Origin of the sequence: Lentimicrobium sp. S6, assembly GCF_013166635.1 — a bacterium.
Taxonomy (GTDB): Bacteria; Bacteroidota; Bacteroidia; order Bacteroidales; family UBA12170; genus UBA12170.
On sequence record NZ_JABKBZ010000018.1, the window covers coordinates 1 to 57,671 of the forward strand.

Annotated in this window: 45 protein-coding genes (1 of these 45 running past the window's edge); 16 read left to right on the forward strand and 29 right to left on the reverse strand. The window is 33.0% G+C overall.

What is annotated here, in order from left to right:
* Positions 1-152: 152 nt before the first annotated feature.
* The 3 genes from HNS40_RS08155 to HNS40_RS08165 all read right to left on the reverse strand — a co-directional run bounded on the left by HNS40_RS08155 (position 153) and on the right by HNS40_RS08165 (position 3,507).
* The gene (locus tag HNS40_RS08155; protein ID WP_172279554.1) at positions 153-1,544 is read right to left on the reverse strand and encodes an alpha/beta hydrolase-fold protein; all 1,392 of its coding nucleotides are present in this window, start codon (positions 1,542-1,544) and stop codon (positions 153-155) included.
* Positions 1,545-1,579: 35 nt separating this feature from the next.
* The gene (locus tag HNS40_RS08160) at positions 1,580-2,365 is read right to left on the reverse strand and encodes a hypothetical protein (RefSeq protein WP_172279556.1); all 786 of its coding nucleotides are present in this window, start codon (positions 2,363-2,365) and stop codon (positions 1,580-1,582) included.
* Between the two features lie 233 nt (positions 2,366-2,598).
* On the reverse strand, positions 2,599-3,507 hold the full coding sequence (locus tag HNS40_RS08165) for a UbiA family prenyltransferase (protein WP_172279558.1): 909 nt from the start codon (positions 3,505-3,507) through the stop codon (positions 2,599-2,601).
* Between the two features lie 198 nt (positions 3,508-3,705).
* On the opposite strand from HNS40_RS08165, the gene HNS40_RS08170 reads away from it, so the two are divergent.
* On the forward strand, positions 3,706-4,575 hold the full coding sequence (locus HNS40_RS08170) for a 3-keto-5-aminohexanoate cleavage protein (RefSeq protein ID WP_172279560.1): 870 nt from the start codon (positions 3,706-3,708) through the stop codon (positions 4,573-4,575).
* A gap of 21 nt (positions 4,576-4,596) precedes the next feature.
* Entirely contained in the window at positions 4,597-5,094 is a 498-nt protein-coding gene (locus HNS40_RS08175) for an acyltransferase (protein ID WP_172279562.1), read from the forward strand.
* 24 nt (positions 5,095-5,118) lie between these two features.
* On the opposite strand, the gene HNS40_RS08180 is transcribed toward HNS40_RS08175, so the two are convergent.
* A complete protein-coding gene (locus HNS40_RS08180) occupies positions 5,119-6,369 on the reverse strand; it encodes a glycosyltransferase family 4 protein (RefSeq protein WP_172279564.1) in 1,251 nt (416 codons plus the stop codon).
* A 339-nt stretch (positions 6,370-6,708) separates the two neighbouring features.
* Here HNS40_RS08180 and HNS40_RS08185 point away from each other — a divergent pair, with 339 nt between their 5' ends.
* The 3 genes from HNS40_RS08185 to HNS40_RS08195 are packed head-to-tail and all read left to right on the forward strand — an operon-like array spanning position 6,709 to position 9,915.
* Positions 6,709-8,757: a tetratricopeptide repeat protein gene (locus tag HNS40_RS08185; protein WP_172279566.1), complete on the forward strand. Its 2,049-nt coding sequence runs from the start codon at positions 6,709-6,711 to the stop codon at positions 8,755-8,757.
* A gap of 32 nt (positions 8,758-8,789) precedes the next feature.
* A complete protein-coding gene (locus HNS40_RS08190; protein ID WP_172279568.1) occupies positions 8,790-9,515 on the forward strand; it encodes a glycosyltransferase family 2 protein in 726 nt (241 codons plus the stop codon).
* Between the two features lie 10 nt (positions 9,516-9,525).
* The gene (locus tag HNS40_RS08195) at positions 9,526-9,915 is read left to right on the forward strand and encodes a DUF2304 domain-containing protein (RefSeq protein ID WP_172279570.1); all 390 of its coding nucleotides are present in this window, start codon (positions 9,526-9,528) and stop codon (positions 9,913-9,915) included.
* A gap of 5 nt (positions 9,916-9,920) precedes the next feature.
* Here the strand turns inward: HNS40_RS08195 and HNS40_RS08200 are convergent, their stop codons facing one another.
* From HNS40_RS08200 to HNS40_RS08215, 4 genes are read right to left on the reverse strand one after another with little or no spacing between them, the layout of a single operon-like run.
* Positions 9,921-11,003 (reverse strand): glycosyltransferase family 4 protein, encoded by a 1,083-nt coding sequence (locus HNS40_RS08200; RefSeq protein ID WP_172279573.1) that lies wholly within the window; start codon positions 11,001-11,003, stop codon positions 9,921-9,923.
* Positions 11,000-12,115, reverse strand: a complete 1,116-nt coding sequence (locus tag HNS40_RS08205; protein WP_172279575.1) for a glycosyltransferase family 1 protein — start codon at positions 12,113-12,115, stop codon at positions 11,000-11,002. The genes HNS40_RS08200 and HNS40_RS08205 overlap by 4 nt, the downstream gene beginning before the upstream one ends.
* 5 nt (positions 12,116-12,120) lie before the next feature.
* Entirely contained in the window at positions 12,121-13,152 is a 1,032-nt protein-coding gene (locus tag HNS40_RS08210) for a glycosyltransferase (protein WP_172279577.1), read from the reverse strand.
* Between the two features lie 7 nt (positions 13,153-13,159).
* Positions 13,160-15,085, reverse strand: a complete 1,926-nt coding sequence (locus HNS40_RS08215; protein ID WP_216664159.1) for a glycosyltransferase — start codon at positions 15,083-15,085, stop codon at positions 13,160-13,162.
* A 202-nt stretch (positions 15,086-15,287) separates the two neighbouring features.
* Between HNS40_RS08215 and HNS40_RS08220 the strand changes: the two genes are divergently transcribed.
* The 4 genes from HNS40_RS08220 to HNS40_RS08235 all read left to right on the forward strand — a co-directional run bounded on the left by HNS40_RS08220 (position 15,288) and on the right by HNS40_RS08235 (position 20,249).
* On the forward strand, positions 15,288-16,694 hold the full coding sequence (locus HNS40_RS08220) for a DUF2142 domain-containing protein (RefSeq protein ID WP_172279579.1): 1,407 nt from the start codon (positions 15,288-15,290) through the stop codon (positions 16,692-16,694).
* An 84-nt stretch (positions 16,695-16,778) separates the two neighbouring features.
* A complete protein-coding gene (gene gmd, locus HNS40_RS08225) occupies positions 16,779-17,798 on the forward strand; it encodes a GDP-mannose 4,6-dehydratase (protein ID WP_172279581.1) in 1,020 nt (339 codons plus the stop codon).
* A gap of 6 nt (positions 17,799-17,804) precedes the next feature.
* Positions 17,805-19,397 carry a glycosyltransferase gene (locus HNS40_RS08230; RefSeq protein ID WP_172279583.1) on the forward strand — a complete coding sequence of 531 codons (1,593 nt, stop codon included), beginning with the start codon at positions 17,805-17,807 and terminating at the stop codon, positions 19,395-19,397.
* A gap of 87 nt (positions 19,398-19,484) precedes the next feature.
* Positions 19,485-20,249 carry a bifunctional 2-polyprenyl-6-hydroxyphenol methylase/3-demethylubiquinol 3-O-methyltransferase UbiG gene (locus HNS40_RS08235; protein WP_172279585.1) on the forward strand — a complete coding sequence of 255 codons (765 nt, stop codon included), beginning with the start codon at positions 19,485-19,487 and terminating at the stop codon, positions 20,247-20,249.
* A gap of 13 nt (positions 20,250-20,262) precedes the next feature.
* Here HNS40_RS08235 and HNS40_RS08240 read toward each other — a convergent pair whose 3' ends face one another.
* The 12 genes from HNS40_RS08240 to HNS40_RS08295 are packed head-to-tail and all read right to left on the reverse strand — an operon-like array spanning position 20,263 to position 38,879.
* Positions 20,263-21,216, reverse strand: coding sequence for a glycosyltransferase family 2 protein (locus tag HNS40_RS08240; RefSeq protein ID WP_172279587.1), 954 nt, complete (start codon positions 21,214-21,216; stop codon positions 20,263-20,265).
* Between the two features lie 18 nt (positions 21,217-21,234).
* The gene (locus HNS40_RS08245; protein WP_172279589.1) at positions 21,235-22,947 is read right to left on the reverse strand and encodes a hypothetical protein; all 1,713 of its coding nucleotides are present in this window, start codon (positions 22,945-22,947) and stop codon (positions 21,235-21,237) included.
* 5 nt (positions 22,948-22,952) lie between these two features.
* Positions 22,953-25,199 (reverse strand): hypothetical protein, encoded by a 2,247-nt coding sequence (locus tag HNS40_RS08250; protein ID WP_172279591.1) that lies wholly within the window; start codon positions 25,197-25,199, stop codon positions 22,953-22,955.
* Between the two features lie 3 nt (positions 25,200-25,202).
* Positions 25,203-26,651, reverse strand: a complete 1,449-nt coding sequence (locus tag HNS40_RS08255) for an MBOAT family protein (protein ID WP_172279593.1) — start codon at positions 26,649-26,651, stop codon at positions 25,203-25,205.
* A 3-nt stretch (positions 26,652-26,654) separates the two neighbouring features.
* Entirely contained in the window at positions 26,655-27,704 is a 1,050-nt protein-coding gene (locus tag HNS40_RS08260; RefSeq protein ID WP_172279595.1) for a hypothetical protein, read from the reverse strand.
* A 54-nt stretch (positions 27,705-27,758) separates the two neighbouring features.
* On the reverse strand, positions 27,759-33,047 hold the full coding sequence (locus HNS40_RS08265) for a rhamnan synthesis F family protein (protein WP_172279597.1): 5,289 nt from the start codon (positions 33,045-33,047) through the stop codon (positions 27,759-27,761).
* A 31-nt stretch (positions 33,048-33,078) separates the two neighbouring features.
* Complete coding sequence (locus tag HNS40_RS08270) at positions 33,079-33,927, reverse strand: sulfotransferase (RefSeq protein ID WP_172279599.1); 849 nt, start codon at positions 33,925-33,927, stop codon at positions 33,079-33,081.
* 34 nt (positions 33,928-33,961) lie between these two features.
* Entirely contained in the window at positions 33,962-34,783 is an 822-nt protein-coding gene (locus HNS40_RS08275) for a TylF/MycF/NovP-related O-methyltransferase (RefSeq protein WP_216663621.1), read from the reverse strand.
* Positions 34,784-34,805: 22 nt separating this feature from the next.
* Entirely contained in the window at positions 34,806-35,816 is a 1,011-nt protein-coding gene (locus tag HNS40_RS08280; protein ID WP_172279603.1) for a GNAT family N-acetyltransferase, read from the reverse strand.
* A complete protein-coding gene (locus tag HNS40_RS08285; RefSeq protein WP_172279605.1) occupies positions 35,795-36,847 on the reverse strand; it encodes a glycosyltransferase family 2 protein in 1,053 nt (350 codons plus the stop codon). Before HNS40_RS08285 ends, HNS40_RS08280 begins: the two co-directional genes overlap by 22 nt.
* Positions 36,844-37,992: a bifunctional 2-polyprenyl-6-hydroxyphenol methylase/3-demethylubiquinol 3-O-methyltransferase UbiG gene (locus HNS40_RS08290; RefSeq protein ID WP_172279607.1), complete on the reverse strand. Its 1,149-nt coding sequence runs from the start codon at positions 37,990-37,992 to the stop codon at positions 36,844-36,846. The genes HNS40_RS08285 and HNS40_RS08290 overlap by 4 nt, the downstream gene beginning before the upstream one ends.
* Before the next feature lie 53 nt (positions 37,993-38,045).
* On the reverse strand, positions 38,046-38,879 hold the full coding sequence (locus HNS40_RS08295; RefSeq protein ID WP_172279609.1) for a bifunctional 2-polyprenyl-6-hydroxyphenol methylase/3-demethylubiquinol 3-O-methyltransferase UbiG: 834 nt from the start codon (positions 38,877-38,879) through the stop codon (positions 38,046-38,048).
* 141 nt (positions 38,880-39,020) lie between these two features.
* Between HNS40_RS08295 and HNS40_RS08300 the strand changes: the two genes are divergently transcribed.
* Positions 39,021-39,650, forward strand: coding sequence for a hypothetical protein (locus HNS40_RS08300; protein ID WP_172279611.1), 630 nt, complete (start codon positions 39,021-39,023; stop codon positions 39,648-39,650).
* Between the two features lie 7 nt (positions 39,651-39,657).
* Here HNS40_RS08300 and HNS40_RS08305 read toward each other — a convergent pair whose 3' ends face one another.
* The 4 genes from HNS40_RS08305 to HNS40_RS08320 form a co-directional block, all read right to left on the reverse strand.
* The gene (locus tag HNS40_RS08305) at positions 39,658-40,395 is read right to left on the reverse strand and encodes an ABC transporter ATP-binding protein (protein ID WP_172279613.1); all 738 of its coding nucleotides are present in this window, start codon (positions 40,393-40,395) and stop codon (positions 39,658-39,660) included.
* 1 nt (position 40,396) lies between these two features.
* The gene (locus tag HNS40_RS08310) at positions 40,397-41,191 is read right to left on the reverse strand and encodes an ABC transporter permease (protein WP_172279615.1); all 795 of its coding nucleotides are present in this window, start codon (positions 41,189-41,191) and stop codon (positions 40,397-40,399) included.
* A 113-nt stretch (positions 41,192-41,304) separates the two neighbouring features.
* The gene (locus HNS40_RS08315) at positions 41,305-43,659 is read right to left on the reverse strand and encodes a PAS domain S-box protein (protein ID WP_172279617.1); all 2,355 of its coding nucleotides are present in this window, start codon (positions 43,657-43,659) and stop codon (positions 41,305-41,307) included.
* Between the two features lie 123 nt (positions 43,660-43,782).
* Entirely contained in the window at positions 43,783-46,149 is a 2,367-nt protein-coding gene (locus tag HNS40_RS08320; protein ID WP_172279619.1) for an ATP-binding protein, read from the reverse strand.
* Between the two features lie 291 nt (positions 46,150-46,440).
* On the opposite strand from HNS40_RS08320, the gene HNS40_RS08325 reads away from it, so the two are divergent.
* Positions 46,441-47,514, forward strand: coding sequence for a 3-oxoacyl-ACP synthase III family protein (locus HNS40_RS08325; RefSeq protein WP_172279621.1), 1,074 nt, complete (start codon positions 46,441-46,443; stop codon positions 47,512-47,514).
* A 125-nt stretch (positions 47,515-47,639) separates the two neighbouring features.
* On the opposite strand, the gene HNS40_RS08330 is transcribed toward HNS40_RS08325, so the two are convergent.
* A complete protein-coding gene (locus tag HNS40_RS08330) occupies positions 47,640-48,254 on the reverse strand; it encodes an L-threonylcarbamoyladenylate synthase (RefSeq protein ID WP_172279623.1) in 615 nt (204 codons plus the stop codon).
* Positions 48,255-48,391: 137 nt separating this feature from the next.
* Between HNS40_RS08330 and HNS40_RS08335 the strand changes: the two genes are divergently transcribed.
* The 3 genes from HNS40_RS08335 to HNS40_RS08345 are packed head-to-tail and all read left to right on the forward strand — an operon-like array spanning position 48,392 to position 51,767.
* Positions 48,392-48,790, forward strand: a complete 399-nt coding sequence (locus HNS40_RS08335; protein WP_172279625.1) for a hypothetical protein — start codon at positions 48,392-48,394, stop codon at positions 48,788-48,790.
* A 15-nt stretch (positions 48,791-48,805) separates the two neighbouring features.
* Positions 48,806-50,224, forward strand: coding sequence for an MFS transporter (locus tag HNS40_RS08340; RefSeq protein WP_172279627.1), 1,419 nt, complete (start codon positions 48,806-48,808; stop codon positions 50,222-50,224).
* A 4-nt stretch (positions 50,225-50,228) separates the two neighbouring features.
* Positions 50,229-51,767: a TlpA disulfide reductase family protein gene (locus HNS40_RS08345; RefSeq protein WP_172279629.1), complete on the forward strand. Its 1,539-nt coding sequence runs from the start codon at positions 50,229-50,231 to the stop codon at positions 51,765-51,767.
* Here the strand turns inward: HNS40_RS08345 and HNS40_RS08350 are convergent, their stop codons facing one another.
* The 4 genes from HNS40_RS08350 to HNS40_RS08365 all read right to left on the reverse strand — a co-directional run bounded on the left by HNS40_RS08350 (position 51,768) and on the right by HNS40_RS08365 (position 56,116).
* The gene (locus HNS40_RS08350) at positions 51,768-52,493 is read right to left on the reverse strand and encodes a rhomboid family intramembrane serine protease (RefSeq protein ID WP_172279631.1); all 726 of its coding nucleotides are present in this window, start codon (positions 52,491-52,493) and stop codon (positions 51,768-51,770) included.
* A gap of 90 nt (positions 52,494-52,583) precedes the next feature.
* Complete coding sequence (locus HNS40_RS08355) at positions 52,584-53,450, reverse strand: RNA polymerase sigma factor RpoD/SigA (protein ID WP_172279633.1); 867 nt, start codon at positions 53,448-53,450, stop codon at positions 52,584-52,586.
* Between the two features lie 305 nt (positions 53,451-53,755).
* A complete protein-coding gene (locus HNS40_RS08360) occupies positions 53,756-54,838 on the reverse strand; it encodes a S9 family peptidase (RefSeq protein ID WP_172279635.1) in 1,083 nt (360 codons plus the stop codon).
* Positions 54,839-54,919: 81 nt separating this feature from the next.
* Complete coding sequence (locus HNS40_RS08365) at positions 54,920-56,116, reverse strand: ATP-binding protein (RefSeq protein WP_172279637.1); 1,197 nt, start codon at positions 56,114-56,116, stop codon at positions 54,920-54,922.
* A 353-nt stretch (positions 56,117-56,469) separates the two neighbouring features.
* Here HNS40_RS08365 and HNS40_RS08370 point away from each other — a divergent pair, with 353 nt between their 5' ends.
* Complete coding sequence (locus HNS40_RS08370) at positions 56,470-57,243, forward strand: enoyl-CoA hydratase/isomerase family protein (RefSeq protein WP_172279639.1); 774 nt, start codon at positions 56,470-56,472, stop codon at positions 57,241-57,243.
* Positions 57,244-57,305: 62 nt separating this feature from the next.
* Positions 57,306-57,671: the 5' portion of a 3-hydroxyacyl-CoA dehydrogenase family protein gene (locus HNS40_RS08375; protein ID WP_172279641.1), read on the forward strand. Its footprint extends 972 nt past the window's final position; only the first 366 of its 1,338 coding nucleotides appear in the window; the start codon lies at positions 57,306-57,308; its stop codon lies beyond the right edge, outside the window.

Below are 57,671 nucleotides of genomic sequence, written 5' to 3' on the forward strand. Positions count from 1 at the left end.
TAAATCACAAATACTATCTGCTAATGTAGGTTCCTTACGTATTTTCATACCATAAAAATACAACTTATTTATCTGATATACAATTATATAAGGTGATTTATTTTGTTAATTACCATGCAACGGTCTTAAATCATTAAAAAATAGAGCTTAAACTATAGTTTGATAAACTTTTCTGAATAGATAAATTGATCAGAACTCAGCTTTATAAAATACAAGCCAATGGATAAATCGTGTATATCTATTCTACCATCTTCCATATCTTGAAATTCAAGAACCACTTCTCCTTTGATATTATAAATAGATATAGAATCGATTTGTTTGAGGTCGATAAATAGCAAATCTTTCGCTGGATTAGGAGATAGCAATAGTTTTTTTGAGGATGCTAATTCAGAAATATCATTTGCAAAATCGGAGAATAGCCAAAGGTAAGCCTCCTCAAATTCTGAGCGCCAAAAGGCCTCATTATGACCTTGATTTGACACCACTTTTGAGACTAATTTAGATTCACTAAAACCATAACTGATCAGATTATCGTGCATGGTCTCCATATCATTGACCATACTCGCTCCTTCTAACGCTCCAACCAATTGAAAAATCCTTTGGTTTTGAGGATTGGCATTTTCCGCAGTGAATGTCCAAACACTATCCGAATACCAATAGCTGGGACTAAACAAACCCGCTTTAGTGAAAACATCAGAATGCTCAAAAACTCCAAACTGAGAAATCAATCCTCCTAAGGAGCTTCCCATAATTCCTGTACTTTCTTTATTTGGTAGGGTCCGGTAATTTTCATCCACATAAGGCTTTAAGGTTTCTACAACGAACTCCATATATTCTCGTCCTTCCCCACCACCATATTGACTGTTTACCCAAGCAGAGTATTCATCTAATCGATGGCCTCCTCCATTATCTATTCCAATAACAATAGGCACTTGATAACCTTGACTCGCCAATTCATTTAAAGTCTCATCCACTTCCCATTCTCCGCTAAAAGAAGTAAAGCTATCGAATAGATTTTGTCCATCATGCATATATAATACTGGATATCTCATCTGACTTTCTTCATAACCTGGAGGAAGGTAAAGCCAAACTCTTCTGTTTCTATCTAGTTGGGGCATATAAAAATCCTCTGATAATATGCTTACATTTTCTGTAGCTGTAGAACCTCCTCCTCCACTTCCGCCATCGGCCCAAGTGGCAATTTGAAAGCTGATGGTTTCATTATTTCCATAGGTAAACTGACGATTTCCCATTTCTTGGCCATTTTCATCTTTCTCTACTGTTCCCCAATCGCCACGGGTAAATTTAAATTCTAGTAATGTTCCTTCTGATTGTTCTTCTAATATAATTTGAAATTTCCCATCAGCATTCTTCTCTAGTTTGAAGTTTTCATCTCCAGGGTTCCAGCCATTCATATTTCCAGCAATATAAATAAAATCCTGCTCTGGGGTATTATCAGGTATAGTCTCTATAACGAATGTGACTTGAGCTATGGAGACCAAGGAAATCCCAAGCAACCATAGAGTAAATATTTTTTTTTTCATACTTTAAGTCTATATTATATCAGTATTTAAAAAGCTTAATTAACATTATATTCATGATACAATCTCAACCACAAGGCATATGGTAAATCCCATGACCAAAATGTAGAATTCACTTCTGCAGTTATATCATTATGATGCATTAAGAGCGGGAACTCAGTAAAATATTTAAAATCTTCTTTAGCTAAAGCAATGAGCATTTCTAATGCCTTTTCTTTAGCCTTTTCGTTTTTTTCGTTTAAAGATAATTCCCGAATTAATTTTGCCATCTCAGAATAATAAACCTGAGATTTGATACTTTTGATTTTATCAGTAGATTTACTTTTAATCCCACAATCACAATTATCCATATCAATTTGTCCAATATAAAATAGCCATGGAGCCCTGTTGTTAAATACCCAATAATCAGAATTATTAACAATCTTATTCGATTTTATACTTAAACATAATTCTTTTGCCTCAGCAGGAGCAAATTTATATAAAAACAAATAAGCATGAATATTTGATATTAGATCCAACGGATTATTTTTCTCACCAACCTCTGGAAAGCCTTTTAGTCCATCTTTTCGAAACCAAGTATAATACAATCCATTCTCACTTTTATATTGTTTTAATGTGTCTAAGACTGATTGTATTAAAGAAGAATCGACATCAAAGCAAGTCCACCAAAACAAACTCGTAACATCCAAATCCTCAGGCAGATTCACATATCTTTTATAATACTTCAAAAGACCACTCTTACTATCCACCTGTGGCTTCACATATTGATACACATTTGAAATTAACGATGATACATCAAATTCATTAGAGAGAGGCTTAATCAAATTTGAAATTAGCATTCCAGTATATACCTCTAATTCATGACATAGGTTTCTGGGTATTGTATCAAAATTATAATCCTCCCTCCAGGTCCCGCATTTTAGCTGGCTTTATTGGAGTTTTTCAAATGCTTTATCGGCTAGATTTCCTAACTTATTTTGAGCATTCAATTTAGAACAGAATACAAATAACATACTAAATAGTAATGTTAAAAATGCGATTTTTCTTGCCAAATCTTTCATAATAAAGTTTTAAGTAATACTTCGAAAATCATATAAGAGCCGAAAATTAAATAAATGAATCGATATAAAGCTCTTAGTTTAGATACAACTTTAAAACCTAAATAATAACTCCTTATGTACACAATAATTGCAATAATAACAATTGCAGTGACTGTATTAGCCCAGATCAACATTGATAAATCAAGATTATCAATCAAGAAGTACAACATCGAATGTCCAAAGGTAAAAAATATTAATGCTGCATTTAAACTTGTTTTTTTTCCAAGTATTACAACATTAGTTCCAACACCGTTTATTCTATCTCCTTCATTATCCTGCAATTCCTGAATTAAATGCCCCCCTGCCAAAAAGAACCCTATGATAAACCCTATAAATATAGATAAACTTGAGATATCTCCAAAAATAGAAACGCCTAATTGAAAAGAAAACACACCTCCTAAAATATGTAGAAATGAAGAATATGTTGGTATTCCTTTTCCATGGTAACTCTGCCAAGAAGCAGAATATAAAAAACTTAATATTACCAAAACGATTCCAACAAACACAGAAGTGTAGGATAAGAAACTCAAAAAAACGAAAGCTCCAAAACCTGAAATGACGGATAATATCAATATGGCCTTTCGTGAAACCATATCAGCTCTAGACCTTTTGTTTTGATCTTTTAAATCTCTAGGATAATCAAACCAATCATTAATAGCGAACACGTGTACCGCAAGCAAGTATACGGCTACGATTGAAAACGCCAACTTAAATAGATTAACCTCCAAACCAACTTCTGATAAAAAAAACAATAAACCATCAATAGGAGAGGCTGCAAATACAGCGGAATCGATAAACCTTATTATTTTTATAACTTGAATAAACATAATTATCAAACATTCCTTATAAATTTGGTCAAGGGCCATCGATAGTTCATATGACTGTGTCAGCATTCCAGTTTTTCGAGCCACTCCAAAGTAAGCTTTCTAACCCAAATTCCAAACATTTTCAAGGGAATTTAATTGTTTATAATCACATACTAATGCTAAAAAATATTCTTTTTCCATTTACTATATCAAAAGCGTCAAACCTTTATTCATATATTTACCAAAATAATAATGCGAATGGACTATTTAGACCTCATCATAAATTTCACCCCCACTGGTATGATTCCTACCAAACAAAGCAATAGGAATGCCCCAATTTCAATTACGGAAATTATTGAAGATACACACCGAGCCTATGAGATTGGAATTAGCATGGTTCACATACATGCTCGCGAATACATATCAGGTGAACCTAGTTTTAAAAGTGAAATCTATGCTAAAATTATTGAAGGAATAAGAAAAATAAGTCCTGAACTAATTATATGCGCTTCTTTGAGTGGAAGAAATCATAAAGCTTTTGAACAAAGAGCTGAAGTTTTATCCTTAGATGGGAATTTAAAACCAGACATGGGAAGTTTAACATTAAGCTCCTTAAATTTTAGCCAAACAGAAAGCATGAATTCTCCGGAAATGATTCAAAATCTCGCGTTGGAAATGCAGAAAAAGAAAATACTTCCTGAACTTGAAGCCTTTGATTTGGGTATGGTTAACTACGCCAAATATTTAGAGCAAAAAGGACTTTTAGGGAATGCTCATTATTTTAATATCATATTAGGAAATATTGCAGGTGCGCAATCAGATTTATTGCATTCAGGCCTATTGATTAATAGCCTACCAAAGCATTCATTATGGAGTTTGGGAGGAATTGGGAATACACAATTACCCATGAATGCGCTTTCTATAGCTATGGGAGGAGGAGTTAGAGTTGGATTAGAGGATAACAATTGGTTTGATTGTGATAAGAAGACTTTAGCCACAAATATAGATTTATTGTCACGAATTCATTCTTTGGCAAAAATCCATCAAAGGAAGTTAATGACTTCTAAAAAACTTAGAGAATTATTAAATTTGGAAAGAGGATTTGGAGCTTACGGGCTTCAATCTTAAGAAAACAAAGAAGCAATGAGAATGATTAGAAATCTAATACTTAGGGCTAGACACAAAAAAGTCAAATTTTACAATATTAGTCTTACTGAAATACAAGATGATGTGGAGATTGGGGAAGGTAGTAGAATAGGATCCTTCACCTTAATTCAATCAGGGGCTAAAATTGGGAAAAACTGTACGATTGGTTCTTTTTGTAATATTTGTGGGGATGTGGAAATAGGTGATAATGTCTCTATTCAAACAGGATGCCATATTACTAGAGGAGTCAAAATAGATTCTGATACTTTCATAGGCCCTGGAGTGGTGACAATGAATGATAAGTATATGAATGATATTATTAGTCCACCAAGTATTGGTAGTCATACGAGAGTTGGAGGCGGAAGCTGTATCTTACCTGATTTACATATTGGAAAGAATGTTTTAATAGGCTCGGGATGTGTAGTTACCAAAAGCATTGCTGATGGTGAAAGAGTTTATGGCAATCCTGCTAAATCAGCCATTAAAAAAGCAAATAACTAGCACAAACAATACTGAAGTATTTTTTTACTTTACTTTCAGCAAATCATAAACAACACGAAACGGAAAAGTAAGGCCAAGCCCAATACGGTATGACCAGGATTTACTGATAGCCTCAATCCTGTCCTCTTTATTTTTTATTATTGCTAATCGATACTCCAGCAATTGGGCTTGTGTTCTAATTTCACTTCTAAGTTTCTTAAGTTCTGCGACCGAACTGATTCTTACTAATTCTTCTCTATGCAACTCCTTTAACTGATTAACCTTCTGTTCAAAAAGCGTAATTCTCAAACTTTTGTATTCTCTAATTACCCTAGCATCCTCCATTTTTTCAAAGTCAGATAGTGGTTCCGAAGATTCGATTACAGATTGATACATAGGAATCAAGGCATCCATAAACTGAGTAACTGATGCATCATTACGAATTTTCTCAGAAAGAACTTTATTCTCCTCTACATTATACTTTCTTATTTCCTCTCTAAGCAAATGAACATCATTCTGCTTCGTCATCGTTTTCATGCCAAAGTTCAGTCGCCTACATTGATCATAATTCTCACTAGTAACCATGCCGCCTAGTCCTCGGAAATCACTAATAATAACAGCAGCTCCACTTGACAAAGCTTCGATTGCTGCTTTTGCTTTTGCAAAAATAAGGTCATAATTATTCAATACCATCTCAGGATTAGAAAGAGATTCACCCAAGCCTGAGCCAATACCATCAAGCTCTATTCCTTCTGCTAAACATGCTTCTTGAATATTCCTGAAATGATTATCACTTGTAGCATAATTACTAAAAACCAGTGCTCTTAATGGTTTCTTCTTAAACTGGATCCTTCTTTTAAAACGATCAGTATCAACCCAATTATACAAAACTCCTGTCTTTTCCTTTTCAATTCTATTGTCAATCAATAGCCTATCTAGGCAATTATAATCTACGGCCATATATTTTCGTATTCCAAAATATCTAGGTGGGTGATCAACTAGGTGGATTCTATCGTGCTGGAAATAAACCACAGGAACATCTGGAAATCGACAAATGGCCTCCATTGTTGATATATAGTGATGAGCATGAATAAGATCTGGCTTAATCAACAATTTATCTATATCATCAACCACATTTATGCCCGCATTTCTAATGGCCTTAGACGTCTCACCTATAACTGGTGAAAAAACTTCAACATCAACCCCTCGATCCAATAAATTAATTGCTAAATCTCGAATATATACTTCTGTCCCAGTTAGATTTGCAAGCCAAATATTTACTAATAAGATATTCATATGCTGATTTTAAGGGAAATTTCCGATGTAAATACTGTATTGTGGATAATTAGGGTATGCAAAACTAAATCCAACACAAATTTACACTAATAAATCTAGGTAATTATAGAAGATTCATTTAAAAATTCTTGAAATAAATAGACTATAAGATTATCATTATTGAGTTTAGGCCGAACAGGTTTTTGTAAAATCTTTATTAAAAGGTATATTTTTATACAAATCTATAAAACAAAATAGTTATAGTATTTTTTCAAAAAAAGTATTAATATTGTTTATAAATAATGGAATACCATTCTATTTATACATAGCAAAAGAAACATGACTACCTAAACTCAATCAATGTCAAAAAGAAAAAAGCGAGCATCGAATATAGATTTTTTCAAAAAACACATTACACCATTAATGATTTCCATTATTGCTGTTTTAGGTTTTCTCATATATTCCAACACTTATCATGCTACGTTTCATTTCGACGACTTCTTTTTTATAAAAAATAATGATACCATTAAGAAACTATCTACCTTTTTAAGTTTAGATTATTGGTCAAACATCTATCAAAGGCCTCTTTCATCCTTTACTTTTGCCATAAATTATTGGCTCCATGACTTTTCCCTCTTTGGCTATCATTTCGTAAATATAGTAATGCATATATTAACTTCTATTTCAGTATATTTTCTTAGCATACTTCTTCTTCAAAATACAAAACAGTTTTCCAATCAAAACCAATCTATATCAAGGGCTATCGCTCTGTTTACCGCTCTTCTTTTCCTGAGCCATCCTATTCAAACACAGAGTGTCAATTACATTGTACAGAGAATGACTTTGATGGCTGGTCTGTTTTTCATTTTGGCATGCATCAGTTATTTCAAAGCCAGAATCCATTATTTCCACGGTGGAATTAAAAAGAGTTGGCCATACTATTTACTAACACTCATACTCTTTTATGCTTCTAGTTTTTCAAAGCAAAATGGTTTTGTTCTTCCTCTCTTATTATTATTAATGGAAATTGTTTTCATTAGAAAGCCCAACGGAGAGATGGCAAAAAAAACTATTTATAGTCTATCAGCACTCTATACCATTATTGGACTTGTAGTTTTAACTATAGATATTCTACCACAAGAAACCAATGATATTACAAGGTTTGAATATTTGGCCACACAAACCAAGGTGGTTTTTAATTACATCTACCTATTAATTCTACCTATCAATCAAAATTTCGACCCCTATATCATCGTTTCAAATAGTTTCTTGGGAACTTACGAATTAATTGCTACTATAGGACATTTAGGAATTATGACTTTAGGAATTCTTGTTTTCAAGAAAAACAAGCTCATCACTTTTGGTATATTTTGGTTTTACATTACACTTTTGGTGGAATCTTCTATTATTCCCATTAGGGATGTAATGTTTGAACACAGACTTTATCTACCTTCTTTTGGATATTATTTTATTTTCACCACCTTATTATTTCCATTATCTCTTCAGAAAACCTCTAAAACTAATACCATTTTAATATTTTCAACCATCATCTTAATCTTTAGTATGATGAGCTACAATAGGAACAAGGTTTGGCAAAACGAATTTTCTTTATGGTATGATGTCACAACCAATCCTCCCGTTAAGTCGAGGCCCTATAGATATTTGGGAGTAGAATACATTAGAATGCAAAAATATAATGAAGCTTTAAACGCACTTGATGAAGCTCTAAAAAGAGATCCAAGTCGTTGGCAAGAACACAATAATAAATCTACTATTTACCAAATCAAGAAAAACTACCCTGCTGCCATTAAGGAGTTGAATATTTGTATAGATATTGAACCCAATAAGGAAGAATTTTACATTGATCGTGCTTCATTATATCTTAAAATTAACAAATCAGACGAGTGTAAATCTGATTTACAGAGAGCAGTGTCAATCAACCCTAAAAATGTAAAAGCCCATTTTAATCTGGCCGTCTATTATCTGAATAAAGAAAAATACAGGAAAGCCTTTAAACATTTAAGTAAAGTGATAGCCCTTGACCCAAATCATATTGACGCTTATAACAATAGAGGAATCGCCATGCTAAATCTAGAAAAAAACACAAAAGCTATTTCTGATTTTTCAAAAGTAATTGAATTAGACCCTAGTAGAGTAAGTGCCTATAAAAACCGAGCAAAAGCTTACTTCATTCTTGAACAATATGGAAAAGCATCAAAGGATTACAGCAGTTTGATTTTCATTGACAGAAAAGATGGGAACGCATATATGAATAGAGCAACTTGTTATATTAAACTTAAAGACTTTAAATCGGCCTTTTTGGATCTTCAAAACGCAAAAAAACATGGTCAACAAATTTCGACAAAACTATATAACGAGGTAGAAGCATACAGTAAACAACAAAAATAATATATCGCAATCAAACAATAATCCATTCAATATTGAAGAATAAAAACAAGGTATTGATCATTATCCCAGCTTATAATGAAGCAGACAATATTGTTGGGGTTATCAATTCTATTTGGAATTTGGTTCCCGAATATGATATTGTGGTCATAGATGACGGCTCAAGTGATAATACTGCTTCTTTAGCTAAAGCTACTCAAAAAGCATTCGTAATATCTCTACCTTATAATATAGGAATTGGGGGGAGTGTACAAACAGGGTTTAAATTTGCTGAGAAACATGATTTTCAATATGCCATTCAATTCGATGGAGATGGACAACATCTAGTAGAAGAAATAGATAAAATACTGGATCCTGTAATAAATAGAGAATGCGACTGTGTCATTGGATCACGTTTTGTTCAAAACACCGAGAACTATAAGCCTGATTTTTTTCGAAAATTAGGAATATATATTTTGCGCTTTTTCAGTTATCTATATATGGGCCAAATAATTACCGATCAAACCTCAGGATTTAGAGCTTATAATGAAAAATGTATAGGATTATTAGCCGCCTATTATCCTAAAGATTATCCAGAACCTGAGCTTATTATTTTATTAGGAAGAAACAGATTAAAGATTAATGAAATACATACCCAAATGCGTGAACGACAAGGAGGAGTTTCCTCGATTCCAGTTTGGAAAGGCCCATATTATATCATTAAAGTTCTTGTGGCCATGTCGATGGCACGACTGAGAAAAAAAGAGATTGACCATAAGTAAAAACTAAGTCATGGATAAAATTCAAATCATTACAATAACAGGAAGTATTGCTTTAATTATTTTCATCATTTCGTTAATCAGAAATAGAAAACTCAAAGAAGAATATTCATTATTATGGTTGTTCTTTTCCTTTCTATTTTTAGCATTATCCATTTGGAAAGATGCATTGGATTGGTTTGCTGCAAAAATTGGAATATCTTATGCTCCTGCTGCACTATTCCTAATTTTGATCATGAGTATTTTTATTATGATGATAGAATTCTCTTTAATTATTTCGAAACAAAGCGAATGGATAAAGCAATCGGCACAAGATATTGGATTGATGAAGTCAGAAATTGAAAAACTGGAAGTAAAACAAAAAAAACTTGAAGAAGAGTTGAATAAAAAACCTAGAGCTTAATAACTCTACATTAATCTCTCATAAAACTCAAGATATTCTTGCACACTATTTTCCAATAAAAACAGACGTCGATCTTTATAAGTATATTTCTTCTGATAAGCTAGTTCTAAAGCCTCTAACAAACCTTGCTCGTTATGACTCCTCATCTCAATAAACCTTGTACTTACGGTCTCCTTTAAAGCTCCTTTTGCTGAAGTAATTACCGGTACATTAAGCATATTAGCCTCCACTGCAGCAAAACAAAAACCTTCACTATAGGAAGGAATCAATACACAACTGGAAGCAGAAACTTCCTTTTTAAGCTCCTCAAAACTTAAATGATGATATAGAGATAGCTGAGAACCTATATCTTTAAGCACATGGAGAATCTTAAGATAAAATGCTTTTGGTGTCTTAGGTATAATGAGTTTGAATTTAGCTTCTGGATGGTTATGAAGAAATTTCTGAGCTGATGGAATCATTAAATCTAATCCTTTAGATACGCCCAGTCGACCAAAGTAGGTAAAAGTAAAATCATTGGGTTCAATCTTCTCTTTCTGTTGATAATGTTCTGGACATATTCCATTATAAATCCTTATGATTTTTTCTGGAGATATATTTGCTTTGACCAATTCACCTTTTGTAAATTCAGAAACAGCAATATAATGATTGAATTTCAATTGCAGAATAAACCATTCATAAAAGGAAAAGAGTTTCTTTTGCAAAGCACTTAAGTAGGGTAATTCATTCCAAAGGTCTCCCCATACTTCATGAAAAGTAATAATGGACTTCTTTCTCTGGATTTTGGCTACCAACCAAGCTGGGAAAGCGGCATTATATGAAGTAGTATGAATGATATCATAGGACTTAGCAATGGCTAGAATTCTAAAAATACTAAAAAAAGTGAACAGGAAACGATTCGACAGGTTAAGCCTTGTGATCTTAACGCCATTTAGCATTTCGTCAATAGCAAGATTCTTATCAAATCGAGAGGTGACCACTTGAATATCATGACCCTCTTTGGCCAAGCTTTCACAAAGCTCCTTAAAAAGCTTTTCCACTCCACCAATATTGGGATAATAATACTCAAGGACAAATAGTATCTTCATGGATTCACTCCTTCTAATTTTTCTATGGCCAATAAAAAATCCTCAGCATACCTATCCCAAGAAAACTTCGCAGCCTGTATGATTCCCAATTGAATTAATTCTTCTCGCTTTGATTCATCATTATTTATCAAGCTCATTCTTTCTGCCAAGTCATTTGCATTTAAGCTGTTAAAATACAAAGCCCCTCTACCTCCCACTTCTGGTAAGCTGGAATTATTTGCTGCAATACATGCAGCTCCACATGACATAGCCTCTAATAATGGCAAACCAAAACCTTCATATAAGCTAGGATAAACAAATGCTCTGGATTGCGAATAAAGGGCAGGCATTTCTTCTCGTTCCACAAACCCTGTACAAATGATATCTCTTTTATTTGCGTGATTGGCTATAGCTTTGTCGAACTTTTCATTCATCCAACCTCCTCCGCCTATTATAACTAATTTATTATTAGAAGATTTGCTTTTCCTATATATGGCATAAGCTTCTAGTAAGGTCAACAAATTTTTTCGTGGCTCTAGAGTCCCAACATTTAGAATATAGGGAGCATCGATTTTGTACTTTTGTAAAACGTCTTGGTTTTGTGAAGGTTTGAAAAAAGTCTCTTTACCCAATAATATTGTCTTGGTTTTCCTTTTGCTATTCTCGCAATATCGGTTTACATCTCTAGTAGTATGCCTTGAATTGGTTATAATTAAATCTGCTCTTTTTAAAATACCTGGAAGAAATAATTTCTGGAGGAATCTGCTCAAGAAAGGGTGATAATGTGGAAATAGAATGGGTGTCAAATCATGAATAATTGTGATTCTTTTTATTCGTTTCTTTAGGTTAAACGGGCCAAAATGAGCTGGTTCAACAACCACATCAGGATTTAGCTTGTTTAAATATCGAGGTAAGGTGATAAACTGGCGAATGGGATCGTTGGACAAGAACCTAATGAAATTTGGGAAGGTAACTGCCGGAATATCTCCATCAATAAACTTAGAATGTATGGTTACAAAAGTAATCCTATATTTTGTATTGTGTTTATAAATATGACGTGCAACCTGCAGGGTATACTGAAATATTCCAGCAGTTTGCTTATCGATAGGATCACAAATAAATACAATATGCATAGGTTTTATTTTTCGAAATATGACTTTTGTCCCTTGATGATAAATTTATAAAAACTTTGAATATCTCGTTTTAAAAAGAATTCTTGTTTTCGTAGCAGTTTTCTCCAATTTATCCTCCTCAGCTTTTCCGATTCCTTTCTGGCCTTCATGACACGTTTCCAATCTTTAAATAAGATAATATATAGGGCATGATATTGAACTTTCAGATACTTAGGCCGCCAAAAAACAATATCAACAATAGTGATAAGAATAAACCTCAATATAAAAGGAAGAAAATATATAGCTATAATCTGCCAATGAACTAGTTTCAGATAAGTATAAAAAATATTGGTTTGTACTTTGAGGGTATAATTATAGTTAAATACTTTTTTTATGGATTGTCCCATTTTATGGAACACTATAAACTCTGGATTAAAAATACTTTTATAACCAGCAACAACTGCTCGTAATCCTAGTTCCGCATCCTCATAACCGGTCTCAAAATACTCATCAAAAACTCCAATATCTTGCAGCATTGTTACTGAATATAAAGTGGCACCAGCGCAAGCGCCCATATTTTCAAATAAACTTTCATAAGCTTCAATAGGTTCTTCATGACCGATTGGAATAATCTCTCCACTGGAGAGCATTTTATGTCCAGCATTGTCCATTTTTTCTCTATCCCAATAGCTCTGCATTTTAAATGCAATCATACCGACTTCAGTACCCAAATGATAATCCTTTACCTTTTCCAAACTATCTTTAGGTAAAAAAGTATCATTATTCAGAACAAAGATAAAAGGGTAACCTTCTGTTATCAGCTCTTTAAACATTCGATTATGGGCTCTTGCAAAACCAAGATTCTCCTCATAAAAAACACTTGTAATGATATTAATATTAGAAAACGCATTCTTCAACAGTGATAATTCCTCTTCTTTAGAATTATTATCCATCAAATAAATATGAAACCCACCATTATGATATGGTAAAATGGACTCAATACATTCTTTTGTATCTAAGAAACTATTCCAGTTTAATATGACGATAGGAATTTTCATTTACTTTTTATTCAGTATTAGGATTTTTTTGTTCTTGAATTTCCTCCAGCTCTTCTCTCCTTGAAGGCCAAACAATTGAGAAATCCTCAGAACCTAGAGTAAGGTTTGGTGAATATGCAGGATCTTTTTCAATCCAATTTCTCCATTTATTCTGCATATAAGCTATCTCCTTGTCAAAACGTTCTTTTCTCTCCCCTTCTAGATCTTCACCTCTCGATACACTTTCGTGATGATATAATTCAGCAAAAGGAGTCCAAACAATTCTATGACCCATTTCTCGTATTCTCAAGCACAAATCTACATCATTAAAAGCAACCACTAAGTCCTTCTCGTTAAATCCTCCAATTTCCTTAAAGAGCCTTTTAGACAAAAGCATGCAAGCCGCAGTAACAGCAGAAAACTCTTGCATTAAGGCAGCTCTGTTAAAATAGCCTCCATTGGCTCTATACACCCCTTTGTGGGAATGGACGGCTAAACCACCAGGACCCAAAATAACTCCCCCATGCTGAATAGTTTCATTAGAATAATAAAGTTTAGCACCAACAGCTCCTACTTTATCTTGAATGGCAATACTCAACATCTCGGCCAACCAATTTGAAGAAATAATCTCTGTATCATCATTAAGGAAACATATATAAGTTCCTCTACTCTGCACAACCGCTCTATTATTAATAGCGGAATAATTAAACTCACTATTATCTATTATAATTTTGATTTCCTTGTATTGTTTAATCTCTTCCAGATACTTAAGCGCATTAGTATCAGTAGAACCGTTGTCAACAATTAATATCTCAAAATCCACATGAGCTGTTTTTTCCAGAATACTGGGGATACATTTTCTCAAATACTTAAAATTATTCTTGGTTGGGATAATGATACTCACCAATATTGATGTTTCAGGCAAATGATATTTGACTCTATACATTTGGTTTTTGAGAATCTCTACCGAAGCATGCAACTTCATTCTTCCGATATGCTCCTCAAGAGCTGCTTTGGCTGAGGTAAGGGCATATGGTTTCTCATCAATTCCCGATGCAGTGCTGTCTTTATGAAGGCGCCAATGGTATAACACCCTTGGTATATGAGCAATTTGAGAAGCCTCAATTTTCTCAATAAATCGAAGCGCCAAATCATAATCCTGAGAACCTTCGAATCCCTTTCTGAAGCCTCCAATTTCTTTCATGATTCTAGTATCATATACACCTAAATGACTGACTAAATTTTGGGATAAGAATAGACTATAATTCCAATCACATTTAAAATATGGATCGGAATATTTGCTTTTTTCATCCATCTTGTCTTCATCAGAATAGATTATTTTAACACCAGGTTTATCATTTATTTCTTTTACCACCCAGAATAAAGCATCTGAAGCTAAAATATCATCATGGTCTAACAAAGCTACATATTCTCCCTTCACAATTTCTAAAGCACTATTCGAAGCTTCAGATATATGCCCATTTTCCTTACGAAAAACCACATTAATTTTCACATCCTCCTCTTGGTACTTTTTTAATAAGGAAATAATATTTTCATTAGTTGAAGCATCATCAGCTATACACAATTCCCAATTAGAATAGCTTTGATTTCTAATGGAATCAATGGCTTCAATCAACCATTCTTCTTTAGGATTATATGTGGGCATTAAAACAGAAATCAAAGGCTTATTGGAAAAACTATCAAGGTAGTTTTCCATAAGGTTCTTGCTAGTTTCAGTTTCTATATATTGCTTATAAATATAAGATGTAGCCTGTTTATGATTGGAATAAGCAATAGCACTCTCTTTCAAATGGAGTATTATAAATCTAGACTTGGACAATACTGCTTTTAAGCCGCCGACTTTATAGGTTTCCATAATACTTTTAAAAAACACCCGGGAACCAAAAGTATTACAAATAAAGGAGTAAATAAACCTATAGAATTTTATAATCATTGACCATTTTTAAGAAAATAAATTTGTTTATTGAGCCACTAAAGGAGGTAAAGGTAATATTTATATTTTTTTTCAAAGTAAAAAAAACATCAAAATATTATATTTTAAATTGAATACTACAAACTGCCAAATAACTACAAAGAACATTCGATTCTAATAAAAGAAAAATTATTTTTACCATTATTTATTAGCAAGCTCATTTATGACATTACAATCTCTACTAAATAACATATCAGCACAAAGGATATTTCTAATTGCTTCAATTATCTGGGGAAGTATCATGGTGTTTTTGCTCCCTCCATTTATGGTTCCTGATGAACCTGCACATTTCTACAGATCTTATCAAGTTTCAAATCTAGAGTTTGAAGCACAAGTAACTGACAACAGATTAGGAGGTGAAATACCCAAAGGTTTGATTGAATTTAGTCAATTAATACATGAAACATTATTAAATGGGCAAAAAGCTAATCAAGAATTTTATCAAAATGCATTAAATATACCTTTACAAAAAAATAAATTAGTATTCGTTTCTTTCCCAAACACCTCTCTTTATAGCCCTATTGCATATTTGCCACAAGTTATTGGGATTTCCATTGGCAAGATTTTCGATGCTTCTCCACTAGTTTTATTGTATTTAGGACGTATTTTCAATCTAACTTTCTGGATAGGGATTATTTATTTTGCTTTAAAAATTATCCCAATATATAGATGGCTATTTCTACTATTGGCTCTATTGCCTATGTCTGTTAACCAAGCAGCTTCACTGAGTGCTGATACTTTTGTGAATGGATTATCCTTTTTATTTATTGCCTATATTTTTCGATTAGCATTTGACTCTGAGAAATATTTTAAAAAAAAGGACTATTTTTCACTTTTAATCATCATTATACTCATAGCCTTTGCCAAAAATATATATTTTTTCTTGCTCCTTCTATTCTATATTATTCCCCGGGAGAGGTTCAATTCCAGAAGAGAACAAAACTTATTTTTCATTTACCTACTCATTCCGACGCTAATAACTCTAGCCGTCAATTCATTATGGGTCAACCATCTATTATCACTAATTCACCCTATTGAATCCTTCCATGGTTCTGCTCCTGAGTTTCCTCAAATAAATCCTGCTGAACAGACAAAAGGAATCCTTGCCAATATTCCAGGCTTTATACTTCTGGTTATCAAATCATTTTACCATTATTTCGACATGTGTTCAAAATCATATATTGGAATTTTAGGATGGATGAATATTTTGCTAATGAACCCATTTTATATATTCGCATATGTGTCGATAATTGTCTTGGCCATATTTGAATCATCAAAAGATGTAGTAATAAATATCCGACAGAAAACTATCATGTTCCTTACCTTCTTAGGAATCATATTCATCTTTTCATTTACCATGTATTTAAGCTGGTGTAATGTTGACGACCCTATGATAGGCAACCTTCAAGGCAGATATTTTATACCTATCATGCCATTGTTTTTCTTTTTGCTCTACAACAATAGAATTAGGATTAATCATGCAATAATCAAAATAGGTTCTATTTTTTTTATATGTGCCTCATTTACTGTTAGCTTTTTTGCTATCCTAAATTTTTACTATCAGTATTAAGCTCCATCAAACTTTATTATCAATAGTGAGATAAAAAGCTATCTTTGATTATCAAAATAGCAAAAACAACCCACAAGTAATTACATGAAGAAAAAAGCATTTATAACTGGAGTTACAGGTCAAGATGGTGCATATTTAGCCCAATTTCTATTAGAAAAGGGATATGATGTAGCTGGTGGATATAGAAGGCTGAGTAATATTAATTTTTCTCGACTCGATAAATTAAACATTACAAACGATATTAAACTAGTTGAGACCGACTTACAAGATACTAGCAATTTAGTAAGAGTTATTCAAGAAGAACAACCAGATGAGGTATATAATTTAGCAGCTCAAAGTTTTGTTGCGCATTCTTTTAAAAACCCTATTTTAACAGGAAATGTTACTGGAATAGGTGTTACAAATATTTTAGAAGCTATTAGAATTATCAATACTGATATAAAATTCTATCAAGCATCAACTTCTGAATTATTTGGGAATGCAAAAGAATCTCCACAAAATGAAAACACTCCATTTTTCCCCCGAAGCCCATATGGAGTATCAAAACAATATGGCCATTATGCCACTATAAACTACCGAGAATCATATGATATTTTTGCTGTGGCGGGAATATTATTCAATCATGAATCTCCTTTAAGAGGCTTAGAGTTTGTGACAAGAAAAATCACCAATGCTGTTGCTCGTATTCATTTGGGGAAACAAGACTATTTTGAAATTGGTAACCTTGATGTAAAAAGAGACTGGGGTTATGCCAAAGAATACGTGGAAGCTATGTGGCTAATGCTGCAAACAGAAAAACCCGAAAATTATGTATTGGCTACAGGAGAAAACCATTCTGTTAGAGAATGGATAATTAGGTGTTTTGAACTCTTAGGTAGAAAAATAGTTTGGCAAGGAGAAGGTGAAAACGAAGTGGGAAAGGATGCTAACACAGGGAAAATACTTGTAAAGGTAAACCCTGAATTTTATAGACCTGCTGAAATATACAATCTAGTTGGAGATTATTCTAAGGCAAAAAAAGAATTGGGTTGGGAGCCTGTAGTCAAGTATCAAAAACTGGTAGAAATAATGTTAAAAGCCGATATCGATAAAGAAAGTAAATAGACGAGCATGTCCATAATAACGTTTTTCAATAAGAAAATTCTTGCTCTAAAGCCAAATAAAGGAAATCCCTACAATTATCATTTAGATCGAGTTATTAGAACAAAATATCGGCACACAACCCATGATAGAATTTTAATAAATGGATGGTTTCATAATGGAGTATGTCCCAGTAAACCTTTCCTTGAATTATTCTATGATGAGAAACTTTCTGGTAAAATCCGACTGAATCAAGTCCGAATAGATGTTGAAGATATATTTGGCAAATGCAATTATGATACTGGCTTTTTAAGCATTTTTGATGTTCCTGCTGGAGCTAAAAATATTCAAATTATTGAGCCAAAATCTAAGCAAGTCTTATATGAGCAAAATATTGCAGATTTAATGCATGAAGAAATATCTGATTACGAGTATCGCAGTCAAAAAGCCATACAAGACATCCCCCTCAAATTAAGACAGGATATGGCCAAAAAGCTTGACGATTTTGAATTTGAGTCTGGTGGAGGAAGCTATCAGCAAACATATTTTTCCTTGCTAAAATACTTTTCCCAAACCAAAAGCACAGAGAAAGGATATAATATTTTTGGATATATTTCTGGAGTATTTGGTTTGAGTGAAGCAGCTAGAGCTTATATTGATTCATTATTTGAAGCAAAAGAGAATTTTATATTAGTGGATTATGCGGAACCTTCACATGCTAAGATATCACCAGAAGAAGAGGCCAAATATATAAGTCGATTTTATCAGCCTTTTAAATACGACACCAATATCTTCCTTCTAGATGCAGGAATCATAAGAATATTACTAGATAACTGTCCAGAGATATTTGAGAATAAAAAGAATATTCTCTCTTTTTGGTGGGAGTTTGAAACAGGCTTTGAAGATCGAGTTCCACTCCTGAATACATTTGATGAAATTCTAGTATTTAGTGACTTTATTAAAGAAGTGCTCAACAAGGTTCCGAATCGGAAATTTAAAGTCCGTAAAATAAAATACCCTTTTTATATAAAATGGCAAATTGAAGAAAATGCTTCTATAATCAAATCAAGATATGGCTTGGAAAACAAATTCTGTTTCTTTTTTAATTTTGACTATGCCAGTGGCTATAACAGGAAAAACCCAGAGGCATCTTTAAGAGCATTTTTTGAGGAGTTTAAGAACGAAGATGATGTTCTAATACTATATAAAACCAATAGTAATAATACACATCAGGAAAGGTTAGAAAAGTTCAACAAGCTGATTGAGCAATACCAATTAGAAGACAAGGTTCTTATTCTAGATAAATCATTTACTAAAAATGGTATAATGACCTTGCTAAATGCTATGGATTGTTATATATCACTTCACAGAGGCGAAGGGTTAGGGCTTGGTATTTTGGAAGCATTGCATTTAAATATTCCAGTAATAGCAACAGATTACGGTGGAAACGCTGAGTATATGAATCATCACTTGGCACATCCTGTTTCCTTTGAGTTAATACCCACCAAAGATGACTATGAGATATACAAAAATGTAAAGGAATGGGCAGAGCCCAGTCATGAAATGGCCAAAAAGCTGATGAGAGAGGTCTATGAGAACGCGAATACGCGGTTCAATAACTAATTTTTAACGCTATTGGCTGACAATAACCTATTCGCAAATCAATCTTTCATTAATCTATTCCTACATTTGGTGAACAAAATATAAGGTATGCCAAGAAAAAGAATTCTTTCAAAAAACAAAATGGTTTCCATGTCAGATGATTGGTATGAATTAACCGATATTGATCATTTTTGGCTTCAATGGAGATTTCGCATTTTCGCTCAACTGATTCATCCTTTTCTAAAAAACGATTCACAAGTTTTTGAAATCGGCTGTGGCAATGGAATTGTCATGAAACAATTTGAGAATACTTATCATCAAAGTATTGCTGGTTGTGATTTAAATCAATTTGCCATTGACCATATAATTGAAGATTTGAAAGGCACTGTTTATACTTATGACATTCACGATAGGCATAAAGATTTATTAGAAAAATTCGATATCATCATTCTTTTTGATGTGATAGAACATATTGAAGATGAAAAATACTTTATTGAAAGTGCATTAGCCCATTTAAAAAAAGGAGGGAAATTAATCATTAATGTTCCTGCACATCAGTGGCTCTATTCTAGGTATGATAAAATTGTTGGCCACCTAAAAAGATATAACAAGAAAGATATTAATGCCATAGTCAACCAAATAGATGGCAGTTCTGTAAATCATAAATACTGGGGATTCAGTCTTATACCACTTCTGTTAGTCAGAAAGCTCTACCTGGTTTTTCAGAAAGAAGAAAATGTGATTAGCAAAGGATTCAAACCTCCTCATCCATTAGTTAATAGTATAACAAAACTCATCATGAAACTAGAAACTGCTATTCCGCTAAATCTTCCAATTGGAGCATCTTTAATGTCAGTTATTGACAAAGAATAACAAAGTTTGATTTCTATTCACTTGTTACTTCTTTATTTTTAATTCTCTGCTGAACAATATAATGAGGCCTATTTTTCACCTGAAAGAAAATGCGTAATATATATTCTCCAATGACTCCAATGGCCATTAACTGAAGTCCTCCGAAGAGAATAATAACAAATAATAGCGCTGTAAATCCAGACGGGACATCCCCAATAAATATTTTCCTAAACAAGGTGATTATAAAATATATCATAGAAATAGTAAAGGCCGAGGTACCTAAAACCATAGTAAAGCGTATGGGATATTTACTAAAATTAAATATTCCGTTCATAGCTAAACTGGTCAAATTCTTCAAGCTATACTTAGAATCTCCATTTTTCCGTTCTTCCCTATGATATGGAATACCAATTTGCTTAAAACCAACCCAAGCTCGTATTCCTCGCAGAAACCTACCCTCTTCAGGTAGCTTGTTAATTTCGTCTACAACTCGCCTACTTAAAAATGAAAAATCGCCGCTATCCAGAGGAATATGAATGTAGGCAAATCGTTTCATAATTTTATAAAACCATTGGTAGGCTATCCTCAACAACAATGCACCTTTTCTCTCTTCCCTAATAGCATAAACCACATCATTACCTTTTTTATATTCTGCATAAAAAGCATCTAACATTTCGGGTGGATCTTGAAGATCACCATCAATAATCATCACCCCCTTTGTTGCATTTACAGATTCTAAACCTGCAGTTAATGCCATTTGATGGCCAAAGTTTCTAGATAAAAATATCGATTGATATGTGGAGTTTTTAAATGAAAGCTCCTCCATCATTCTTGTGGTAGCATCTCTACTTCCATCATCTACAAGAATAACTTCTATTCGAAACTCGCTATTTTCTATCAAATCATCTATTCTTTTAATGAGTTTTTTAAAGCTATCCTCCTCATTATACAATGGAATTATTATATTTATCTCAGGTGTTGATATCATGATATTAAGTTTTCTCAGTTATTTAATTACCACACTACGTTCTGTTTCTTTAACCTCCAATATATTACCATCATCATTATACAGAACTATGGCAATCTTGTAATCTCCGGGTTTTAATTGCGACAAAAATTTGAAATAGGAAAAATCAAATCCACATTTTTCACTTACATGAGAATAGGTGTTTCTAAAATGCCCAACAACCCCTTTTCTAAGGACAAGATTTGTTTTAAAGTATTTCTGATTTTCATGGCCAATAAAAGCAATTCCTATTTGGGCTTTCTTCACATTGGAATCACTCGAAAATGCCCATCCATCTATCTGCAAATGCTGCTCTGAATCCTCATATCGATCAAATACCATTACCACATTAGAGCTTGCAGAATCAAAACCAAACAATTCAATCTCCCCTGTTACAAATTGAAGTTCTTCCATTTTTGGTGGATGATAATATCCATTTTTAATAGCATTACTGATAAGTTCTGATGCAAATTCATTATTTGGAGATTGTAAAATAGTGTTTGAAGGATCTTTATAGTAACTTATTAAACCATTAACCTGCTTGGTCTTATGTATATCAAGAGCAATCATATGATGTTGTAATCTCAAGAAATAAAAAGCACTACTTATTCCTAGAAGGAAAATGATTACAAACTTCTTAGGCCTCTTTAAATCACCAATAATAATTAAATATAAAACGATGATAAACATTACCGAACGTAATGCATACCTTGGTGCAGTTGCCCCATAAAACCCTCCTCCGGAACGTGAAATTGCAGCTGCCATAGCTGATAATGCTATAAAAAACAAAAATGCAAAAGCGACAGAATATTTATCCATCACTTTCCATTTCTTCCAAAACATTAGTGCAGAAATTGATATAACTACGGCTCCAATTAATGGTAAAAACCGCAAATGATATGGAATAATGGGGATGCTAATTCTAGCGAAAAAAGCCAAGAAATACTGTAGAGTTTGAAACGGGTGATTGAGAAATGCCAATTTTGAACCTGTGCCAGCAATAAAGTTATAATTGGAAAAATAGAATATCAAAGATAAAATCATGAACAGCGCCCAAATTAATAGCTTTTTATATGATTTATCTTTAGCAAACCCTAACACAACAAATCCAGCAAAAAACACAAACATTCCACTTCCGAAAGAAAACGTAGCTAGCATAGCAAAGAAAATAGAACCCATAAAATGTGTAGCCTTTGGCTTAGACAACAAGTATAAGGATGATATAGCAAATAAATATTGATTTATTCCACTTATGGTTAACATTGACCAATCTGATATTTCGTGTATAGGAATAAATAATAAGAATATAATAGGAAGAAATAAGAACAGATCACCATTATACATTTTGTTGATTCTATACAACACATATAATAGTCCAAACATTCCCAGATTCCCTATAATAGCCAGCTGCCTGTAGTCTAGTTCTCCGTTAATTAAAAATTGCAAGGCTATGGAGAAGAAATAGGAGAATATTCTATGTTCATTTGCTTGACTAAAAAGCAATTTAATTTTTTGTAAAAAGCTTTGGTTATCAAATTTCTCAATCCATGCTAAAGAACAATAGTACTCGTCGAAAAATGGTATATTAGTAGTATAATGAAACACTAAATAATAGTATACTATAATGGCAATTGAGGATAAAAACAGAGCCATTAGAAAAAAAGCATCTCTCTGTTTATACTTCATCTTCAAACTGGAGATTAATTGTTTCATCGCTTTCATTTCTCTATTTTTATTTTATAATTTGTATCATCCTTGTAATATGTGGTTTCATCTTTAGAAAGAATATACACCGATAATTCATACTCCCCCTCCTCCAATTCTTTTGTAGGAATAATAACATTCCATCCACTAAACTCAAACTCCTGATTGGTAAAAGCTTTAGCCACATCTGCCCGTGGTAGTCCATAATCACTAGGAAAATATTTCTCCCCAATTCTTATGACCATACCCAAAGCTGATGAGTTGTGCAGATCATCCACAGCCCAACCTCGAATCTCAATGCTTTCTCCTTTGATTTCAACGGCCTCCTCAAAATTATTAGCTCTGTTTATATTATCAATTACATATCTGGTCTTCATAGGAGATTCAATAAGGTCGGCTAATAATTCCTTAGAATGCGCCTCAATAAACCTTACAGTGTATTTGTTTTCCGGAACCCAAAAGCTTTTCTTGTCTTTATTCACCACCTTAAAATCAATATCATAACAGCCCCTATCAAAGTGTATTGGTATTTTTACCGACCAACCTGACATCATCAAACTATTATCTTCATACCTATCAACAACATCTTTTCTTGGATTGACAAACTGTATTGGATATTCTTTATCTGCAATACTCACAAATACATTATTCATAGGGTTTTGACCTGTTTCATTTTTCACCCAACCATTTATCTCCAAAAAGTTTTCTTTGTGATGCGGAAGTATATAATTCCCATTTTGTCCACCAATATTATCTACCACAAACTCTGCTGACTCACCCCCACTAGTCATTTCTAAATTATTAACACTCACTTGATTTGGCATAACATAAATTTCTTCGCTACCCTCCCCAAAAACAAACTTGTTATCAATCAATAGGGCTAGTTCAATATTCTGTATACCCCTTTGTAAAAGATTTGTTTTTATTTCAGCTTTCCAAATCAAACCTAAAGAATCGCATTCTTTCACCTTACATGCTTCAAAGTACTGTTCATTAATTTTAATAAATACCTTCTTGGGTTTATTTGAAAAATCTTTAACAATTGCTCTGCCAGCTATTTGAAGCAAAGGAATGGAATGAACAAATGGTTTTTGAACATGAGCATTACCTATTCCATTTAAAGCATCGACACTCCAAAAAACGCTATCTTTCGAGTTTAAATAATCTGATTTCTCATATATAGGTGAAATATAATCCTCAACTTCTATTTTATGAAAATATCTTTTCACTTGTGCTTTATGATGCTCAATATGATCGATAATATTTAATTTACTTACTTTCCTCCCAAAATCATTCGGTAATTGAGGATGGTACTGATTAAATATCCTAGCAATAACTAAATCACCTACTCCTTGAGTAAAATGTGAAGTTTCAAAGTAATTGAGGTTATTAGTTGTAATGGAGTTCAAGTCACTGAAATCGTAGAAATCAGTAAGCTCCGACAACATCTCCAATCCTCGATAATATCTTTCCAAATCTAGGTTTAGAATTGTAGTGGCATGAACTGGATTGATAAAAAATTGGATGTTAATTTCATGTTCTTTTGCAAGATTCACAATGTTTTCAATTTCCTTTATTGTGATATTTAAACGGCTTGGAAATTTCCTAGCACCCGAAGGTTTTAAAAATCGTGAACTAGAATTATGTGCTAACTTGCCTTTATTGCTAAGGCTTTCGAAAAAACTATTATAAGTAATTCCATTTTCAAATACTAAAGACCTATCTATTAATGGACTGCCCTTGGTATAAAAAAGGTTAATATAGTTCCAGGATGGCAGATAAAAAATATAGGACTGGAAAAATTTGATTTTTTCTATGAAGGTTGAAGGCGGTTTCTTTCTCAATAAATCATTTTCACTAGCTTCAACACCATAGAGTATGCCTTCAAAATCTAGCGATATCAATAAATTCTCAATCTTAACACCATGCGATATTAAATTACATATATCCTGATAATGAGCTTTTGGAATTCCTGCACTATAGGTCATATTGTAATATTTGGAATTATTAATTCTTGCTGGGTTCAAAGCATTAACACGTGATGATCCAAAGATAAAAGAATGATACCTATCAGGACTATTTAATACGTGTTTCATCTTCATGTATCGTTTATTTGGTTCCAATTTCGAATTTCTGTAATTACCAAAAAAGACTCCATAAGGATCAACAATGATATTGAAATATAGAATTGGCGCCGTGACGATAAAAAGAACGAGTACTACTTTAGCCAAACTGATATAAAAAGTTTTAAAATCAGGCATAGGCTAGAATTGAAAGTAAATAAACTGTTGAGAACTAGAAAACTGACCTAGATACACAAGACTTGCTATCGCTAAAAGATAAACTGTCCACCTCATAAAGAATGGAAGGTTTTCAATTTGAAGGAAATATTGTTTTCTTCTTTGAACCCATTCAACTATAATCAACAATATAACAAACACGAATGAGGGTGACAAAACCCAGTTAAAAATAAGCTCTGGTCTAACTCCAATATTCAACACCGATAATTTTAAATAGCTGAAAGCTTCAGATAAACTTGCCGACCTAAAGAACACCATCGAGAAGGTAAACAAAGCAAATGTTATTAAAATTTGCAGGGTCTCTTTTAGGCTTGGAAGTTTTCTATCATATGCCACAATATTAGTGTATTTTCTCTTTTTAGATGATAATAACAAGGGCAAATAATACAATCCATTAAGAAATCCCCAAATCACAAAAGTCCAATTTGCTCCATGCCAAAAACCACTGATGGTAAATGTGATTATTATATTTCTTACTTGCTTAGATTTAGAACAATAGCTCCCACCCAATGGAATAAATACATAATCGCGAAACCAAGTAGAAAGTGAAATATGCCAACGCTGCCAAAACTCATTTATATTTCTGGAGAAAAAGGGATAGGCGAAATTCCTCATCAAATCGAAGCCAAAAAGTCTTGCTGTACCTATTGCAATATCTGTATATCCAGAAAAATCACCATAAATTTGAAATACGAATAAAATAGCTCCAAATATCAAAACAAGCCCAGGTGTTGCAGCTAAATCTCCACCAAAAATTAAGTCAACTTGGATGGCTAAGGTATCGGCAATCACCACCTTCTTAATTAATCCTGCTAATATTTGTCTAAGGCCATCTTTGGCTTTTACAACATTAAAAACTCTCGCATTCTGAAATTGAGGTAAAAGTTTTGAAGCCCGTTCTATAGGTCCCGCTACCAATTGTGGAAAAAAGCTGACAAAAGCAAAAAATGAAATTATCTGTGTAGTGGGTTCTATATTCTTTCTATATATATCTATGGTATAACTCAGAGTTTGAAAAGTATAGAAGCTAATTCCAACAGGTAAAATAATATTCAAACTCGATTCATGTAGATGAATTCCCACGTATCTAAACGCCTCAATAAGTGATTCTGAAAAGAAATTATAGTATTTAAAAAAGCCCAGAAAACCCAAGTTGATGGCTAAACTAAGCCATAGTAATAGTTTCCTACCTAGCTTCCCTTTTTGTTTTGCTAAAAAATATCCTATGGTATAGTCTGAAATTGAGCTGATAAAAATCAATGATAAAAAACGCCAATCCCACCAACCATAAAACACATAGCTTGCCACAACTAGTAAAAGGTTTTGTACTTTGAGGTTTTTATTGAAAACAAACCAATACAGCACAAAAACAATAGGCAAAAACAAGGCAAAGGTGAGTGAATTAAATATCATAATTTAGTTTTTTGCACTCTTTATAGATATTAATTCCCGCTTCAATTTCTTAATTTCATCAGATTGTAGTTTTAGTTTTTCCATCAACAAAGGAATTACTAGTTCTAAATTTAAACCTGAATATGGTTCCCAAGCATCTGTTTCCGAGGGTAAAGAATCGTTAAACAATGTGTTGCTATTATCTAAAAACAATTCTGCAATTCTATTATTCGACTGGGTATATTTATTGATTATAGCAATGCTTTCTAAAGGAGATAGAAAACCCTTAGTACTTGTATTATTTTTTCGCTGTTTTTCGTTTATTATATCATGCATGAGATCGAGGTAGCTATGATCGTGCTGATCTTTAACCAATTCCTTACTAAGTCTCAATAACTCTATGGTATCTCTATCGAAGCCAATATTGAAATTCTCATTGGAAAACGGAGGATTCTGAAATTCCGTATCCCTCTTAACACCTAAAACACCTAGAAAATGCTCAACAACATCTTCTCCAATTGTTGATTTTTCATAGGGAAAAACCTGAAATTCAGAAGGTTCAAATTTATCTAGCCACATATTCAAATTATCTAACCAGTCTAGGTTAAGGGTTTCATAATAATCTTGAATATTATTGCACTCAGGAAGCTTATGACCCCATTGCTTCCAGGCAGATTCTAAATATTTATCTTGTCGTCTTAGGTATAATATAATGCTCAGATCAAAACCCAATTTCTCGATTATATCTTTCATTAAACCAGACCACCAGTGCCAAAAGAAACCCTCGTTACTTATCACAATCTTTTTTATCCTATTTTTCTGACAATACCTTTTTATGTCGCTAAAAAGCTCAATGCACTCTTTATCAGCATGCTTAACAAAGGTATTCATAAAATAGGGTGCATGATTATGCTGATTTCCATTTGAATAGTCATTAGAGTTAAGATTTGGATACAAAATGGAATGCTTATTAAATAAGTGTTTTCTATTGGTGTTTAAAAAACTTTGAATGGCACTACTCCCTGTTTTAGGTTGTCCAATATGTAAGTAAATCTTTATCCTCTTTTTAAACATGATCAATTTGTTTGATGATTGATTGTTTTTAAAAAACTAATTATTGTCTGGTTATTATATCCTGTTTTGTAAAATCATCTTGCTATCATATAGCTCTGCAAATTCCTTGTCATTTAAATCTGGCCATATATTTCTAAGATCACAAGTTACACTATTAATCATTAAATCTATAACCTTTGGCGAAAGTTTGTTTTCCTGAACCACCTTTAAATGGATTTTATAATAATCGGGAAGTGTATTTTTCGCTAAAATCTTATTTGTAACTACAACTGATGTGGAATGAACACGATGATAGTTGAGGTGAGCAGGATGATAATATATTTCCCCTGTTTTTAATATGGATAGGTATGAATACCAGTCTCCACCATTTTTAAACTCAGCTGCTTTTTCAAAATCAACAGATTTAATAGCTTGTGCTTCAAAAATAACTGCACTAACATTTGGAATGGTATTTCTAATGGCAAGAGCAGATTCTATTTCATTTTTACCCTCCTCATAATATTCTTTTTGCCACCTCTCTTTGGGAAACCCAAGGTTACTGTAATGACCAATATTGATATAATGTTCCTTTTCCACTTCGCCAATTTGATCAACTTGATGAGAAGCACTATAAGCCATCCGTACATTAGGATTGCTAAAAGCTACCAATAGACTCTCAATAAATTCGGGGGTTGCCACATCATCTCCTTCGGCAATCCATATATATTTCCCTTGTGCTTGTTCCACACCTTTTCCCCATTGCTTAAAAGGGGAACCAGTATTTACTTCATTAGTAATAATTCGAATACTGGAATTCGTTTCATACTTTCTAATTAATGATAAACTATTGTCAGTGGAACAATCATCAAGTATAATTATCTCAAAATCCTTAAATGTTTGATTTAAAATACTCTCAATCCTTTCTACCACAAAATCACCATGATTAAAAACAGGAACCACAACACTCACCAATGGTTGTGTTTTCATTTCCTTATGGCAAGCCTTCAATATTTGAGGAACAGCAATATCAGTAGTATATGATGAGAACACCTTCTCTCGGGCTTTGGCACCAAGTTTTTGCTTTAGCTTTTCATCAGAAATCAATTTAGAAATAACATCAGCAGCTTTCTCCACATCAAGAAAAGGAACGGAAAAACCAGCATCATCGCCAACTAAGGTAGGAATGCCACCAGCTTTTTCAAAACAAACTATTGGCAAGCCACACTCAGCTGCCTCTAAACACACTAATGGAAACGGATCCTCTCTAGAAGGTAAGAAAAATAAATCTCCAGCGGCAAAATATTCAGATGGATTATTTCGTGATGGAATAATGTTAATCAGCTTTTCTAACTTATACTTCTTGATATACTCTTCCCACTCGGTCCAGTCTCCCCAGTCTGCATGCTCAATATGCCAATAATTATCACCAATCCAATTAAACTCAAAATTCTCAACCCCTCTCTTTTTTAATTCATGAGCTACTTTAATAAAAACATCGGTGCCTTTCCTCCAGTTAATAGTTCCACAAGCCCAAATAATGGTTTTATGTTCTGGCAAAGCAAGCATTTCCCTTCGGTCCAACTTGTTTGGTTCTACTATATAATGAGGCTTAATAAATTCATGTATGCATAAAATATCCGTAGGTTTTATATTATGATTTTCTTGAAGGTTTATTTCTACAGGTTCTGAACAAGCAATATGTAAATTAGTTTTGTTTTTCCAGACTTCACGTGTTTTGTCGAGTGTGTACTTTTGTATTGATTTTTCGAGCTCGTGTATATGAGTGATAAATGGAGCATTAAAAGCTGAAAGGAAAGAATATATCTGAGTAGAAACTATGGTGTTTCCATATATTAAATCAACCGTTCCTACCTTATTCTCGAGCTGATGTATGGCCTCCTCTCCATATTCGTTTTCTAATTGATCCCACATATAAAGGTCAGCTACACTTTCAATAGCAAACTTTAACTTTCCACCATCATCTCCAAGTTTTAAGGCCACAACACTCATTTTAATACTGGTATTATGATACAACCAATTTAAAATATTCAATAAAATCTGTTGAGCTCCAGCTTGAAACAAATCGTGAGTTATGAATAAAATGCTTGGGCCTGTGGGAAGTTTTTTACGATGTTCAGATTGGTCAATTCTCATTTTATCGCTAAAATAAGATTTCTGAATACTGAATGAACTATCTTTCACAAACTGTGGCCAAAGTCTTTCTAAATAATGTGCCAAGGTGTAGTCCAACTGATTTTTCTCCTCTTCAAAATCTTCCATCTGAATATTTAACTGGAGTAGTTCCTTAAAGGATTGGGGGCGAAACCAAAACATTGATCCTGTTGGAAATTCAAAATTGAAATCACTTCTAGTTGATCGAATTTTAGGTAATTTACTGTGGGATTGGTAAAACTTCGCAGATGCATCATCATTAATCCAATCATTATCTTTATAAACAACTGATAGATAAGGGTATTCAATTGGCCAAACGACACCAAGTTTTTTATCACTTTTAAATGAATGTAAAATTTTCTTAATGGGAGCTTTTCCGCCAATCAATTGCTCTAGAAGGTATTTTCGCCACCCCTCTAAATGTAAGTTGTGTGGACTTTTCTTAGAGTGTATTTTACATACCAAATCATAGTTTTGTAAATGACTTTTATAATAACTCACAAAAGGAAATATATCTCGCCCTTTATTGGAGAATGATTTAACTAATACCTGGCTTCCTTTAAATTTTGAACTAAACAATACATTCACTTTTTCAATATAATTTGCTCTTGTACTAATAAAAATATCAAAAGAAATGGGTATATTTTTAAGATACTCTATTATTTCATCGGCCAAATCAAAATAGTATAAATGACATACTATTGCAACTTTCTGTTCTGTCCAAGAATCATCATCTATTTCTACATTGTTAATATCTGCAAGGCTCAAACTATGATTTTCATCTACCTTTATCGCTTTGGGTAAGCGATTCTCATTAATACCATATTTCAAATAATGTAATAATGGATTTATTCCGAAACTTACTACATCAGGATTTGTTTCTAAATAAAACTGATTATCAAAGTCTTTGCTTGGGTTTCTTTTTTCCTTATATCCCCAATATAAATAGTGTTCATGTGGCTCAATGCCTGCTTCTTTTACATCTTTATTCTTATGAATATAATATTCGGCATTGAATAAATCACTTTCTTTTATAAGCTTCAGTGTATCATTATCAGACATCTCTGTGATTACATTTGGAGTATCTGTTTGTCGTTCTAATATTCTTTGGTATTCTGTGTTGGTCGGCTCATTTCCCTCAACATCAATATTCACACATTTTCGAGTTTCTTTTTTGCCAAACAATAAATAATGATACAAGGGATTTATTCCAGCCTCCTTAACATCAGGATTTTGCTCTAAATAGAGTTTACTATTAAATATTTCAGAGGGATTTCTTCCCTCTATGCCTCCATGAAAAAGAAAATGTTTGATTGGGGAAACTCCAGACACCTCCACATCCTCATTATTTGAAAGATAATAATTTGCATCGAAAAGCTCAGTGTTTTTGAGCAGTTTATCAAAACGATATTTAAGAATAATATTTGTTATAGCCTCAAATATTGGCAACCTAAATACCTTTGTTATTCTCCACGATATAGAGTTTTTAATCATTTTGGCATTTATTTCTAAGTTTAATTTTTCACTGTGAAGGTTTTGAACCTGACTCTCTTTATCTTGAATTACTCGCTCCAACTCAACTACACTTTCCTCTGTACTGTTTATTATGGCACGATTATCCTGATTCTTACTTTCTAATATTTCTATTTGCTTTAAATATTTATTGATTGAGAGGTTCAACTTTTCATTTTTCTTCTTAAACCTGATATTATCATCCTTAAGCAGTTGCGAACCATAGTTCAAGAATTCAAAGTACATTTCTGGAGATATCTTGTTTTTCCATTTATTCTTTAGAGAAATATCCATCTCATGAATTTTTTTCGCATTACTCCTTACTCCAGATGAATTGGTATCAATATATTTTCCTGTAAGTTTATTCATATGAATAATAGAACCCAACATTGATACTTGTATTATAAAATCCCAATCCTCATATAATTCAAAATCCTCATCAAACTCACATTCTTTGAGAACAGAATTGCTAAACATTATTGCGTTTAATGGAATATAATTCCCCCATAAAAGCTTTATAAAATCGAAGTCATCATTGTAAACATTTAAGACATCATGATTAGCATCTACTCTTTCTATATTAGAATATGCAGCAACAGAATTGCTTCCTTGTAAAACATTAATTAAAGCCCCACAATGAAAGCTATACAACAGATCATCTTCATCAAGGAAACAGAAATAGGTGCCGTTTACATGTTTTAAACCAACATTTGCAGCTTGTGGCCTCGATAATGGTCTGTTCTCAGAAATTACTCTCAATGGAAAATTCCCACAAGAATCCCCTAAAACAATTGAATTCTTCCCCAATGCATCTATCACTAGAACTTCAATATTTGAATAGCTTTGTTCACTTATAGACTTTAAGGCTTGAGCTAAATCTCTCCTGTTCATTGTTCGAACAACAATAGAAATCAATGGATTATTATCATTTGGTAGATTTGAATCAATATTAATTGGACCCTTTTTTTGGTTTGTTTTTTGCCAAACTTCACTTCCAGAAAACAAATCTGTTGATGGCAAATAAAAATAAGCTTCGGCATATTTTATATTTTTCCCCAAAGTATAAGTTCTATAGGCATGAAGTGCATTTATATGATATTTATAATCCTGAGCTTCAAGTTGACTTTTGAAACAGTCCATGGCTTGGTTTAATTGAGCATAAAAACCTGATATATCGAGAAGTCTATTGGCTTTCTGCATTTGCCCAATTTCATAAAAATACAACTCTATTTGATGAGAACACCTTTTTACTGATTCAACAAGAACCTGAAAAACAGAAATATGGTCAGGGTGTATTTCTGAAGAAGAAGGGAGATATATTATAGCTGGATGATGAGTTTCTAGTAATTGTAAAATATGTAAAATACTACTTTCATTAAAAAGGAATCCTCTATCTGGATAATCTAGAAAGATAGGCTCTCCATATCCTAAAACACACGCTGCATTTATAGATTCTTGCTGCCTAATGGATTTATACAGACTTGACTTCTGACTCTCAATCACCGGTGAAGCACCATCGGTAATAATAATCACTTCTACCTGATCTCCTTGGGCCAAATGTTTTAGAATAGCACCTCCACAGCCGAATACTTCATCATCGGGATGTGGAGCAAATACCAGAACATTTCCTTTTTGCCAATCATTAGTTGTTTTATAAGGAATAAAGTCTTGCTCTTCCATTTATTCAATAATTTTACAATGGTTTAATTCACTAAAGAAAACGTATACCGCACAATTCTTCGAGAAGTTCTTGATCCTTATGATACCTTTTAATTAGAGTATTATAAGTATCTTCTTGAATTTCGGGAATTTCAAATTTATTAAACCCCATTATTTGCTGAGAAATACTCTTGGAATATTTTTGGGTTTTGTACATTGCTTTCTGAAGATTCACATATTTAATTGCATAGCCCTGATTAATGATTTTTCCACTTTGGCTTGGTATAATATCGACTTTTAAGAAATTAAAAATTTTATTCATTACTCCTTGAAAGTCCATTTGTAATTCATTCATTGTTATAATATGAAATTGGCTTTTCTCAAAAAGACTAAAATATCTATTTAATTGTTCACCAAATAAGCCTGATCGAAAATAAAAATAATTATAAGGATATTGTTTGTTTTCTTTCCGAAACTTTACGGAATGATATCTTTCCTCTTCTAGGTGAATTGCTTTTTCGAAAGTCTTAGTTTCCTCCAAACCAACCCTTCTCATAAAATGAAATAAGGAATGTGCCCTTTCAACTGGGTTCCTCAAAATCAACAGGAATTTAGCTTTAGGGAAAAGGGCATGTATAATCCTAGGAGATTCTGGATCGGTAAAATAGGCATGCGAAGCTTCTCCAATTATAGTTTCTTTTTCAACTTGATCAAACAGTTTGAAATATTCAACAGTATTTTTTATCAATTGAAAATCCTCGCAAAAAAAAGTTGGTTCTTTTTCTTTGCTTAAAAATATTTGTGGATGTTGCATCAAATAATAATACAAAGTAGATGTTCCTGATTTTGCAGCCCCAAGTATAAAAAAGTTTGGCTTGTTTAGTTTGGTTTGTTTCTCCATCTTTTCAAGTTAACACAATACTAATTATTTCATTTTAAGATTTCCTCCAATACACTCCTGTCCAGTCTATCTTTACAACTGGATCAGTAATATTCATTTTGCTTCGATAATCTAGAACCGCTTTTTTACATGCTTTTACCGCTCCCCAATCGTCAATAATAACAAAACCACCAATCGATAATTTGGGATATAAATTTACAAGAGCATCCATGGTAGACTCATACATATCTCCATCTAACCTTAATATAGAAAGTTTATTAATTGGTGCAAAAACTAAGGATTCACTAAACCATCCTTCAATAAACCCCACTTGTTTATCAAGAAGTCTATAATTTTCAAAGTTCTTTTTCACTTGTTCTTTAGATACAATTAACTCTTTAAAACCATGATGTATATCATTAATATCTTCTTTATATTTACCTGATGGCTTTGGTAAACCAGCAAATGAATCAGCAACCCATACTTTCCTATTTTTAATGTCTGCTTCTTTTAATAAAGCCCTCATAAATATAGTTGCTCCTCCTCTCCAAACACCAGTTTCAATAAAGTCACCAGGAATATCATCCTCTATTATTTTTTCGAAACAGTATTCAATATTCTCAAGCCGCTTTAATCCTATCATTGTTTCAGCATAAAGAGGCCAATCCCCTCCTTGTAAGCGATGTTCTTTAGATGCTATTTTTTCCCTGCAAATCACATATCCTTTTTTTTCTAAATACCTGGCTATATACCTAATAAAAAAAGGTTGTTTTGCCTTGTGTTCATAGCTCCAATCCAAGGGTTCATAAACAGTTTTATCCATCCTGTTCATCCCTGTCAGTACATCTTTCAACAAGTTTATATATAATTTTCCCATTTCCTTTTGAAGTCTATCATGTTTAAAAAAGATCCCCATCTGCCATTGTAAAAAACATGTTTTTTGATGCATGGTCTAATGGAATTTCTTTATGGAAAGTTCTACCAACAATAGTTAGACCTAATGGCTCCTTTTTGGCAATAAAACCGATTTGTATGAGTTTTTGGGTTACTCCATGATTTGGAGGTAACCAAGATTGAATTTGTGTTACTCCTCTCTTCTTTAATTCTTTAGTTATTTCAGAAACTAAACAGGCAATATCATCAACTCTAGGTTTAACCAAAATATCTACCAATGTTGCAATTTTATTATTGATCTGAATGATACCATAGGCCTTCGGTTGATGCAAAATATTTCTTGATACAAAAACAAGATATTTTTTGGTTGGATGATCAAAATACCTCCATTTGATAAAATCAGCATTTCGGCTAATAGAAAAAGGATAGTAACAATTTAGTGAATTCCAAATACGATTGAATATAGTTGTATCAAATGAATGGACTAATCTAGTTTTTTTAAAATACCCACTTCTATTTTTTACTTGTTCTATATCGGCAGAAACAAATTGAACACCTTGAGAAATCTCATTGTATTGTAAAAACAATTTCCCCAACCGATAAGCCCTAATCCCTGGATAGCCATAATAAAAAACAGACTCTGGAGGAACGGCAAAAACATCAAAAAAATGCTCCGCTGTTTGTATAAATAATCCTTTGCGCCCTTGAGTTGTACTTCTATAGGCAGGGTGAGACATACTATCAGTCATATGCACCATTCGTATAGCTTGTCCTTTATAAAATGATTTATACGGAAGCCCTCCATACATAACAACTGGCTCCTCCTTTTCATTTAAACAAAGCATAATCTGATATCCAAAAGGATTTTTATGATATTTCCATCGCCATACTTTCTGATCCATTTCATGGTTAAAAGCAAGCTCCCAAAGTTCCATTACTTTTTCTTGGTCATCAGAAGTATATGGCCTCAATTTAAACTTTCCCTGATCTGTTTTTAGAATTTTTTCCATCTCCATAAAGCTTTTGTTTTTCCAAATCTATCTTTTACACGTGAAAAATAATAACCATTAGCAAGAAGTTTCCAAACTGAGGAGGATATTTTAAAGCTACCCTCCTCAACCTTAACCTTTATAGCTGGAATCAACACTCGATTAACTCCGATTTCGAAATCTAATTTCTCATTACTTGAATTTTCGAAATAAAAGCTTGGAGGAGCTTCGAATTCACCTAGGTCGTTAATTGATATTGGGAAATCTTCAATGACTAAATTAGAATATTCGAGCTGTTCATAATATTTATTCCAATACAATTGATGAGATTGCATCATTAGTTCTCCTTTTTTACTCGAGGGTGATTGGTTCCAATAATGCACCACCTCTGCATCTGGAACACAAACTATTCTGTAATCATTTTCAGCTGCTAAAACACACAAATCGGTGTCTTCATAATACAGGAAAAACCTTTCATCAAAGATTTTTCCTGTAGGAAATATGCTTTTATCATTTCTCACTAACAAACATGCTCCTGACAGAAATGGCTCATAAAAAGGCTCTTTTTCCATCCAAAATTTTTCAAATCTTATATCCCAATAATAGCATAATAGTTTAGCATCCAATTCTGATTTAGTAGATAAATCGAGTGCTGTTTGCATCCACCAATTTGCTCCAAGTGCTGGTGGTATTTTATATTGTCTTTCTTCATCAAGATAAAACCTAGGCCCTGCTATTATCGCATTTGAACTAATAGCTCCATTCAACAACTTCTTTAAAAAACCAGGCACCGGCATGGTATCTGGGTTGAGTATTAAATACCATTCAGATTCACTCGATTTACTCGCTTGATTTACGGCTTTCCCAAAACCAACATTTTCATTATTAGAAATGAGCTTTGTGTTCCGAAACTTTGACACCATTTCATCTAAACCCTCCTCCATACTATTATCAACAATAATAATCTCCTTCAGTTCCTCTTCACTTTCTAACAATCTTAAAAGAGAAGGAAGAAACTTAGATGTATAATAATTAACTATAATAACACTTATCTTCATCTTTTCTTTGCTTTGATAAGAAACTCATTTGTCATTAATGATTTTTTGTTCCCTAATTTAAGCTCTACTATTTTTTCGATAAACTGTTGGCCTTTTGGTGAGGGTGGAATTTGCTCATAGCTTATATTTTCTATTTCAAAACCAGCCGATTCTATAGCTTCTTTTATTGACTTCTCAGTAAACCATCTAATATGTGTTACACAACTTAATCCCCAAGGTAGATATTCAAACTTCCCATTGAGTTGATCGAAAACTAAAGTCCAATGTCCTGCATTAGGTATACTCAAAATTAAACAACCATCTGTTCGTATAAAATTGGAAATCCTTTTAAGTTGAAACCAAGGATCATTCAGATGTTCCAAAATATCTCCGCATACAATTGCATCATACTTTTTTTCTGTCTTGAAATCTTCAAGGTATCCATTAAACACATCATTATAATATTTAGATGCTACTTTTGCGGAGGTTTCGCAAGGCTCTATTCCATCAATTTTTATGTTGTCACTTTTACTTAATAGAAACTTCCCCATATTTCCATCAAAACAACCAACATCTAAAATATTCTGGGCATCATTTGGTATGTTCTGAACCAAGTCTGTTCTAACCCTATTATAGAATGATTTAAAAGTAAATACAAAGGAATTTAATAATAGTCCAGCATTTGATTTATAGAAAGAAGAATGATTATTTTTTCTCTTTAAAAAAGACTTACTTGAATATAGAATGCATCTATCGTCAAGCTTGTCTACTTTTTGAATTTTCAAGGCTTGACTTTGATATAACTCTTGTAATTCTTCATAGGTAGTTGTGTTTAAGGGAGCAAACAAGGGTGATGAAACTTGATAAGAAAAATCGCTAAAATTAAACATAGGCCCACATTCATCATATCCTTTATCAATGAGAGTTACCATCCTTTTCATCATTTGCCAATTAATAATCAAAAGAGGGTCCTTAATAGTTATTACGTATTGCGATTCTTTAATTTTATGAAAATTATCCTCACTTAAATCTTCTGGCAACCAATAAAACTGAACATTATTTTGTTCTAACGATTTTCTAAGATAAGATTCACAAAATTGATAAGCATAGTTCAACTCAAAATTGTTTATCGCTAAAAACGTTGCCCTAACTATTGCTATCACCATTTATTTCTTTCTACATTCAACAATTTATTTACCACTTCATAAGAACACTAATGCTATCTTACAGCATAAATAACAGATTTAACCTCTTCAACTCCATTAGGTATATAGGCATCAGAAAACTCATTAACAACTTCCACTTTAGAGAACCCCAATTTCTTTAAAACTTGAAAAAACCAAGATGCATTTGGTCTCCACCAAACAGACATATCGTCTTCCATACTATCGCCTCCAACATAATTCATTATTGCTCTATTTTCGTTTGAGTTCGGCATATATTGGGCTATGACAAGGGTACCAGAACAAAATTCTACAATTGATGCCAATGCTTGTAAAGGATTAATAGTATGCAACAACACATCACCAATAAAAACAAAGTCGAAGGAGGCTTTTCCCAATTTTTCAAATGAAAAATCATAAACATTTACAAAACGTCTTTTTATTGGAATGTTTAATCTTTGCGAACAAAACTCAAATGGCTCTTTGAGCATTAAATTATAAAATAGTTCGTGGTTTAATGCTTTTGGTTCTTCATAGGAGTAACCCTTGGAATACTTAATGCCTTTATTAACAACATCCTTAATATCTTGGCCGGGAAAAACATCTAACTCTAAGAGCGAAGGTAGTTCTGTAGCTGTAACATCTGCACCTCTTTTTGCAAATTCAAATGAAAAAAAACCTGTAGCTGCTCCTACATCTAAAACTGTGAGCCCCTCCATGGAATTGGGGAAATTATAAAAAGGCAATTTATTTCGCAAATCGAAAACACCTGGAGTGAGAAGTCCATTTCCCAAATCGATTGTATGATACCAGTAATAATCTTTTGGTACTTCAATATTGAGTCGTTCACTTAATCTATAAAATTCCTGCTGTCTATTTAATTGTATCATGGAAAATACTTAATTGGTTATCCTTTTATAAAATAAAATCCTCAAGTTTATTCCTTCAAAAATAGTTTTTTTAATTTTCTCAACCTAATTAGAAACTTCTTTCATTTTGTTAACTTAGCCTCACCTAATAAAACACAATTTATGAAATGTAACACTTATCATGAAGTTTATTCAGAATACCAAGAAATTGCCTCACAAACGCTAGAGGGTAAATCCGATTTAGAAATCCTTAGAACAGATTGTTATAATGAATCAGGAATCTCTTCCATTCCAAAAACTATAGTCCCATTTATTTTGCCACATTGTTCATTGCTTCAAATATTTGAGATAGATCCCAATGTTATAAAAGAAGCTAAGAAGAAAGATTACATGAATAATAAAAAGGTTTTCATTAAAGAGCAAAACATTATTACTTTTAATGAAAATGAGAGGAAATATGATGTTATTTTCGATTTTAGCACCATAGATCATATGGAATTTGAGGAGGCTATTATTGTTTTGAAGAAATACAAGTATGCGCTTAAAGAAAAGGGAATCTTATCATTAGTAGTTTGGTTGAACGAGTTTGAACATAAACACATGCCTATTGATAAGCAATACTATTTCAAGAGGGATCTGTTTGACAAGGCCATTAAGAAAAATTTTCATATTAGCAAACAAGAACATTTGTTTAGCGACCACAATTCGGAACTATGGTATTATAAACTTAGTCTCAAGAAAATGACTCTTTGGAAAAAACTTCTATTGTTTCTAAAACTAATGAAAACTTAAACAAAAACTACTGAATTTCATGATATTTTTGAATCACCTCCTCAGGTTTCCCTACCATTATAGGTTTTCCTCCTGATAATAATAAAACACGATCACAATATGCTTGAATGGTATTTAAATCGTGACTCACATGAATAATGGTTTTCCCTTTAATGATTGACTCTTTAAATGAATTCTCAGATTTAGTTTTAAAGCTTTCATCCCCAACCCCTCCAAACTCATCAAGAAATAGGATATCGGCATCTACATTAATGGCAATTGCAAAAGCCAAACGACTCACCATTCCCGAAGAAAAGTATTTTACTTTAGTATCTACAAAACTCTCAAGTTCGGCATATTCTATAATTTGATTAAAGATACTGCCTATTTTTTTAAAAGTTAATCCAAACAAGGAACCATTCAGATAAATATTCTCTCTTACTGTTAACTCCAAATCGAATCCTGTACCAAGCGCTAATCGTTGGAAACTTCCTTGAATATCAATCACTCCTCCTTTATCAGGCTGATAAACAGAAGTCATTACTTTCAGCAATGTAGATTTCCCACTTCCATTGTGTCCAATGACTCCAAAAAACTCTCCCTTCCGAATTTCTAGGTTTATATTTTCCAAAGCCTTGATAACACGGTTCTGATTGGGATTAAATATACCTGTTACTTTAGACCGAATAGAATTTGTATTTCTGTCTTTTATTTTAAAAGTCTTGCCAATATCCTTTAGCTTTATTATTGTTTCACTTGATTTCATATTATAATACCTCAATTACTTTTTTAGAATAATGCTTAAACAAAAAATAACCAATGATAAAAACCAGAAGAGCGTAGGCAAAATTCCATGCCAACAATTGAAAATCTGGAGCTTGGCCATATAATAGTACATTATGTAAATTCATAATGATTCCAGCTACTGGATTTAGCCATAAGACAATTTTATATTCTAATAACACAGATTCAGGATAAACTATCGGGTTTGCCCAAAAAGCTGCAATTAGAAAAATATCCCAAAAATGATCGAAATCGCGCAAATAGATATAAATAATGGAAAGAATATAGCTTAGACCAAATATAAGTATGATAATATTGATTAAAATAAGCGGCAGGTAGAGTACATTCAAAGTATATTCTATTTTAAAAAATAGAGATATAATAAAGTATACCAAGAAGTTAAATGATAGTGCAAATGAATTGCTCAACAATCCTGCTGATATTATATTTGATTTATCAATTTGTACCTGTTCTAGAAGATACCGATTAGAGTGCATTGAATACATTCCTTTTTTCGTTGACTCTGCAAAAAACATCCAAAATATCAGGCCTGAAAAAAGATAAAGACTAAAATTGGGAATATCTGTTTTAAAGAAAATTGTGAATACAAAATAGTAAATAAACAACTGAACAAGAGGATTAATAAGAGCCCAAACAATACCTAGACTTGTACCGTAGTATCGCTTTTTAAAATCTGTTTTTGCTAATATCCAAATCCGCTCAAGCTTATTGTTCTCTGGTAGCTTCTCTAATATCGGTTTAAATAATCTATTAATCATAAATGGAATTTGTATGGCTAAAGTAACAAAAAGCAATGATAAATAATGACAATAGAGAAATTATAATGATGAAACCAAATTAGATTCTCCAAAAATAAGAATCAAGAGATATGTTACAATGGTAACTTAAAGGAGAACTCAGAACCTTTGCCAAGAACAGACTTCACTTTAATATCGCCGCCTAATATTTCAACAAGCCTTTTTGAGATTGACAAGCCTATACCAACTCCACTGTATAATTCGCCTGTACTATGATTCACTTTTTTAAAACTTTTAAAGATAAGACTTTGGTTTTCTTCTGAAATACCAATTCCTGTATCTAAAATAGAAAACTTAACAAATTCTATCCCATCCTCTATTAGTAACTTACACATAAGTTTAATTTCCCCTTTAATAGTGAACTTAAAAGCATTATGAACCATATGCAAAATCACTTCACCAAGTAAATATGAATCTGTATGTATTTTTCGCCCATCACAATCAGAACTAAATTCGGTCTTTAAAGTTATTTGATTTAACTTTTCAAGACTTTGCTCTCCTATAGCTTTATCATATACATTAGTAAACAACCGTTGCAAATCTACATCAGCCAAATTCACCTTAATCTCATCAGTCTGCAACAGGCTGATATCGAATATATTTGTAACAATCTTCTGAAGTTCTTTTCCACTATTATTGATAATATTCATATAGGATAATATTTCTTCTTTAGATAAATCATGATCGATAAGATCAGAAAACCCAATAATAGCATTGAGAGGAGTTCGAAGTTCATGAGACATATTAGCTAAGAAGGCGGATTTTATCTTGTCCGACTCCATTGCTTTCTCTTTTGCCACTACTAATTCCCTCCAAAGCTTTTTTCTCTCAGTAACATCCTCTTTTACTGCAATATAATTGCTTATAAGTCCATTTTTATCTTGTATTGGTGAAATCACTGCCATTTCCCAAAAAAGCTCTCCATTCTTTTTTCTATTATGAAATTCGCCAGTCCAAGTATTTCCTGAGGATATAATATCCCACATATTCTTATAATATTCCTTTCTCTGGGTTCCTGCATTTAAAATACGTGGGTTCCTACCTAATGCCTCCCTAAAACTATATCCTGTCAAAAGTTCAAACTGTTTATTCGCAAATTCAATATTTCCTTTCGGGTCTGTCATTACCACGCAAACAGGACTCTGTTCAATAGCTTCTTTGAATTTTTTAAGCTCTGTATCATTTTTTACTTGACGACTTACATTCTGGAATACACAATAGGTTTTAAACTTTCCGTCAATAGGGTCTTTAGACACTTTTCCATTTAAAAGGATATCGATAAACCTACCATTTCTATGACGAATTTTCAAATAAGCATTTTTTACATATTTTCGTTCAAAAATGGAAGAAAAGTTATTTCGAAATCCCTCTTTTGATTCCTCATCCAAAAAATCACCAAACCATTTCCCAATGACCTCCTCGCGCTGATAACCCAAAGATTTTAGCCACTCTGAATTTACTTCATCAATTCTTCCTTCTACAGTTAGTGACTGATAGGGCAATGGGGAATTGACATACCACTCCTTTTGCTTTCCTAGTGAACATATCAGCTCCTCCTCCAAAACCTTATTGTCTTTTACTTGAAGTTGGAGTTCCAAGGTTTTCTCCCTTATTTTCCGTTTTAGAAAATAATTTAAAAACAAAATAGCTAAACCAAATAATAATAGGACTATCACCAAAAACACAACGATAACATTATATCTATACTCAGGATTTGGGCCATTAAGGTGTATCCATTTTTCCTTAATCTGCATTTTTCTATCTAGGGAAATATTTTGAATGGCTTTATTAAGGAGTTGATTTATTATTGGTTTGCTTTTTACGGAAGCCATGCACAAATCGTATGTAAAATCAACTTCCCCTGAAACAAACAAATTAGTAATCCCATTTTTGTCGGTCAAAAAACTCGCACTAGCCAAATCCATGATGACTGCATCAAGCTGACCAAGTGATAGTTTTTTCAAACCATCTAAATCATCTTTCTGTGTTTGAATGCTTAAGTCCGGATAATTTGTTCTCAGGAATTCATGCACTGCATAATTCTCTCCAACCCCAACATTGCAGCCTTCTAAATCATTAAGATTAAGATGTTTTTTATCGATTTTTCTGGTTATTATTATTGTTGGAATCTCTATATAAGGGATGGAGAAATCCATATATTCCCTTCTTTCTTTTGTAGATTTAATAGAAGTAATAATATCTATTTCCTCCTGTCTAATGAGCTCTAAGTTTTTAGATAAATGAAATGGCGGAGCTATAATAAAGTTGAGACCTAATTGTTCTTCAATTTCAGCTAAAAAATCGGCTGAAATACCTTTGAAAAATCCTTTATCATCGATAAAAGCAAATGGTGGGAAATTCTTTTCTGGTGCAACAATAATAGAATGATTGTGTTTCAACCACTCCTTTTCTTCGGCTGACAGCTTCACCTTTCGATTTTGCCTTCCACAAGCCGAAACCAATAATATCATGACCAATAAGACTATGTAATTTCTTATAAAATGATAACAGTATTTTTTATTGTTGATATTCATCTATCTAAGATAACCAAATTAATCCTGATGTCCTAAATTTTGAGGTAAAATAAATCTAAATTCGCTGCCTTTACCTTGCTCAGAATTAAACCATATATTTCCTTCCATTAACTCCACATAGGCTTTGGTAATTGACAAACCTAAACCCGAACCTTCATTAAACTCATCAATGGTTGTATGTAGTTGAGCAAACCTCCTAAACACATCTTTTTTCTTCTCTTCGGGAATACCTATTCCAGTATCCTTAACAAAAAATTCTACTTCTTTATGTTTTATTATACAACCAAACTCGATGGTTCCTTGCTGGGAATACTTTATGGAATTCTTGATCAAGTTAGTGATGATGGCATAGAGTTTTTCTCTATCTGTTTCTATAAAATAGGCCTCATTAATATCCTCTAGATTTAAAACAAGCTCCATCCCCTTTTTCTCTACTTCAGGTAAAAAGAAAGAATGCAGGTAAGTACAAACTCCAACAATATCAACCTTAGAAATATAAAGTTCAACGATGCCAGCATCTACTTTAGAAACATCGATTACATCATTAATGATACTGAGCATACGATTGCCGCTTTTCTCTATAATCCCCAAAAACTTATCTCGTTCTTCTTCTGATATCTCCTCATGTCTTAACAAGGCTGCAAACCCAAGAATACCATTCATTGGCGTTCGTATTTCATGACTCATATTGGCTAAAAAGGCTGATTTTAATTTGTCACTTTCCTCAGCTTTTATGAGAGCAACCTTTAGCTCTTCTTCGGCGTGTTTGCGATAAAGTGTTGTGCTAATTTGATCGGCAACAAATTCTAACATCTTCACATCAGACTTGTTAAATGCATTCTCATCTTCATAACTTTGAACCGCAATTACTCCAGTAATAACACCTTCAACAGACAAGGGAACACCTAACCAGAGTTTAGATAGACTTCCCTTTATTTCCAACTTTCCTTGCTTGACCAACTGTTTTTTTGTTGCAATATTGGCCAATAATGATTTTTGAGTATCTACGACATATTTAGTCATTGTTTTACCTGCCGGCAAATCAGTCAAAGAATCTTTTTCATCAGCAAAAAATGGCAAATCAAAAGTATCATCTTTAGCATTATAAAAAGCAACATAGAAATTTGTGGTATCAATAATTTTACCCAACTCATTTTTGACATGAAATATTGATTTCCCCAAATTATCACTAATACTCACTGCGGTAGAAATATTAAAGATGACTTTCTGTATCAATTCTGTCCTTTTTATATCGCTGATATCCGTTATAAAACCTTCTAAATGGTCCAGTTTTCCTTCTTTATCATAAATACCGCATCCCCTTTCCCTCACCCACTTAACTTGATTAGATTTTGTAACAATCTGATAATCTTTAATAATATTTCGTTTCTCATTAATAGCCAATTGCCATTCATCCCAAACAAACTTCCTCCAGTCTTCGTGAATAATTTGATTAAAGGTTACAACTTTATTATTAATAAAATCTGAAGGTTGATATTCTGTCAAATCTATACATCCCTCGCTAATATATCTCATGGTCCAATCCCTATCATTATCACAATAATATATAAAGCCAGGCAAGTTCTTTATCAGTGTTTTATGAACTCGTTCCTGCTCTTGAAGCTGTTCTTGAACTTTGGTTAATTCTGAAATATCGATAGAAACCCCAATAGTTCCTTTTAGCTCTCCTATCTCGTTAACTAGAGGATGTATGGTAAATAGAGCATCAAAATACTCACCTGATTTTCTTTTTAATCGTGAGGTTCCAGTATACCCTTTTAATCCATTCCTAAGTCTAAGCTGCATTTCTTCAAAACCATCAACATCGCTTTGTTCATGCAGAACAGCCACATCTTGGCCAATAATATCCTCTGCTTTATATTGAAATATTTTTTCAGCGCCGCGACTAAAGCCTTTTATTTTTGTGTTCTCTCCTCCAATATCAGTAAATACAAAAGCTACATTATCTGCAGTGTTTAAAAAAGTGTTTAAGTACAAATCTCTATTCAAAACTTCAAAAAAAGAATCCTGCTCAATAATTCCTTCATTATTATTAAATGTAAAATCAGATTTATTATTAATCAATAAATCCACTTGTGTCAAAATCTCAATACTATCGAAAGGAAACTTCAAAAACGATTTGCTAGAATTTAATGATAAAATATATTGTGGTATTTCTTGTTCATCCTTATAGATAAACACCTTTGGTTGTGCATATTGCAGAAGAAGGAGATCATCTTGACTATTTATATTCCTTCGAATATCATAAATGATAATATCAATTAATTCTCGATCCTCAGACAACTGATACTGTCCTTGACTAAATAGAACCTGCAATTGTTCTAAGAGTTCATTGTTTTCTCCAACAAGCCAAATATAATTCATTTCTAATAGTTATTAAAACATCATCAATAAATCTGATAAAACCAAAAACATCTAATTTGGCTGGCGTTATCATTTGATAACAATAATTGATGTTATTTGATAAAGATACACAAATTTACAAATCCTCAATACAATTTACAACTTATAAGGATTTGAAAATAATATAAAAAACATAGCCTGTAAAAACAACTTATAAGTAGCTAAAACTCTTTTGTTATGCAACTTATAAATAAAGTTGCCTTTTTAAAAAAAAGATTACTTTTACCGCCTGAAAAACCAAAAATATAATACATGAAGTACTTAAATACTTTAATCACAGGAATGGGAAGCTATATTCCCAGTGAAGTTGTGAAGAATGAGACTTTTGTTAAACAAGATTTTTACTCAGAGAAACAAGAAAGACTAGACGGACCAGGGGAGGAAATCATTAGCAAATTCAATGAAATTACGGGTATTAGAGAACGTCGGTATTTAAAAAAAGATCAATTGGTTTCTGATATGGCCGCTGAAGCTGCAAAGAAAGCTATTGAAGATGCAAATATAGATCCCGAAACTATTGACCAAATCATTTGCGCACATAATTTCGGTGATATTCATCATGGAAGCACACAAACCGACATATTACCTAGTTTAGCCTCTAGAGTTAAATATATTCTAAATATTAAAAACCCTTCTTGCACTGCATACGATATCCTTTTTGGATGTCCTGGTTGGGTTCAAGGCATGATACAAGCAGATGCCTTTGGAAAAGCAGGTTTGGGAAAACGATTTCTAGTGATTGGCGCTGAAGCCTTAAGTAGAGTGACCGATCCTTATGACAGAGATTCTATGATTTATTCTGATGGAGCTGGTGCAGCTATTGTGGAAACAGTTGAAGAGGATGAGAAAAGAGGAATGTTAAGTTCTTCCATGCAAACAGACACGGCCGATGAGGCATATTTCCTATTTATGGGAAAATCCAATAAACCAGGTTACAAACCAGATACCAAGTATATAAAGATGTTTGGTAGAAAGATATATGAATATGCTATCTCTAATGTTCCTGCCGCCATGAAACTGGCTTTAGATAGAGCTGATTTAGGTATATCAGATGTGAAAAAAGTCTTGATACATCAAGCCAATGAAAAAATGGATGAAGCCATAGTAAAAAGGTTCTATAGACTATATAAAGAAAAAATGCCTGAAAAAATCATGCCTATGAGCATCGGTTTGTTAGGGAATAGCTCTGTGGCTACAGTACCAACTCTTTATGATAAAATCCTAAGAAACGACTGCCCTGAACATGAGATTAATAAAGACGATATTTTAATATTTGCTTCTGTTGGTGCGGGAATGAATATTAACTCCTTTGTTTACAAAAAGTAGAAAAATTGCTTGAAGCAAGAAGTGCGAAGCTGGAAGTTTTCACACTCCACCTTCGCTTTTCTTGTTTATATTCTATAGTGTTTTATACCCCAGTAGATTTCTGATAAAAATCAAAAAAAAGAAAACTAAAACTGTAAAATTCCTTTGCCTTCTCTTATGATTTCAAAATCGCCATTCACACAATCCACCACAGTACTCACTTGATTATCTCCATAGCCTCCATCGATAATAATATCCACTTTATCTGAAAAATCATCATAGAGAATTTCAGGATCAGTATTGTATTCTATAATATTGTCTTGCGCATGGATAGAGGATGATATCAAAGGATAATCGAGCTGATTTACAATAGCCAAAGCAACTTGATGATCAGGAATCCTGATTCCAATGGTTTTCTTCTTATTATTGAAGATTTTTGGAATACTATTACTGGCTTCCAAAATAAAGGTGAATGGGCCAGGTAAGTTTCTCTTCATCACCTTGAAAATTGATTTATCAAAGCTTTTAGTAAAGGCGGACAGCTGACTCAGATCACTAAAAACGAAAGAAAAATCAGCTTCTTTTTTCTTAATGCCTTTGAGTTGGGCGATTCTTTCTATGGCCTTTCCTTTGCAAGGATGACATCCAAAAGCATAAACCGTATCTGTTGGATAAATAATGACTCCTCCATCCATCAGACATTCATAAACTGTATCAAGATGACGTTGTGCGGGATTTTCAGGGTATATTTTTATAATCATCTTTGAAATTTTGGACACAAATGTATTGATTTCAAGAATACTAAACCTTTAGAACGATTACAAATTGCTTTAGTAGAAACTATATTTGCTCAAATCACTATCATATACTATCTTTGCTTATCACATAATATTTACAAATGAAAAAAGCAATCAGTATTTTTTTTGTATTAGCATTAGGTCTCCTATTTTTTTATTCTTGTAGCAAAGAAGACAAACCTCAAAACTATACCAGCTATGATGTAGCCTACCTTTTGAAAAATAATATGCCAGAAGGAAAAAGGTTTATTATCACCTATCAAAACCCAGCTTTCGCTAACAAAACAACTGAGCAATATGAAAGTATTGCAGATACTTTTTGGGTAAGGTTTGAAGCTAAAAGTTTAGACAACTTATATCTAGCCGGAAGAACACGCTTAGACTCAGCAAATTACACCATGAGTATTTATGTGGATTCAAAATTGGTTGCTATTGATTCTACCTTATGTACATGGCTTTGTGACAGTACTTTAGTAGAAGTAGAATACCCACTCCCATAAACTAAATTCTAAATCATGAGTAATATTTTTAAAAGGTTCCCACGCACTTTTTGGGTGGCGAACACTATTGAGCTATTCGAAAGATTTGCTTGGTATGGATTCTTTATGCTCTTTGCTAACTACCTTACCAAGTCAAGTGATATTGGTGGTCTTGAATTTAGCCAGAATCAAAAAGGTCTGATTATGGGGATTGGAACTGGAATCCTCTACTTCTTACCAGTGATTACAGGAGCCATTGCTGACAAGTGGGGCTATAAAAAAGTACTCATATTATCCTTTTTTATATATGCATCGGCATTTATTGTAATGCCCATGTTTGATACTTTTACAGGTGTTTTCCTCATTTATTTATACTTAGCTGTTGGAGCAGCGTTATTCAAACCCGTTATCTCTGCTACTGTTGCCAAAACTACAACCGACAAAACAGCTTCCATTGGATTTGGGATTTTCTATATGATGGTGAATGTTGGCTCGTTCTTCGGCCCTTTACTCACTTTAGCTTTTAAAGACACTTCCTATGAGCTGGTATTTTATATTTCTGCAGCCATTATTTCAGTGAATTTCATTCTCATACTTTTTTATAAAGAACCTGAAAGAGAAGAAAGCAAAGAATCACTTGGAGACACTATTAAACAAGTGTTTAGGAATATCGTTACCGTATTAGTTGATTTCAAATTTGTTTTGTTTTTAATTATCGCAGCAGGTTTCTGGACCATGTATTTACAGTTGTTCTTTATGCTTCCTGTTTTTATTGAACAATGGGTAGATACTTCTTCTTGGTTTAATTATTTTTCAGCACATATCCCATTTATTGCAGAAACTTATAGCATAGGAAATCAAATGGACCCTGAGTTTATAACGAATTTCGATGCCATGTTTATCATTCTATTCCAAGTTCTTATCAGCAGTATTATTATGCGCTGGAAGGCCTTAAATGTGATGATGACTGGTTTTACTATCTCCACTATCGGACTGAGTTTAACTCTAGTTACGCAAAACCCATTATTTATTATTGCCTCACTATTCATCTTTGCCGTAGGTGAAATGACTGCCTCTCCTAAAATAACAGAATATATTGGTAGGATTGCCCCAGCAGATAAGAAAGCCCTTTATATGGGCTACTCCTTTATCCCCATGTTTTTAGGAAATATAATGGCTGGTATTATTTCAGGATATGTTTATCAGAAAACTAGTGATTTGGTTAGTTTTGTTAGAGAGGAGGCTGTTAAAATAAACCTTCAACTACCTGAAGAATTAAGTCAAAATGAAGAATTAGCTGCTTTAGCCAATGAGCTGAACATGAGTCATAGGGAATTGGTGAATTATCTTTGGACCAGCTATAATCCTTCACAAATCTGGATGGTAGTTGCAGGAATTGGGGCTATGGCAGCTGTGAGTTTATTCTTTTATAATCGCTATTTAATTAAGGATTAATAATATGAAACGCATCAACTTCAATTTACTTTATTACTTATTATTCTTATTTCTTTTATTCAGTTGCACTTCCAAAACATCAAAAAACGAAAGCATATTCGAGAAACCCCAAAAGGTGATTATAACAGGTGAAATCATCAATTACAATCCTCATAGTGACGATTATTTTATCAAATTTGGATTTGATGGTTTGTTCGATATTCAAGAAACAACGGATATAGAAATAAATGAAAATGGATATTTTAAAACCTCATTTGAAAGTTTTTTCCCTTCCAATTATTTTTTCTATTATCAGAATACCATTCCTTTTTATGCTTTCCCAGGTGATAGCATCCATTTTGTTTTTAATAACGACTCATTAAAAAAAGAATCAACTCAATATTCTCACTTGAAATTCATTCAATATTCAGGGGATTTTAGTCAAATGACAACTGATTATTTTGAATACAGCAAATTTTATTATAATGAAGTACTTGATTGGGGAAATGAATATTATTTACCTCAAAAACTAGATTCTAGTGAATATCTAAAATACATAAATATAGAACGAAACAATTGTTATCAAAGCAAATCAGATGAGTTTTTAAATGAGAAAACGCGAAGTGCTTTTTTTAAAGGATGGCTAAAGTATGAGTTAAAATACTTAGCTCTTAAAGACTTAATCCACTACAAAACCAACAAACTCAATAGAGGCAGCTATTCTTATAAAGATAACTTCCTTCCTGAAAATTACAGTTTTATACTAGAGGAGACTAATTTTGACCATATAAACGCAGTATGTAACTGGAATTACAGATCATTTATTAGAGCCAGTCAAAGGTACATAACAAGCCATAACCTACCTTCAGATTCTCTAGAAATATTATTCCAACATTACAGAAACAAAGAAAGAATCACAGCATTTAAGATTCAGGAAAAAATGATTCAGAAATCATCTTCTGGATTTGGGAAAGATTTACTGATGGGAGGTCTATACTACCAACTATTGGAATTGAGAGACCTAGAGACATTTTCATATTTTGAAGATGATTTATTAATTTCTAACTCATTTGTAAAGAATTATCTTTTATCTAAATACAATGAGTTAGTTGGGTTCTCTAATTCAAAATCAACAACGGGGATAAATACTCACTCAAAAAAAACACTCAATAATCAAATATTTGATAGTATTATTGAATTATACCCTAACAAAGTTTTATACATAGATATTTGGGCGCCATGGTGCGGGCCCTGTATGGGAGGCATAGAAGATTCTAGAAGACTCAAGCGCAAGTTTGAAGATAAAGACATTGTATTCATATATTTAGGATATAACTGCTCTAAAATCTCATGGGAAACTACAATCAACGAGAAAAAGATAAAGGGTGAACACTTTCACCTATCTAATAATCAGAGTTCCGTTTTGAGTAATCGATTTAAAATAACAGGAATACCAAGATATATAATCGTCAATAAAAAAGGAGAAATTACCAACACAGATGCATCTTCTCCTTATGAATTTGAAACTCTAAAAGAAGAATTTGAACGGCTCTTAAAAGAATAATCAATTCTTTTTTTCCTTCTTATAATGATAATGAATTCGAGTAGGTCGAGCCTTTTCGTCTAAAGCCGTTTTATCTGCTGGAGTAGTGGAACGCCAATAAGCATTTTCATCATCTGGCACATCACTATCGTCCCATACAAAAACCTCCTCTTCTGGTCCTTCCTTTCTAAAATAGAAGGCCATTAAAGCTCCAGAGACAAATCCAAATAAGTGGCCTTCCCAACTGATGTTCTTATCAGGGAAAAATTCTGGAAAGAATCCCCAAATCATACTTCCATATAAAAAGGCGACTATCATGGTTAAGGTAAGTAATCTTCTATTATTTCTTATGATTCCCGAAACAAAAAGAAAAGAAGCCAAACCATAAACTACCCCACTGGCACCAATATGATAAGCATCGCGAGCTCCTAACCAAAGCCATATTCCACTTAAAACCCAAATGAGGAGGAGGATTTTCCAAGCCACATCTCTATAAAAATAGAAAAGCAAAGTTCCTAAAAACATAAAGGGTGTAGAATTGGATATCAAATGACCCCAATCGCTATGTAAAAATGGCATGAGAATGATTCCTGGAATTCCTTTCAACTCGAGCGGATAAACGCCTAAAAATGAAAAGCGGATTTCAAATAAATACTCCACCAACTTCACCACCCACATAATAAGTAGTAAGACAAGGGGATAAAACCCGGCTTTTAATAATTCTATTTTTTCTTTTTGTGAAGACATAAGACTTTTGTTATCAATAATGATACTAGAAATCATTATAGCCAATATGGCATAAAAAAAGAGGCCTCAGCCTCTTTATATTATTAGAATTTATTGTCCTAAATAGGACTTTAGTAGTTTGGAGCGTGAAGGATGTTTGAGCCTTCGAATGGCTTTTTCTTTAATCTGACGAACGCGTTCACGAGTCAAATCAAATTTATCACCAATTTCATCAAGGGTCAATCCATGATTCATTCCTATTCCATAATACAGATTAACTACTTCTCTCTCCTTGTCGGTAAGAGTAGATAGAGAACGTTGTATTTCCTGAGTTAAACTCTCTCTAATGAGATGTTCATCAGATTTTGGTGTATCATCACTTACAATAAAATCAACCATACTGGTATCATCATCTGTTGACAATGGAGCATCAATAGAAACAGAGCGACTTGAAATACGCATGGCGGCATTTACCTTAACTTCAGAAGTTTCTAAGTGCTTAGCAATTTCCTCCTCCGATGGTGGACGATTTAGTTGTTGTTCTAGTAATGAAATGGTTTTCTTTATCTTATTAATGGATCCTACTTGATTAAGTGGCAAGCGAACAATACGAGATTGCTCAGCAAGGGCCTGCAAAATAGACTGGCGAATCCACCATACGGCGTATGAAATAAATTTGAATCCTCTAGTTTCATCAAATCTACGAGCGGCTTTTATTAAACCCACATTACCTTCATTAATAAGGTCAGGTAGGCTGAGCCCCTGGTTCTGATATTGTTTAGATACAGAAACTACAAAACGCAGGTTTGCCTTCACTAGTTTGTTAAGCGCTATTTCGTCTCCTTCTTTTATTCGCTGGGCAAGTCTTACTTCTTCCTCAGCTGTGATCAAATCTTCCCGACCAATATCCGTAAGATATTTATCCAAAGAAGCATTTTCACGGTTGGTGATCGATTTATTTATTTTTAGCTGGCGCATTTTCTTTAATTTAAATTATTGAGATAGATGATGCTAACTAAGCAAATATAAGACTAAATTGGAGATATTCCAAATAAGCTAAATAGTCATATTGTTAAAAAAGCAAAAAGCTCTATTGCATCATTTATTAATCAAAAACATAGCTAAAGAGTTATTATTGCCTGAATATGAATACTTAACTCTTTTTAACATGAACAATATCCTTTCAAATTCATCTTTAAATTACGGAAATGATATAGCAATATTGGGAAGCTTAAGAATGGTTTAATCTAACCCTTGGATCTAAAAAAAGAGTAAAATGCCAATTAAAAACGATAAGCTGCCTTACGCAGAGCAACCATATTTTTAATTGGATTTGGGGGATTAAGTTCTTTGGCCAGAAATTTATAGATTTTAATTCTGATTTCATTGGCTTTTCTTGTATCAATTCTATCGAAAGAATGTCCTCCTGGAATTTCTTTATATATTTCATATTCAAATGCTTTACCATCTGCTTTAAGAGATTTGATAAGATGCTCTACCTCCAAAACATTTACATCATCATCGTTGGTGTTGGTATGAATCAGAAGTGGTGTATTTTTCATTTTATAGGTATTCCATGCTGGCGACCTCCTACGGTATTCTGCGATGTTTTCCTGCGCTGTAGCTCCAATATGGTAATCTGCCGAATATAAGGCTCTGTATCCATCATCCATATATCCCATACGGGCTACTAAATCGCTCACCGGAACTCCAGCAAAGGCCACTTGATATTCTTTAGGATGATCAAAAATATTCATCAAGCTAATCATACCACCATGACTCCAACCCATTATACCCACCCTATTTCCATCAACAATATCATAGTTTTCTACCATGTGGTTTCTGGCTGCAAAAACATCCTCATTTTCCAATCCTCCATAGTCTATACTCTCGTAATACGATTTTCCATAACCCGTGCTTCCACGATATTCAGGGGCAATGACTATATATCCCTGAGCCATTAATTCACGGACAATATGAGTGTAATAGGTAGTTAAATCTCCATGGACTCCTCCGTGTGGCAATACTATTAAAGGATATTTTTTACTGGCATCCACTGATTTTGGAATAAACACATAAGACCAAAATTTCAAGGGGTTTCCATAACTCATATGGGTTTCACTTTTGATATTGGAAGCTGGAGGGCCTGGAATAAAAATCTTGTCTATAAAAGCTATGTCTCCTACTTTTTCAAACCAGAGGAGGTCTTCGTTTTGCTTATTTACCTTATTAAATTGATGTTGTAAGTTATCGAGTTGAGATTCTAGGATTTCCAGTTTTTCGAGTAATTGAGTATTTGAGTCTTGAGCAATTAAAGATATTGAGAAAATTGAGAGAAACAATAACGAAACAATTGATTTGAACATGTTCATGAGTATTTGTTTGATTATGAAATTCAAAAATAGGGAATTATCTATTTAACTAGACAATTCCCTAGGCTTTTGGGTTTAATACATAAACCCAAAAAGCCAAAGCGGAATTTTATTATGATATCCTACTTCCAAATCATCAGCTGCTATAAAAGAATCGGGTAAATCAGCAATTTGTTCAAAGGTCTTTTTTCGTCCTCCAATTTCAAACAGATACCTATTATCAATTTTAAAATCTCCTTCTTTCGCAGATTTCACCACATGAGATTTACACATTTGATTCATAAAAAACGTTTCTCGCATGGTTTCTTTTATAGATACATTACCTGAATGCAATGATGATAAAAGTGAAGTATTATTCATATAGATTTTATCTGGCTTGGTTAAATATCCATCAGACGAACCTACTAAACGGATATTCTTTATCAGATTTGCCCTATCCAAAGCACCTAATAAACGAAGTAATACATCTCGACTCAAACCGGTTTTAGAGCTCAAGGCTGTTATATTTACTTGATAAGGAACATTATCAGCCAAAAGCGCGACAAGCATTTTAAGTTTATATACTGTGGCATACGATATCTTTTCCAAGACTTGTAAATCTCGCTCGATAATAATATTAATCACACTATTTAAGCGCTCATGATATTGCCCTTTTGCTTCCTTAAAAAAAGGATAAATGCCCTCACTCAAATACTCGTTGAACCATGGAATAATAGACTTCCCCTTGGTAATTTCTAAAGATATCTCAGTATGATTTTTTAAGACCTCCTCAAAAGAATACACTTTACCTTCATACTTGCCCGAAAGCATTAAATATTCTCTAAATGACAGTTCATGAAGATTATAAATTGCAGCCCGTCTACTTAAATCAGCTTCTGCTTTATGAATTTGTAAAGCTGAAGAACCAGAAAAAACGATTTTCAGATCATGATAAATATCATGGAGGTTTTTAATGTCCATAGACCAATGAGGATAATGATGAACCTCATCTATAAACAAATGCCTCCCTCCTTTCAAATAGAATTCCTCGGCAAAATCGAACAATCTATTTTTCAGAAAGTAGAAATTATCGAGACTCACATATATCCATGATCTAGATGATTTGGAATGTTTCTTCAAATATTGCAACATTAATGTGGTTTTACCCACGCCTCTGGCACCAGTTAATCCAATCAACCTGTCCTCCCACTCAATTTCATATAACAAATACCTTTCAAAATCACTATTTGTATTTGAAACTATCCTATCCGAAATTCTAATTAATTCATCCATCATTTTTGTATTAAAAACCAAATATACATATTTTGTTGTTTATATACAACGTTTTATGTATTTTAATGTATTTCAAACACAACACATAATACATTTCAGGAATTTGCATAAGCAGCTTTCGTTGTTTAATAACAACACTTTGAGTCCGGTATTAGCTTTTAAATAAAACACTTAACCATCAATCAGCATCTCCCAATTCTTAAACTTTTCTAAAATTCTTGTCCATAAAATTTATTATGCATACATTTGAATTTACAAAAAACAAATGAACTAAATTCACTGAACAACAAGATGTTAATCTGCATTTTTAAGATTATCATTTTTCATTTTTTAGCTGTTTTAAAACCAAATAGATGACATACGAAATTTTACAAATCAATCAAAAAGATGGAATTGCACTTGTAACCATCAGCCGACCAAAAGCAATGAATGCACTCAATACCCGTTTTTTTGAAGAAATGGATCATGCTGTTTCTCAATTTAAAACTGACGAAAACCTAAGGGCGGTTATCATCACTGGAGAGGGAAAAGCATTTGTAGCTGGAGCAGACATTGCAGAGATGAAAAACAAAACCCCAGAGGAAGGTAGCATATTCGCCACTCGTGGACAAGCTACTTTTTCGAGTTTTGCAGAATTGCATATTCCTGTTATAGCTGCCATTAATGGATTTGCTTTAGGTGGCGGTTTAGAATTGGCCATGGGAGCAGATTTCAGAATTGCGAGTACCAAAGCAAAATTTGGTCAGCCAGAAGTTAATCTTGGTCTTATTCCTGGTTTTGCAGGAACCCAAAGACTCAGTAGGCTTGTAGGACTAGCCGACGCCCTATTTTTACTCACCACAGCCGAAATGATTGGAGCAGAGGATGCATTAAGAATAGGTTTGGTGCAAAAAGTGGTAGAACCTGAAGCATTAATAGATACTTGTATGCAAATTGCTAAAACCATAGCAGGGAAAGGGCCTCAAGCAGTTTCTAAAGTAAAATCAGTTACTCATAAAGGCTTTGATATGTCTTTGGAGGAGGGTAATAAACTAGAAGCTGAGCAATTTGGAAGCCTATTTGGTAAAGGCTCAGAAGGAGCTGAAGGCATGGCTGCTTTTTTAGAAAAAAGAAAGCCTAATTGGTAATTTGGGTACTGGGTGCTAGATGCTGGGTAAATAAAAACATTGAAAGAAAACAAATCAACAATATGACTTACGAAGAAAGATTGCAAAATGTAACAGTTTTGGGAGCTGCTGGAAAAATGGGCAGTGGAATATTACTGTTAACGGCGGTTGAAATGACCAATTTGAGTCTGATGCCGGAAAATAAAAGAAAAACATTTGTTTTAAATGCCATGGATTTATCCGATGAAGGTCTTCATGGTTTAATGAAATATGTAAAATCTCAGGTTTTGAAAATTGCCGAAAAGCAAACAGTATGGCTTCGTTCGGTATATGCTGACAGAGAAGATTTGATAGAAAATGGCGAAATCATAGAGCAATATATCTTTGATGTTTTAAACATGATTCGCCCAACTACAGCTATGGAAGTAGCCTATCGTTCTCATTTGGTT

Coding starts and splice junctions, on each gene's coding strand:
- HNS40_RS08155 (WP_172279554.1), bottom strand. CDS start 1,544: ATGAAAAAAAAAATATTTACTCTATGGTTGCTTGGGATTTCCTTGGTC.
- HNS40_RS08165 (WP_172279558.1), bottom strand. CDS start 3,507: ATGGCCCTTGACCAAATTTATAAGGAATGTTTGATAATTATGTTTATT.
- HNS40_RS08170 (WP_172279560.1), top strand. CDS start 3,706: ATGGACTATTTAGACCTCATCATAAATTTCACCCCCACTGGTATGATT.
- HNS40_RS08175 (WP_172279562.1), top strand. CDS start 4,597: ATGATTAGAAATCTAATACTTAGGGCTAGACACAAAAAAGTCAAATTT.
- HNS40_RS08180 (WP_172279564.1), bottom strand. CDS start 6,369: ATGAATATCTTATTAGTAAATATTTGGCTTGCAAATCTAACTGGGACA.
- HNS40_RS08185 (WP_172279566.1), top strand. CDS start 6,709: ATGTCAAAAAGAAAAAAGCGAGCATCGAATATAGATTTTTTCAAAAAA.
- HNS40_RS08195 (WP_172279570.1), top strand. CDS start 9,526: ATGGATAAAATTCAAATCATTACAATAACAGGAAGTATTGCTTTAATT.
- HNS40_RS08200 (WP_172279573.1), bottom strand. CDS start 11,003: ATGAAGATACTATTTGTCCTTGAGTATTATTATCCCAATATTGGTGGA.
- HNS40_RS08205 (WP_172279575.1), bottom strand. CDS start 12,115: ATGCATATTGTATTTATTTGTGATCCTATCGATAAGCAAACTGCTGGA.
- HNS40_RS08210 (WP_172279577.1), bottom strand. CDS start 13,152: ATGAAAATTCCTATCGTCATATTAAACTGGAATAGTTTCTTAGATACA.
- HNS40_RS08215 (WP_216664159.1), bottom strand. CDS start 15,085: ATGATTATAAAATTCTATAGGTTTATTTACTCCTTTATTTGTAATACT.
- HNS40_RS08220 (WP_172279579.1), top strand. CDS start 15,288: ATGACATTACAATCTCTACTAAATAACATATCAGCACAAAGGATATTT.
- gmd (WP_172279581.1), top strand. CDS start 16,779: ATGAAGAAAAAAGCATTTATAACTGGAGTTACAGGTCAAGATGGTGCA.
- HNS40_RS08230 (WP_172279583.1), top strand. CDS start 17,805: ATGTCCATAATAACGTTTTTCAATAAGAAAATTCTTGCTCTAAAGCCA.
- HNS40_RS08235 (WP_172279585.1), top strand. CDS start 19,485: ATGCCAAGAAAAAGAATTCTTTCAAAAAACAAAATGGTTTCCATGTCA.
- HNS40_RS08240 (WP_172279587.1), bottom strand. CDS start 21,216: ATGATATCAACACCTGAGATAAATATAATAATTCCATTGTATAATGAG.
- HNS40_RS08245 (WP_172279589.1), bottom strand. CDS start 22,947: ATGAAACAATTAATCTCCAGTTTGAAGATGAAGTATAAACAGAGAGAT.
- HNS40_RS08250 (WP_172279591.1), bottom strand. CDS start 25,199: ATGCCTGATTTTAAAACTTTTTATATCAGTTTGGCTAAAGTAGTACTC.
- HNS40_RS08255 (WP_172279593.1), bottom strand. CDS start 26,651: ATGATATTTAATTCACTCACCTTTGCCTTGTTTTTGCCTATTGTTTTT.
- HNS40_RS08260 (WP_172279595.1), bottom strand. CDS start 27,704: ATGTTTAAAAAGAGGATAAAGATTTACTTACATATTGGACAACCTAAA.
- HNS40_RS08265 (WP_172279597.1), bottom strand. CDS start 33,047: ATGGAAGAGCAAGACTTTATTCCTTATAAAACAACTAATGATTGGCAA.
- HNS40_RS08270 (WP_172279599.1), bottom strand. CDS start 33,927: ATGGAGAAACAAACCAAACTAAACAAGCCAAACTTTTTTATACTTGGG.
- HNS40_RS08275 (WP_216663621.1), bottom strand. CDS start 34,783: ATGGGAAAATTATATATAAACTTGTTGAAAGATGTACTGACAGGGATG.
- HNS40_RS08280 (WP_172279603.1), bottom strand. CDS start 35,816: ATGGAGATGGAAAAAATTCTAAAAACAGATCAGGGAAAGTTTAAATTG.
- HNS40_RS08285 (WP_172279605.1), bottom strand. CDS start 36,847: ATGAAGATAAGTGTTATTATAGTTAATTATTATACATCTAAGTTTCTT.
- HNS40_RS08290 (WP_172279607.1), bottom strand. CDS start 37,992: ATGGTGATAGCAATAGTTAGGGCAACGTTTTTAGCGATAAACAATTTT.
- HNS40_RS08295 (WP_172279609.1), bottom strand. CDS start 38,879: ATGATACAATTAAATAGACAGCAGGAATTTTATAGATTAAGTGAACGA.
- HNS40_RS08300 (WP_172279611.1), top strand. CDS start 39,021: ATGAAATGTAACACTTATCATGAAGTTTATTCAGAATACCAAGAAATT.
- HNS40_RS08305 (WP_172279613.1), bottom strand. CDS start 40,395: ATGAAATCAAGTGAAACAATAATAAAGCTAAAGGATATTGGCAAGACT.
- HNS40_RS08310 (WP_172279615.1), bottom strand. CDS start 41,191: ATGATTAATAGATTATTTAAACCGATATTAGAGAAGCTACCAGAGAAC.
- HNS40_RS08320 (WP_172279619.1), bottom strand. CDS start 46,149: ATGAATTATATTTGGCTTGTTGGAGAAAACAATGAACTCTTAGAACAA.
- HNS40_RS08325 (WP_172279621.1), top strand. CDS start 46,441: ATGAAGTACTTAAATACTTTAATCACAGGAATGGGAAGCTATATTCCC.
- HNS40_RS08330 (WP_172279623.1), bottom strand. CDS start 48,254: ATGATTATAAAAATATACCCTGAAAATCCCGCACAACGTCATCTTGAT.
- HNS40_RS08335 (WP_172279625.1), top strand. CDS start 48,392: ATGAAAAAAGCAATCAGTATTTTTTTTGTATTAGCATTAGGTCTCCTA.
- HNS40_RS08340 (WP_172279627.1), top strand. CDS start 48,806: ATGAGTAATATTTTTAAAAGGTTCCCACGCACTTTTTGGGTGGCGAAC.
- HNS40_RS08345 (WP_172279629.1), top strand. CDS start 50,229: ATGAAACGCATCAACTTCAATTTACTTTATTACTTATTATTCTTATTT.
- HNS40_RS08350 (WP_172279631.1), bottom strand. CDS start 52,493: ATGTCTTCACAAAAAGAAAAAATAGAATTATTAAAAGCCGGGTTTTAT.
- HNS40_RS08355 (WP_172279633.1), bottom strand. CDS start 53,450: ATGCGCCAGCTAAAAATAAATAAATCGATCACCAACCGTGAAAATGCT.
- HNS40_RS08360 (WP_172279635.1), bottom strand. CDS start 54,838: ATGTTCAAATCAATTGTTTCGTTATTGTTTCTCTCAATTTTCTCAATA.
- HNS40_RS08365 (WP_172279637.1), bottom strand. CDS start 56,116: ATGGATGAATTAATTAGAATTTCGGATAGGATAGTTTCAAATACAAAT.
- HNS40_RS08370 (WP_172279639.1), top strand. CDS start 56,470: ATGACATACGAAATTTTACAAATCAATCAAAAAGATGGAATTGCACTT.